Source organism: Rhodococcus sp. ARC_M5 (assembly GCF_022810405.1).
In the GTDB taxonomy this organism is placed as follows: domain Bacteria; phylum Actinomycetota; class Actinomycetes; order Mycobacteriales; family Mycobacteriaceae; genus Rhodococcoides; species Rhodococcoides navarretei.
In genome coordinates, this window is the sequence record NZ_JALGQE010000022.1 from 1 (window position 1) to 55,838 (window position 55,838).

The 55,838-nt window shown below is 64.5% G+C and carries 55 protein-coding genes, 1 rRNA gene and 1 pseudogene (1 of these 57 running past the window's edge); 34 read left to right on the forward strand and 23 right to left on the reverse strand.

The genetic code is table 11. The features are described from left to right. Nucleotides 1-6 precede the first annotated feature (6 nt). Both rrf and MTX34_RS22835 read left to right on the forward strand, forming a co-directional pair. A 5S ribosomal RNA gene (gene rrf, locus MTX34_RS22830) occupies nucleotides 7-123 on the forward strand. Nucleotides 124-283: 160 nt separating this feature from the next. Further along, nucleotides 284-898, forward strand: coding sequence for a DUF6188 family protein (locus tag MTX34_RS22835; protein ID WP_243610901.1), 615 nt, complete (start codon nucleotides 284-286; stop codon nucleotides 896-898). Here MTX34_RS22835 and MTX34_RS22840 read toward each other — a convergent pair. After that, entirely contained in the window at nucleotides 877-1,626 is a 750-nt protein-coding gene (locus tag MTX34_RS22840; RefSeq protein WP_243610902.1) for a YqjF family protein, read from the reverse strand. The two genes, MTX34_RS22835 and MTX34_RS22840, sit on opposite strands and share 22 nt — an antisense overlap. Nucleotides 1,627-1,649: 23 nt before the next feature. Further along, the gene (locus tag MTX34_RS22845; RefSeq protein ID WP_243595545.1) at nucleotides 1,650-2,318 is read right to left on the reverse strand and encodes an SIMPL domain-containing protein; all 669 of its coding nucleotides are present in this window, start codon (nucleotides 2,316-2,318) and stop codon (nucleotides 1,650-1,652) included. A gap of 88 nt (nucleotides 2,319-2,406) precedes the next feature. On the opposite strand from MTX34_RS22845, the gene MTX34_RS22850 reads away from it, so the two are divergent. After that, entirely contained in the window at nucleotides 2,407-3,399 is a 993-nt protein-coding gene (locus MTX34_RS22850) for an isopenicillin N synthase family oxygenase (protein WP_243610903.1), read from the forward strand. Here the strand turns inward: MTX34_RS22850 and MTX34_RS22855 are convergent. Further along, entirely contained in the window at nucleotides 3,393-3,821 is a 429-nt protein-coding gene (locus MTX34_RS22855; protein ID WP_243595543.1) for a DoxX family membrane protein, read from the reverse strand. The two genes, MTX34_RS22850 and MTX34_RS22855, sit on opposite strands and share 7 nt — an antisense overlap. A gap of 34 nt (nucleotides 3,822-3,855) precedes the next feature. Here MTX34_RS22855 and MTX34_RS22860 point away from each other — a divergent pair, with 34 nt between their 5' ends. Beyond that, nucleotides 3,856-4,923, forward strand: coding sequence for a DNA polymerase IV (locus MTX34_RS22860; protein ID WP_243610904.1), 1,068 nt, complete (start codon nucleotides 3,856-3,858; stop codon nucleotides 4,921-4,923). Here the strand turns inward: MTX34_RS22860 and MTX34_RS22865 are convergent, their stop codons facing one another. The 3 genes from MTX34_RS22865 to MTX34_RS22875 form a co-directional block, all read right to left on the reverse strand. Then, the gene (locus MTX34_RS22865) at nucleotides 4,924-5,628 is read right to left on the reverse strand and encodes a tellurium resistance protein (RefSeq protein ID WP_243610905.1); all 705 of its coding nucleotides are present in this window, start codon (nucleotides 5,626-5,628) and stop codon (nucleotides 4,924-4,926) included. Nucleotides 5,629-5,754: 126 nt separating this feature from the next. Beyond that, nucleotides 5,755-7,506 (reverse strand): pyruvate dehydrogenase, encoded by a 1,752-nt coding sequence (locus tag MTX34_RS22870; protein ID WP_243610906.1) that lies wholly within the window; start codon nucleotides 7,504-7,506, stop codon nucleotides 5,755-5,757. Between the two features lie 206 nt (nucleotides 7,507-7,712). Next, nucleotides 7,713-8,825 carry a YbfB/YjiJ family MFS transporter gene (locus tag MTX34_RS22875; protein ID WP_243610907.1) on the reverse strand — a complete coding sequence of 371 codons (1,113 nt, stop codon included), beginning with the start codon at nucleotides 8,823-8,825 and terminating at the stop codon, nucleotides 7,713-7,715. 130 nt (nucleotides 8,826-8,955) lie between these two features. Between MTX34_RS22875 and MTX34_RS22880 the strand changes: the two genes are divergently transcribed. The 6 genes from MTX34_RS22880 (at nucleotide 8,956) to MTX34_RS22905 (ending at nucleotide 12,657) form a co-directional block, all read left to right on the forward strand. Next, the gene (locus MTX34_RS22880; protein WP_243610908.1) at nucleotides 8,956-9,183 is read left to right on the forward strand and encodes a hypothetical protein; all 228 of its coding nucleotides are present in this window, start codon (nucleotides 8,956-8,958) and stop codon (nucleotides 9,181-9,183) included. A gap of 62 nt (nucleotides 9,184-9,245) precedes the next feature. Next, nucleotides 9,246-9,818, forward strand: coding sequence for a hypothetical protein (locus MTX34_RS22885; RefSeq protein ID WP_243610909.1), 573 nt, complete (start codon nucleotides 9,246-9,248; stop codon nucleotides 9,816-9,818). 91 nt (nucleotides 9,819-9,909) lie between these two features. After that, on the forward strand, nucleotides 9,910-10,209 hold the full coding sequence (locus MTX34_RS22890) for a type VII secretion target (protein ID WP_243610910.1): 300 nt from the start codon (nucleotides 9,910-9,912) through the stop codon (nucleotides 10,207-10,209). Beyond that, the gene (locus MTX34_RS22895; protein ID WP_243610911.1) at nucleotides 10,206-11,189 is read left to right on the forward strand and encodes a hypothetical protein; all 984 of its coding nucleotides are present in this window, start codon (nucleotides 10,206-10,208) and stop codon (nucleotides 11,187-11,189) included. The genes MTX34_RS22890 and MTX34_RS22895 overlap by 4 nt, the downstream gene beginning before the upstream one ends. Nucleotides 11,190-11,398: 209 nt before the next feature. Continuing rightward, nucleotides 11,399-12,130: a hypothetical protein gene (locus tag MTX34_RS22900; RefSeq protein WP_243610912.1), complete on the forward strand. Its 732-nt coding sequence runs from the start codon at nucleotides 11,399-11,401 to the stop codon at nucleotides 12,128-12,130. 17 nt (nucleotides 12,131-12,147) lie between these two features. Beyond that, nucleotides 12,148-12,657, forward strand: coding sequence for an LpqN/LpqT family lipoprotein (locus MTX34_RS22905; RefSeq protein WP_243610913.1), 510 nt, complete (start codon nucleotides 12,148-12,150; stop codon nucleotides 12,655-12,657). Here the strand turns inward: MTX34_RS22905 and MTX34_RS22910 are convergent. Further along, the gene (locus tag MTX34_RS22910) at nucleotides 12,654-13,985 is read right to left on the reverse strand and encodes an MmgE/PrpD family protein (RefSeq protein ID WP_243610914.1); all 1,332 of its coding nucleotides are present in this window, start codon (nucleotides 13,983-13,985) and stop codon (nucleotides 12,654-12,656) included. The genes MTX34_RS22905 and MTX34_RS22910 overlap by 4 nt on opposite strands. 215 nt (nucleotides 13,986-14,200) lie before the next feature. Between MTX34_RS22910 and MTX34_RS22915 the strand changes: the two genes are divergently transcribed. Together MTX34_RS22915 and MTX34_RS22920 are read left to right on the forward strand one after the other, a co-directional pair. Further along, complete coding sequence (locus MTX34_RS22915; RefSeq protein WP_243610915.1) at nucleotides 14,201-15,013, forward strand: cyclase family protein; 813 nt, start codon at nucleotides 14,201-14,203, stop codon at nucleotides 15,011-15,013. Then, nucleotides 15,010-16,437 (forward strand): MmgE/PrpD family protein, encoded by a 1,428-nt coding sequence (locus tag MTX34_RS22920; protein ID WP_243610916.1) that lies wholly within the window; start codon nucleotides 15,010-15,012, stop codon nucleotides 16,435-16,437. The genes MTX34_RS22915 and MTX34_RS22920 overlap by 4 nt, the downstream gene beginning before the upstream one ends. A gap of 57 nt (nucleotides 16,438-16,494) precedes the next feature. On the opposite strand, the gene MTX34_RS22925 is transcribed toward MTX34_RS22920, so the two are convergent. Next, nucleotides 16,495-17,322, reverse strand: coding sequence for a CoA ester lyase (locus MTX34_RS22925; protein WP_243610917.1), 828 nt, complete (start codon nucleotides 17,320-17,322; stop codon nucleotides 16,495-16,497). Continuing rightward, nucleotides 17,319-18,107 (reverse strand): IclR family transcriptional regulator, encoded by a 789-nt coding sequence (locus tag MTX34_RS22930; RefSeq protein WP_243610918.1) that lies wholly within the window; start codon nucleotides 18,105-18,107, stop codon nucleotides 17,319-17,321. Before MTX34_RS22930 ends, MTX34_RS22925 begins: the two co-directional genes overlap by 4 nt. Before the next feature lie 210 nt (nucleotides 18,108-18,317). Between MTX34_RS22930 and MTX34_RS22935 the strand changes: the two genes are divergently transcribed. Genes MTX34_RS22935 through MTX34_RS22975 form a run of 9 tightly spaced genes read left to right on the forward strand, consistent with a single transcriptional unit; the run spans nucleotide 18,318 to nucleotide 27,673 of the window. Next, nucleotides 18,318-19,538 carry an ABC transporter substrate-binding protein gene (locus tag MTX34_RS22935; protein ID WP_243595528.1) on the forward strand — a complete coding sequence of 407 codons (1,221 nt, stop codon included), beginning with the start codon at nucleotides 18,318-18,320 and terminating at the stop codon, nucleotides 19,536-19,538. Continuing rightward, nucleotides 19,535-20,524, forward strand: a complete 990-nt coding sequence (locus MTX34_RS22940; protein ID WP_243610919.1) for a branched-chain amino acid ABC transporter permease — start codon at nucleotides 19,535-19,537, stop codon at nucleotides 20,522-20,524. The genes MTX34_RS22935 and MTX34_RS22940 overlap by 4 nt, the downstream gene beginning before the upstream one ends. Further along, the gene (locus tag MTX34_RS22945; protein WP_243610920.1) at nucleotides 20,521-21,564 is read left to right on the forward strand and encodes a branched-chain amino acid ABC transporter permease; all 1,044 of its coding nucleotides are present in this window, start codon (nucleotides 20,521-20,523) and stop codon (nucleotides 21,562-21,564) included. The genes MTX34_RS22940 and MTX34_RS22945 overlap by 4 nt, the downstream gene beginning before the upstream one ends. Next, a complete protein-coding gene (locus MTX34_RS22950; protein WP_243610921.1) occupies nucleotides 21,561-22,283 on the forward strand; it encodes an ABC transporter ATP-binding protein in 723 nt (240 codons plus the stop codon). The genes MTX34_RS22945 and MTX34_RS22950 overlap by 4 nt, the downstream gene beginning before the upstream one ends. Then, a complete protein-coding gene (locus MTX34_RS22955; protein WP_243595524.1) occupies nucleotides 22,280-22,984 on the forward strand; it encodes an ABC transporter ATP-binding protein in 705 nt (234 codons plus the stop codon). Before MTX34_RS22950 ends, MTX34_RS22955 begins: the two co-directional genes overlap by 4 nt. Nucleotides 22,985-22,997: 13 nt before the next feature. Beyond that, nucleotides 22,998-23,630: a hydantoin racemase gene (locus MTX34_RS22960; protein ID WP_243610922.1), complete on the forward strand. Its 633-nt coding sequence runs from the start codon at nucleotides 22,998-23,000 to the stop codon at nucleotides 23,628-23,630. After that, nucleotides 23,627-25,000 carry an FAD-binding protein gene (locus MTX34_RS22965; protein ID WP_243610923.1) on the forward strand — a complete coding sequence of 458 codons (1,374 nt, stop codon included), beginning with the start codon at nucleotides 23,627-23,629 and terminating at the stop codon, nucleotides 24,998-25,000. The genes MTX34_RS22960 and MTX34_RS22965 overlap by 4 nt, the downstream gene beginning before the upstream one ends. 19 nt (nucleotides 25,001-25,019) lie before the next feature. Continuing rightward, the gene (locus MTX34_RS22970; RefSeq protein ID WP_243595521.1) at nucleotides 25,020-26,486 is read left to right on the forward strand and encodes a dihydroorotase family protein; all 1,467 of its coding nucleotides are present in this window, start codon (nucleotides 25,020-25,022) and stop codon (nucleotides 26,484-26,486) included. Continuing rightward, nucleotides 26,483-27,673: a CaiB/BaiF CoA-transferase family protein gene (locus MTX34_RS22975; RefSeq protein ID WP_243610924.1), complete on the forward strand. Its 1,191-nt coding sequence runs from the start codon at nucleotides 26,483-26,485 to the stop codon at nucleotides 27,671-27,673. Before MTX34_RS22970 ends, MTX34_RS22975 begins: the two co-directional genes overlap by 4 nt. A 40-nt stretch (nucleotides 27,674-27,713) precedes the next feature. On the opposite strand, the gene MTX34_RS22980 is transcribed toward MTX34_RS22975, so the two are convergent. Beyond that, nucleotides 27,714-28,640, reverse strand: a complete 927-nt coding sequence (locus MTX34_RS22980; protein ID WP_243610968.1) for an ABC transporter substrate-binding protein — start codon at nucleotides 28,638-28,640, stop codon at nucleotides 27,714-27,716. Nucleotides 28,641-28,715: 75 nt separating this feature from the next. Next, entirely contained in the window at nucleotides 28,716-31,019 is a 2,304-nt protein-coding gene (locus MTX34_RS22985) for an excinuclease ABC subunit UvrA (protein ID WP_243610925.1), read from the reverse strand. 286 nt (nucleotides 31,020-31,305) lie between these two features. Between MTX34_RS22985 and MTX34_RS22990 the strand changes: the two genes are divergently transcribed. Further along, complete coding sequence (locus tag MTX34_RS22990) at nucleotides 31,306-31,665, forward strand: PASTA domain-containing protein (RefSeq protein ID WP_243610926.1); 360 nt, start codon at nucleotides 31,306-31,308, stop codon at nucleotides 31,663-31,665. A 1-nt stretch (nucleotide 31,666) separates the two neighbouring features. Here MTX34_RS22990 and MTX34_RS22995 read toward each other — a convergent pair whose 3' ends face one another. Further along, on the reverse strand, nucleotides 31,667-32,206 hold the full coding sequence (locus MTX34_RS22995) for a DUF2231 domain-containing protein (protein WP_243610927.1): 540 nt from the start codon (nucleotides 32,204-32,206) through the stop codon (nucleotides 31,667-31,669). Between the two features lie 89 nt (nucleotides 32,207-32,295). Between MTX34_RS22995 and MTX34_RS23000 the strand changes: the two genes are divergently transcribed. Beyond that, a complete protein-coding gene (locus tag MTX34_RS23000) occupies nucleotides 32,296-33,792 on the forward strand; it encodes an acyl-CoA synthetase (RefSeq protein ID WP_243610928.1) in 1,497 nt (498 codons plus the stop codon). 7 nt (nucleotides 33,793-33,799) lie between these two features. On the opposite strand, the gene MTX34_RS23005 is transcribed toward MTX34_RS23000, so the two are convergent. The 3 genes and pseudogenes from MTX34_RS23005 to MTX34_RS25840 all read right to left on the reverse strand — a co-directional run. Next, nucleotides 33,800-35,635 carry an HNH endonuclease gene (locus tag MTX34_RS23005; RefSeq protein ID WP_243610929.1) on the reverse strand — a complete coding sequence of 612 codons (1,836 nt, stop codon included), beginning with the start codon at nucleotides 35,633-35,635 and terminating at the stop codon, nucleotides 33,800-33,802. 46 nt (nucleotides 35,636-35,681) lie between these two features. Beyond that, complete coding sequence (locus MTX34_RS23010; RefSeq protein ID WP_243595553.1) at nucleotides 35,682-35,933, reverse strand: DUF3253 domain-containing protein; 252 nt, start codon at nucleotides 35,931-35,933, stop codon at nucleotides 35,682-35,684. 15 nt (nucleotides 35,934-35,948) lie between these two features. Continuing rightward, nucleotides 35,949-36,122, reverse strand: a pseudogene (locus tag MTX34_RS25840) (DUF2256 domain-containing protein); the annotation flags it as partial. Here MTX34_RS25840 and MTX34_RS23015 point away from each other — a divergent pair. Further along, on the forward strand, nucleotides 36,100-36,666 hold the full coding sequence (locus MTX34_RS23015; RefSeq protein WP_243610930.1) for a peptide deformylase: 567 nt from the start codon (nucleotides 36,100-36,102) through the stop codon (nucleotides 36,664-36,666). The pseudogene MTX34_RS25840 and the gene MTX34_RS23015 sit on opposite strands and share 23 nt — an antisense overlap. Here the strand turns inward: MTX34_RS23015 and MTX34_RS23020 are convergent, their stop codons facing one another. Together MTX34_RS23020 and MTX34_RS23025 are read right to left on the reverse strand one after the other, a co-directional pair. Further along, nucleotides 36,667-37,104: a hypothetical protein gene (locus MTX34_RS23020; RefSeq protein ID WP_243610931.1), complete on the reverse strand. Its 438-nt coding sequence runs from the start codon at nucleotides 37,102-37,104 to the stop codon at nucleotides 36,667-36,669. Next, entirely contained in the window at nucleotides 37,104-37,436 is a 333-nt protein-coding gene (locus MTX34_RS23025; RefSeq protein WP_243595512.1) for a hypothetical protein, read from the reverse strand. The genes MTX34_RS23020 and MTX34_RS23025 overlap by 1 nt, the downstream gene beginning before the upstream one ends. A gap of 107 nt (nucleotides 37,437-37,543) precedes the next feature. Here MTX34_RS23025 and MTX34_RS23030 point away from each other — a divergent pair, with 107 nt between their 5' ends. Continuing rightward, nucleotides 37,544-37,957 (forward strand): hypothetical protein, encoded by a 414-nt coding sequence (locus MTX34_RS23030; RefSeq protein WP_243610932.1) that lies wholly within the window; start codon nucleotides 37,544-37,546, stop codon nucleotides 37,955-37,957. 142 nt (nucleotides 37,958-38,099) lie between these two features. Continuing rightward, nucleotides 38,100-39,368 carry a DUF4185 domain-containing protein gene (locus MTX34_RS23035; protein WP_243610933.1) on the forward strand — a complete coding sequence of 423 codons (1,269 nt, stop codon included), beginning with the start codon at nucleotides 38,100-38,102 and terminating at the stop codon, nucleotides 39,366-39,368. On the opposite strand, the gene MTX34_RS23040 is transcribed toward MTX34_RS23035, so the two are convergent. After that, on the reverse strand, nucleotides 39,301-39,963 hold the full coding sequence (locus MTX34_RS23040) for a hypothetical protein (RefSeq protein WP_243610934.1): 663 nt from the start codon (nucleotides 39,961-39,963) through the stop codon (nucleotides 39,301-39,303). The genes MTX34_RS23035 and MTX34_RS23040 overlap by 68 nt on opposite strands. Next, nucleotides 39,960-40,916: a hypothetical protein gene (locus MTX34_RS23045; RefSeq protein ID WP_243610935.1), complete on the reverse strand. Its 957-nt coding sequence runs from the start codon at nucleotides 40,914-40,916 to the stop codon at nucleotides 39,960-39,962. The genes MTX34_RS23040 and MTX34_RS23045 overlap by 4 nt, the downstream gene beginning before the upstream one ends. Nucleotides 40,917-41,168: 252 nt before the next feature. Here MTX34_RS23045 and MTX34_RS23050 point away from each other — a divergent pair, with 252 nt between their 5' ends. After that, nucleotides 41,169-42,533 carry an acetamidase/formamidase family protein gene (locus MTX34_RS23050; RefSeq protein WP_243610936.1) on the forward strand — a complete coding sequence of 455 codons (1,365 nt, stop codon included), beginning with the start codon at nucleotides 41,169-41,171 and terminating at the stop codon, nucleotides 42,531-42,533. Between the two features lie 73 nt (nucleotides 42,534-42,606). On the opposite strand, the gene MTX34_RS23055 is transcribed toward MTX34_RS23050, so the two are convergent. Next, on the reverse strand, nucleotides 42,607-43,224 hold the full coding sequence (locus MTX34_RS23055) for a TetR/AcrR family transcriptional regulator (RefSeq protein ID WP_243610937.1): 618 nt from the start codon (nucleotides 43,222-43,224) through the stop codon (nucleotides 42,607-42,609). Nucleotides 43,225-43,309: 85 nt separating this feature from the next. On the opposite strand from MTX34_RS23055, the gene MTX34_RS23060 reads away from it, so the two are divergent. After that, nucleotides 43,310-44,662: a cytochrome P450 gene (locus MTX34_RS23060; protein ID WP_243610938.1), complete on the forward strand. Its 1,353-nt coding sequence runs from the start codon at nucleotides 43,310-43,312 to the stop codon at nucleotides 44,660-44,662. 2 nt (nucleotides 44,663-44,664) lie between these two features. Here the strand turns inward: MTX34_RS23060 and MTX34_RS23065 are convergent, their stop codons facing one another. Further along, on the reverse strand, nucleotides 44,665-45,528 hold the full coding sequence (locus tag MTX34_RS23065; protein ID WP_243595505.1) for an alpha/beta fold hydrolase: 864 nt from the start codon (nucleotides 45,526-45,528) through the stop codon (nucleotides 44,665-44,667). 276 nt (nucleotides 45,529-45,804) lie between these two features. Continuing rightward, nucleotides 45,805-47,181 (reverse strand): NAD-dependent succinate-semialdehyde dehydrogenase, encoded by a 1,377-nt coding sequence (locus tag MTX34_RS23070; RefSeq protein ID WP_243595503.1) that lies wholly within the window; start codon nucleotides 47,179-47,181, stop codon nucleotides 45,805-45,807. Nucleotides 47,182-47,420: 239 nt separating this feature from the next. Here MTX34_RS23070 and MTX34_RS23075 point away from each other — a divergent pair, with 239 nt between their 5' ends. After that, the gene (locus MTX34_RS23075; RefSeq protein ID WP_243610939.1) at nucleotides 47,421-49,658 is read left to right on the forward strand and encodes an NADP-dependent isocitrate dehydrogenase; all 2,238 of its coding nucleotides are present in this window, start codon (nucleotides 47,421-47,423) and stop codon (nucleotides 49,656-49,658) included. 162 nt (nucleotides 49,659-49,820) lie between these two features. Here MTX34_RS23075 and MTX34_RS23080 read toward each other — a convergent pair whose 3' ends face one another. Then, nucleotides 49,821-50,714, reverse strand: a complete 894-nt coding sequence (locus MTX34_RS23080; protein WP_243610940.1) for a LysR family transcriptional regulator — start codon at nucleotides 50,712-50,714, stop codon at nucleotides 49,821-49,823. 82 nt (nucleotides 50,715-50,796) lie between these two features. Between MTX34_RS23080 and MTX34_RS23085 the strand changes: the two genes are divergently transcribed. From MTX34_RS23085 to MTX34_RS23105, 5 genes are all read left to right on the forward strand, one after another. Next, complete coding sequence (locus tag MTX34_RS23085) at nucleotides 50,797-52,230, forward strand: CitMHS family transporter (RefSeq protein WP_243610941.1); 1,434 nt, start codon at nucleotides 50,797-50,799, stop codon at nucleotides 52,228-52,230. Beyond that, complete coding sequence (locus tag MTX34_RS23090) at nucleotides 52,227-53,579, forward strand: acyclic terpene utilization AtuA family protein (protein WP_243610942.1); 1,353 nt, start codon at nucleotides 52,227-52,229, stop codon at nucleotides 53,577-53,579. The genes MTX34_RS23085 and MTX34_RS23090 overlap by 4 nt, the downstream gene beginning before the upstream one ends. Then, nucleotides 53,576-53,890, forward strand: coding sequence for a hypothetical protein (locus tag MTX34_RS23095; protein ID WP_243610943.1), 315 nt, complete (start codon nucleotides 53,576-53,578; stop codon nucleotides 53,888-53,890). The genes MTX34_RS23090 and MTX34_RS23095 overlap by 4 nt, the downstream gene beginning before the upstream one ends. Nucleotides 53,891-53,928: 38 nt before the next feature. Then, complete coding sequence (locus MTX34_RS23100) at nucleotides 53,929-55,485, forward strand: CocE/NonD family hydrolase (RefSeq protein ID WP_243610944.1); 1,557 nt, start codon at nucleotides 53,929-53,931, stop codon at nucleotides 55,483-55,485. A gap of 113 nt (nucleotides 55,486-55,598) precedes the next feature. Further along, on the forward strand, nucleotides 55,599-55,838 hold the 5' portion of the coding sequence (locus tag MTX34_RS23105) for a colicin immunity domain-containing protein (RefSeq protein WP_243610945.1). Its footprint extends 60 nt past the window's final position; 240 of the gene's 300 nt are visible here — the first part of the coding sequence; it begins with the start codon at nucleotides 55,599-55,601; the stop codon falls past the right edge of the window.

Here is a 55,838-nt window from a genome sequence, read left to right on the forward strand (position 1 = left end):
CAGAGTTACGGCGGCCATAGCGGAGGGGAAACGCCCGGTCCCATTCCGAACCCGGAAGCTAAGCCCTCCAGCGCCGATGGTACTGCACTCGACAGGGTGTGGGAGAGTAGGACACCGCCGAACACAATTTAACGGAATGCCCCCGACCTCACGGTCGGGGGCATTCCGCATTTCGAAACCACCCCCGGATCACATACATTCGCGGACAGCGAGGCGGGCAGCGCATCGTATCCCCGGCCGGTCTTCGGGGCTCCCACGAAATTCTGTGGCACAGTCGATGTCGATGAAACTCGCCGTCGGCCAACAGCGCCTCAGCAGAATTCTGCTCGATTTCGATCTGACCATCGAGTTCGACAGTGGTGCCACCATTGCGTTCAGTGAAGTGACGGTCGACGACCTGACAGTCGACGAGGACAATCAGTTCGAGGGCCTACGTGCGTTCGCGGCACTGCACGGACTGGTGTGCGAAGACGCAGAGTACGACGAATCCGGTGTTCTCCGTCTAACTTTCGAGGGACGGCACACAGTGGTGGCCACTCCGCGAGACGAAGTCGAATCATGGGAGTACAGCGACGCGGATGGATCGATCGTATTGTGTGGACCGGAAGGGTCCGTCGAATCGTGGCCCGCACCCGCGCACCCGAAAGCGGAAGCTCCGACCGTCGAAGGTATTCCATCGATCGGCGCGACCGTGGTTCGGCTCTCGACAGGCGACGACCCTGCCGTCGAGTTCTCGGACGGTACGAAGCTGTTGTTCGACCTCCCCCTCGATGCCGGGTACCTCGTGTTGCGGGAGAGCGTGACGTCGAGCTCGGAGTCCGACGGTTCGACACCGGGCGATTGGGTCGTCGAACTGTCCTCCGGGCACGTGATCTTCTATCGCCCGCGCACGAGATAGGGCCTACCGAACTGGGTTTCGACGCCAGGGGAGAACAGCACCGAATCCGGCGGTCGGGTGCTGACATCGGGCAAGCCGGCTGCAGCCACGAGTTCGTCCGAACAATGTGTGAGATCCGCGTCGACCAGTGGCCAGTGTCGATGCACGTTCGGAACGTACAACAAGCGTCCGGCCAGCGAGGTGTGCAATCCCCAACGCGCGGTGAGGAACACTGCCAGCGGGTCCTCGGACATATCGCGTGACCCTCTGACGACGCCGAAGTCCGTGGTTGCGCCTCGATGTGGTGGTGCGAGTCGCCGGCTGCGGTAGCCGATCGTCCGACTGTCGTCGTCGATGTCGATCGATGACCAGCGGTACGGAATGCGAGCGGCGTTGGTGCCCAGCACGACTGCGAGTCTGGTTGCCTCCAGCGAGCGGAACACGACGCCGCGTCGACCCTCTGCGTCGATGGAATACAAGCGAACGTTGATCTCGCCGAACGTGCCGAAGTACGGAACCGGGTGCCGATATCCGAGCCCGGCACCGACCATGTGGAAGCCGATCAGACCGACCCACGACGAGCCGTCGAACTCGTCGGGAGTACACCCTCGGGGCAACAGTGGGGCGACAGCCGAACTCGGAACCCGCCAATGCAGAAATACCAGCCGCTCCCATCGCTGATCCATCACGATCGGACGAGGCAGCAGCGGTGGCCGCGGCCAGAGGCGTCGGGCATCGTCTCGATTCATTGTTCGAGAGTAGGCGCGACGCGTCAGGAGGCGGTGAATCGGGCGTGCACGCTTGCCGAGATCGTGATGTTCTCCGGCTTGAGTGCAAACCCGACGGGTGCCGATGTCGCTGCGAACATACGGTTCGAGGAGTCGGGTCCGCCCTGTTCCGCGACGCCCGTCAGCAGGCCGGGGTCGGCTACAGCGACAGCCTGCACGCCCGTCCGGCCCAGGCTCGACGCGTAGGCCTCGGCTTTGGAGACGGCATCGCGCACGGCCAGTTCTCGGACTGCGAGGGTGTGCGCAATTCTGCTGGATTCGGTGAGGTCCCAGTCGAAGTGGTCGATCGCCACTCCTTCGAGTGCAGAGGCGGCGTAGACGAACGCATCGACCAGATCGAGTTGGCTGAACTGCACCTCCACGGACGCCTCGGCTTGATACACGTACGGCAGTTGCTCGCCCTCGTGATTGAACGGACGGTGACGAGAGTGGCGGACCTGGTCCACCGACCACCGATCGATGGGGCCGCCGTCGCTGTTGTAGAGCGGCTCGACCAGTCTCGTGAGCTCCCGGACGAGTTGCTGGGCGGGCTCCGACGCGGATTCCGCAGTACGGCCGTCGGTGCGAACGGTCAACGAGAGTGTGCACTGTTCGGGTGGGTAGGTGGCTGCGCCGTGACCGACGACGGTGATGTCGAGTGCTTCAGGGCTCATGGCATTCAGTGTGGCATCCGGGCACTGCGGCTTCACAGGACATCGACACTGCTGGCCGACGCGTCAGGTGGGGAGGACAATCGCGAACATGCTTCCAGTTCTCGACTTCGCTTCTGCCGATCACGATCCGCAAGCGTTCCAGCGATCACTGCGCGAGGCCGCCCACCGGTCCGGCTTCTTCTATCTCGTCGGACACGGGATCGAGACCGGACGGATGCACGAGGTGCTGCGCCTCGCGCGTGAGTTCTTCGCCGTGCCGGACAGTGTCAAGGACGAGATCAGTCAGCTGAAGAGCCCCCACTTCCGCGGCTACTCGCGGGTGGGCGGGGAGCTGACCAACGGCCGGGTCGATTGGCGAGAGCAGATCGACATCGGTCCCGAACGACCGGCCATCGACGGGGCCGACGGGTACTGGAACCTGCAGGGGCCCAACCTGTGGCCGTCACAACCGTCCGGATTCAGAGAGACGTTCGAGCAGTGGGAGCAGTCCGTGTCGAGTCTCGGGCTCCGGTTGCTCCGGCACTGGGCGCAGTCACTGGGTGCGCCCGAGAACGTGTTCGACGATGCTTTCGCCACCGCGCCGGCGACGCTCATGAAGGTCGTGCGTTACCCGGGTACCCCCGATCACTCGCAGGGCGTCGGCGCGCACAAGGACTCCGGGGTGCTGACCATGCTTCTCGTCGAACCCGACTCTGCCGGGCTGCAGGTGGAGACGACGCCGGACACGTGGATCGATGTACCGCCGCTGGACGGGGCATTCATCGTCAACATCGGTGAGCTGTTGGAAGTGGCCACCGGTGGCTACCTGCGGGCGACGCGGCATCGGGTGGTCGCACCAGGGCCGGGCACAGACCGTATATCGATACCGCATTTCCTGAGCCCCGCGCTCGACGCCGTCGTACCGGTCATCGAATTGCCACCCGAGTTGGCGCAGTTCTCACGCGGCGTGGAGATCGATCCCGACAACCCCATCTACAGCACTTACGGCGAGAACGCGTGGAAGTCCCGCACACGTGCGCATCCCGACGTGGCGCAGTTGCACCACGGCATCGTTCCGGCCGGACAGCAGTCCGCCTACTGACGTCGGTTGCGCTCCTGACGGGATGCGCGCCACTGGGCCCACGCCCCGGTGCACCACAGCGCCCAGACGATCAGCAGTGGCTGGAACAGCAAGCGGATTCCTCGTGCCGTATCGGAGTCGAGGCCGAACGCATCGGTGTGGGTGACGAACTGCGAGATGTTGCCTGGGAAGACCGCAACGAAGAACGCGGCGACCACCCAACCCACGAGCGGTGCGCGAGCAGTCCAGAACAGCAGCGCCAGGCCGAGCACGATTTCCACGACGCCCGATGCCAGTACGACGAAGTCGGTGCTCAGTGGCACCCACTCGGGAACCTGCGCTGCGAACGTCTCGCGCGCCCAGAAGAGGTGGCTGAGGCCCGCGAAGACGAGGAACGCTCCCAGTACTACTCGTCCGATGGTGCGAGAAATCGATTTCGTCATGGCGTCATGAGACACCACGGGCACACTGAACACCATGACCGGGAGCGCTTCGACCGACTTCGCTCGTCGCCGATGGGTACTGCACGTGGACCTCGATCAGTTCATCGCGGCCGTGGAAGTGCTGCGCAACCCCGAGCTGATGGGGAAAGCAGTGGTGGTCGGCGGCAGGGGAGACCCGACCGAGCGCGGGGTGGTGTCGACGGCATCGTACGAGGCGCGGGCGAAGGGCGTCGGATCCGGAATGCCGCTGCGTATCGCCGCGAAGAAGATCCCCGACGCGGTCTTCCTCCCCGTGGACAAGCCGGCGTACGACGAGGCGTCGACCATGGTCATGGACACTCTGCGGACGTTGGGCGTCGTGGTCGAGGTGATCGGCTGGGATGAGGCGTTTCTCGGTGTGGAGACCGATGATCCGGAGCGCTTCGCACAGACGGTGCACGACGCCGTGTTCGACGCGACGGGTCTGCATTGCTCGGTCGGCATCGGAGACAACAAATTACGAGCCAAGATCGCCACCGACTTCGACAAACCGCAGGGTATCTATCGCCTGACTCAGGACAATTGGTTCGAGGTGATGGGCGATCGCGGTACGGACGCGCTGTGGGGGATCGGCAAGAAGATCTCGAAGAGGCTGGCGGCCCTCGGCATCTCGACAGTCCGAGAGCTGGCCGATGCCGAGGACGCGGACCTCGCCGCCGCGTTCGGACCGAAGATCGGTCCGTGGCTCGGTACGAAAGGTCGAGGTACAGACCTTGCACCGGTGACGTCCGAGCCGTGGGTTGCACGGTCACACAGCCGTGAGGTCACGTTTCAGACCAACGTCGCAGATTGGGCGGTCATCCGAGACACGGTGGCCGGTCTGACGTCGAAGGTGTTGGCCGACATCGAGGCCGAGAACCGGCCGGCCGTTCGGGCGGCACTGAAGATCCGCTACGCGCCGTTCGAGACGCACACCGTCAGCGCACCGATCGTCGGCGCGCCCACCTTCGATCTCAAGATCCTGATCTCGGCTGCGGTGGCACTCGTCGATCGCCTCGACCACAGCCGGGAGGTCCGTCTCATCGGCGTTCGGCTGGAAATGACTCCGCCGCAACCCCTCTGACTACTTGCGGCCCGCCGCCCAGCGCAGGCCCCAGCCGTACTTCTTGTCCAGGTCTGCCTGACTGCCCTGGATGTATTCGACCTCGCGGGTGACGGTGATCCCCGCAGAAGTGTTCTCCAACAGAGCGATCGAGCAGATTCGCGCGGAGTTCTCGGCCGAGTCGAGACGTACCTCGACCTGCGGTCCGCTGGTGGGGTACAGCGTCACCACCCCGTCCACTGCGGCCCAGTTCGGTGCGCCGTCGTAGATCATCGCGAAAATCAGAATCCGAGCGAACTTCTCGGGTTGGGCGAGGTTGATGTGCATGTTCTCGCCGCCACTGACCGAGCCGGAACGGTCGTCACCGTCGAGGGCGATGAACGGGGCGTCCTGCAGCGAGCCGAAGCTGTTACCGAGCGCCTGTACGACGCCCTTGGAACCGTCACGCAGCTCGTAGAGGCACCCGAGGTCGAGATCGACGCCTCCGGAGCCGTACGACGCGGCTGCCAGCTTGGCGAGAAAGCCCTTCTTCTTCGGCTGTGCCGCGGGTGCGCCGGTCGACCAGTTGAGGTTCACCCGCATCGAACCCTGCTTCTCGCCGGACTTGGTCAGGCTGATCGTCGGTGACGCCTTGGACAGCGTCACCTTGCTCAGGCTGACGGGTGCTCCGGGTTGCTGCGCCGGGTTCTGCCCGGTCGAGGGCTTGCGGGTGTAGTCGATGGCCATGGTGGAACCTTCCGAAATGGTCGGTGACCGGATCGCGATGTCCGGTTTGGGCGGTGTGTCGACAATAACTGCCCGTCCGATGTGCTCGATGCCCGCACCGACACACAGGACGCTCGACAACGTCGTTTACGGCCTCGGCACGTTACGCAGATTCGACTTGGCCATCCGAACCGCCTCGCCGACACCGCCGTTCAGCACGACCTTGCTCATCGCAAGTGCGAACCCCTTGATCTGTTCCCCGGTGATGGTCGGCGGGACCGAGAGCGCGAGCGGATCGGTGACCAGTTGCACCAGCGCGGGACCATCGACAGCGAACGCGGTCTCGAGCGCGCCGCGGATGTCCTCGGGCTGCTCGACGCGTTGCGCGTGGATACCCGCTGCGGCAGCGATGCCGGTGTAATCGACCTGGGGCACGTCGACACCGAAGTCCGGCAGGCCGTCGACCAGCATCTCGGCCTTGACCATGCCCAGCGTCGAATTGTCGAACAGCACGATCTTGACGGGCAGCTTATACATCGCGACGGTCAGCAGCTCCGAGAGCAGCATCGAGAAACCGCCGTCGCCGGAGATCGAGACGACCTGGCGGCCAGGATTGGCGAACTGTGCGCCGATCGCGTGCGGCAGGGCGTTGGCCATCGAACCGTGCAGCATCGACGCGACGAAAGCCCTTCTGCCGGTGGGGTTGATATAGCGCGCGGTCCACACGTTGCACATGCCGGTATCGGTGGTGAAGACGGCGTCGTCGGCAGCGAGGTCATCGAGCACCGACGCCGCGTACTCGGGATGGATGGGGACCAGCTTCTCGGCGTTGCGGGTGTACGCGCCGACGGTCTTGCCCATCAGATCGTTGTGCTTGTCGACCCGCTTCTCGACGTAGCGGCGGTCTGTCTTGCGATCGACCAACGGCTGCAACGCATTCAGCGTGGCGAGAACATCCCCGTGGATCGGGTACTGCACCGAAGTCCGACGCCCCAGTTTCGTGGGATCTATGTCGATCTGCGCGGTGGTGACGTCCTCGGGAAGGAACTGCTGATAGGGAAAGTCGGTGCCCAGCAGGATGAGGAGATCTGCGTCGTGGATTCCCGCGTGTGCCGCGCCGTATCCCAGCAACCCCGTCATGCCGACGTAGTACGGGTTGTCGTACTGAATGAATTCCTTGCCGCGCAACGAATGTCCGACGGGAGCGCCGATGGTGTCGGCGAACGCGACCACCTCGTCGTGAGCGCCCTTGACGCCATAGCCGGCGAAGATGGCGACCTTCTCTGCACTGTTGATGGCGTCGGCCAGCTTCTGGATGTCCGCCGTGGGAGGGGTGACCACCGGTGCGGCGGGAATGGCGATCGGATCCATCGTTCCGGCAGCCGACAGCTCGGCGATGTCGCCGGGGAGCGTCAAGACAGACACGCCACCGCCGGTGATGGACGCATTGATCGCTGCGCGGAACACCCGAGGAGCCTGCTCGGCGGTGGAGACGAATTCGTTGTAGAGCGAGCACTCACCGAAGAGGCGGTCGGGGTGCGTCTCCTGGAAATAGCCCGAACCGATCTCACTGCTGGGAATGTGCGAGGCGATCGCCAGAACCGGTGCGCCGGAACGGTGTGCGTCGTACAAGCCGTTGATCAGATGCAGGTTGCCCGGGCCACACGAACCCGCACACACGGCCAGTGTGTCGGTGGTCTGCGCGTCGGCGGATGCAGCGAACGCAGCGGCCTCCTCGTGGCGTACGTGAATCCAGTCGATGCCGCCCTTGGCCGATCCACCGGTTCGACGCACCGCGTCGACCACTGGATTGAGACTGTCGCCGACGATGCCGTAGATGCGTTGTACGCCGGCGTCGACGAGTCCTCGAACGAGTTGATCGGCCACTGTGGTGGACATAAGCAATTCTCCTCGGATGTAGTGGCGCGTTCGGATCGATGTGCCTCACGTGCGCCGGTTGGACGCCTTCCCTGTGCCGAGGGCGTATCAAACATAGAAGTGCTGCGCGATCCATACCGCAAGAGGAAAGCCCAGGTAGAGGCCCGGCGCGATCTCCGTCACGTGGCGATATTCCTGCCAGCACCCAACCGGTTTTGCTGGTGGCCCTACGCGGACAGCCGCAACACTCGGACGGAAGCTACGGTTCCCAGCACCAGTACCCCGGTCGCGATGGCGAAGGCGATCGAATACGAGTCGCCGATGGCGGGTGCGACGATCAGTGGGCCGAGTACCTGCCCGACGCCGTAGACGGCAGTCAGTGTTGCCGCGGTGCGTCCGATGGGCAGTGTCTGAGCGGTGCTCATCGTCAGCATCGTGATGCCCATGAACGTTCCGCCGAACAGCAGAGCCGAGAACACGGCGGCGACGGTGTTCCCGGTCAGGGCGGGGAGCACTGCTGCGATCGACTGCAAAGCGAACGCCGCCACCAGGGCGTTGCGCATGCTGGTTCGGCGGGCGACTGCCTGCCACAGGACCGTCGCCGGTACCGCGGCGAATCCGACGACGATCCACACCGCCGGACCGACCGACGTGCTGCCGTGGCCACCGACCGCCGCCACGAGAAACGTGCCGACGACGATGTAGCCGAGACCCTCGAGGAAGTACGCGAACAGCAATGTCCGCCATACGGTTCGGGTCCTGCCGTCGATGTCGCCGGGCGCAGCCCGCGTTGCGGGCTCGGCATGCACCCGCAGCGTCCACGCCGGGGCGACGAGGACCACTGTCAGCAGCGCCGAGCACACCCACAGCGCCTCCCAGGACAGGTGCGGTCCGAGAAGCAGCGTCAGAATTCCCGACGCCGCGATGCCTGCGCCGACGCCTCCGAACGCGATACCGGGTGAGGCGCCGACGGCGCGATGCTTCGTGACGGTGCTCGCGCAGGCGATGAAGACCGCGGCGCTCGCCAGGCCCGCCAGAAATCTCAGGGCAGAGAACGCTGCAGTGGAATGGACTGCGGCCATGGCCACCTCGCTGGCGACGAGGACCACTGTCCACAGTCGGAACGATGTCGTCGTGTTGATCGACGGGCGCACCGACAATACGATCGCGCCGACGAGGTAGCCGGCATAGTTCGCGGTTGCGATGACGGCACCGCTGCTCGGGGTCACCTCCGCCGCGTCGACCATGATCGGTAGCAGCGGCGTGAACACGAATCGCCCGACGCCCATCGCGGCCGCGAGTCCGGCCGCGGCAGCGAACGATAGTCGACGGCCGTTCATTGCGGTTGCCCTCCTAAGTCGTTAGCCGCGCCAACGGTACGCGTTGTATCCCTGTCTCATCGAACCGAGCAGCAGGGAACCGATCGCACCACCGGTGCGTCCAACACCTGATACCGACTGTGGGGGACGCATGAGTGAAACGAAGTACACCGACGCAGAACGACCCACCTGGGTCCCGTACTGGCCGAACACGTTGGGACGCCTGTGGCAGGCAATCATCGCAACCGTGGCAGTGGTGGCGGTTTCGATCCATCGTGGCCAGCTCGCAGTGCGCGGTGACGACCCTTGGCACACTACCGGTCCGATGGTTCTGCTGGCGGTGGTGATCTGCGCTGGGTCGGGCTCCACGACAACGTGATTCGGTGGGGGATCCCCGTCCGATTCGTCCGGCGCATCGAGGACGACGTACACGGGAGCGGTATGTCCATTCCGCCCCGGACGGCCAAGCTCTGGTTGATCGTGCTTGCGTCGATCGCTGTGACGGGGATCGGGGTCGCTCTGGCCAGGAGCGAGATGTTGGCTCCGGTTGGCATGCCGATCGCCGGAAGTGGTGCCGTCGTGCTGCTGGTGACGCTCGGGTTCCGCAGCAGCGTCGAACTGCGTTTGTTCGCGGACGGATTTGTCAGACGCAGACGGTCGTGCATGTTCTTCTTTCCGCGCACTCACGACATCCTCGTGCGATGGGACGATGTGGAGCAGTACGAGGCCTCGACGTACCGAACGTCAGAGAAGCGGGGGAGTGGGTTCACCGAGCCCGTACTGTACGTCCGAGCGACTGGGCTCGATATCGAGCGTCCCCGCAACCGGCTGGATCAACCGGACCGGATGGCGATTCGCATCCATTTGCTCGCAGCCGAGCCGAATGCAGTTCTGGCATTGATGAAGTGGTGCACGGACGGCCCGGTCAACCGGATTCGCATGACCGGCTACGACTCACCCGACCTGCTGGTGCCACCACCGCTTCGTGAGCGACTGGAACTGTCGCGGTCCTAGCTTCGGCACGGAACCGATCACGGGCTCGCTGCGTCAAACCCGATGACGCCGATTCACCGGGCGTCGATACGGTGCGACTCGGGGGAGCGTCATGACAGTGAATGTGGATCCATCGATCCTGCGGCAGTTCTCGAATGTGTTGTCGGGAACAGGGGAGGCGATCGCCGAATTGGATACCCTCGCCCCGTTCCGAGAATCCGAGAATGCGTTGCAGGGTACCGACTTCGATGCGGCATGTGCGTCGGCGGCTGCAGCGGCAGCGGGAGCTGTTGCAGCACTGGCCGGTCGGGCCGAATGCGTCGCTGACATCGCGCGTGGTGTCGCACAGAACTACGAGATCACCGACGACGAACTCGCCCGCCGCCTCGCTGCGATGGACCAGCCGAAGTGACCCCGACGGTGCCGCACGTCGCGGGCTGGGAGCCGGAGTCGATGCGCAAGACGATGATCGAACTGGCCGAGATTGTCGAACGCGTCAACGGCCAGCGCGCCGGGGTGTTGGAGGAGCAGGACGTGCTGGCCGAGACGTGGACCGGCGAGGCAGCAGCCGCCGCGGCCGAACGAGTGGTGACCGAATGCTCCCGGATGAGCTCGGTGTGCGGTGAGATCGATTTGCTCGGTGCGGCATTCGTGACCGCAGCAGGAATGGTCGACGCCGCGAAGACGCATCTGCAGGCGCAGGTGTCGGCGGCGACCACGAGCGGGTTTGCCGTCCGGGCAGACGGTGTGGTCGATCCCGACGGGATGATTGCGCTGATTCCGGACAGCCTGCGCGAAGAGAAAGTACGCCAGGCCGACGAATTGCGCTCTGCTGCAGCTCAGTTGACCCGGGACATCCAAGATGCTCTGAAACAGGCAGAGCGGGCCGCCCTCGACGCTGCGCAGCAGTTGGCCGAGCCCACAAAGCTGTTGACCGCGCTTGCGCTCGGCAGCCCTACCGGGAAATTCGTCGAGAACTCGGATGGATCGTTCTCATGGGTGCCGGACTGGCCGACGACCATAGCGTCGACAGTGATCGGAGGCATGGCCGACGTGACGAGGAGAGCACTCGAATTTCCAGGTGTCGGTTCCGTGGACGACGTCGCCAGAAACATCGGCCGCGGACTCGGGGCGTTCGGTGGTGTGGCCGGAGCGATCCCCGGATTCGCTCAGAACATCGACGACGGGATGGACCCGACCAAGGCCGTCATCGTCGAGGCAGCACCCATCGCTGCCGGGGCCGCCACGACATGGGTGTTCGGTGCCATCGGCAGCGTGGCAGGTTCGATCGTTCCGGGACCCGGCACGGTGGCCGGCGCGGCGATCGGTATTGCTCTCGGAGGTGCCGTCAATTACGGCGTGTCCAAGCTGTTCGAGGCGAAGTGGAAATGAGCCGAGACGAAGACAACCACGCCATCTCGAAGCACGCCGTCTGTTCGCTGCGTAAAAGCCTTGTAGGGCAGCAGAAACCATTGTGGGTCCGAACCTGGCGCAGTGTGCATGTCGGGTGGCTCATAGCGTTCGTCGGTCTCGCTGGGGCATCCGTAGCGATTCTTGTGACCCCCGTCCTTCTGCTCGAGCCCCTTCCCCCGGATGTGCTCATGGGCGTGTTGTGGCTCGCGTTTCTGGTGATCGTGGCACTCGGACAGTCTGTGGTGATGTCCGGCGTAGGGTCTGCGCGGCTGTCGCGTTTCGTGCGACCGATCGAGGTGGCTGCGGCGGGACGTGGTTTGTCCGTGCCCGGGCGGGGAGACTTCCTGATCCGGAGCTTCATCTTCGCCTTCGCGGTTCTGCTCGGCTTTTCGTACTTCTACTGGAGGGACGACGAACCTGGACGTCGCCAGTTCAGGGCAGAGATCTCGACGCTCGTCGGAGCCCCGGTGGGCCTTCTGTGGTTCGTTCTGGGATTCGTCATCGTCAACCGGACGAGAATTTCACTGCATCCCGACGGCATAGTGCAGGAGATCTATCGACGTCGGGCATGGAAGGTGACGAGCGACGTCACGGTTGTTCCGTGGGACGGGATTGTCGGCCTGCAGCCACAGACACATCCGAATCCGGCGGTGCCCCATCCGCATCTGTACCCCACCGTCCGCGTTGTATATCGCGAAGCCGACAGTGAATTGGATCAGGAACTGACGCTGATGGTGTGCGAGAAAAAGGTCGAGCCCAATTCGTTGCTTGCTCTGTTGCAATGGTGTCGCGACAATCCATGGGCGCGCGAACAGCTTGCTCACGACGACGCACGAGAATTGCTTCGCCCGCCCCGGTTCCTCGATCGCATCGAAGCAGACCGAGCGGCATCGATGTCGGGTCGACGGGACGTCCAGTGACTACTCGGGAACATTCGATGCAGAGCTTCTTGCAGCAGCAGGGTGTCGAGCTTGTTCCGGTACATCTGGACGAGTGCAGCAGATTCGGTCTCGAACTGCCGACGATGCCGGGCTGGGACGTGGTTCCCGAGCACCTGTTCCCGCATGCCACCGCGGTGCTGTGTTCGCCGGCGGACGCCGTCGACGGGTTCGTGCCGAATGCTCTGGCGCTGGTGGGGAAATTGACGCGATCGGTGGACCCGGTGTCGTTGCTGGAGTGCGGGTTCGGAGATTCATGGACGTTGCCGGGTTGGGTCGAGGTCAGCCGCGATCGAGCATCGCTGCGCGGGCTACCGTCCGTCGCGATCGCCGGTCGGTACGACTGGGATGGGCATCTGCTCTTCGCGCGGACCCGCTACGTGGTTGTCCACCACATCGTCGATCAGTACCTCGTGCAGCTGACGGTCACTCTGCCCGATCCGAGCAGGACCCGATTGGGTTGGGCAGCAGACGAGTTCGTCGACGAGGTACGTATCGGTCGACGCTAGCGAATCGGTAGTGCCCGCAACAGCGCTGCAACGTCCTCGGTATCGCCGAGGGAGTCGACGATGTCCTCGATGACTGCGGTATCGGATTCGCCGACCAAGCGAGCGATCTTGGCGCGCACCGCACTGAAATTCATCGGGAAATGGTCGATGTCGCCCACCGGATTGGGGGCGGTCGCAGAAAGTGTGGTTCCGTCCCGAAATTCGATCGTCACTTCGGCGGCTCGGCGCTCCGGTAGCAGCGCGTCGAGCTCGGTCGATGTCGTGACGTCGACACGGTCGCTCAACGATTCGGCCGCGGAGAAGCCGGCACCTCGGGGATCCAGAGAATCGACGTCTATCTCGTCGGAAACCAAGGCAGCTGCCACCACGAACGGCAGCGAGAACATCGCACCCAGCCTGCTGGAGGGGTGCCGGCGAAACAGCGGTTCCGCCAGCGAATGTGTCCGTACCCGTACATGTTCGACGTCCTCTGCTGACCAGTCCGCACTCGCGCGCAGGCTCTGTACGGCGTCCACCGCGGCGTGCGTGTACGAGCAGCTGGCGTGTTGCTTCGTGTAGCCCTCCAACGTGAGCCAACGATCGCCGAGGTCCTCGGTCAGTCGGGCGGTGTTCAGCGTCCCTACCAGTGCGCCCAGGGTGTGTTCGATAGCCCCCGAGTTGTGCACTACCCCTGATCGAGCCAGCCTGGCCGCGTTCACGCCCGCGCGCGCGGCACCGCCGATCCACAGGTTTCGTGAGAAGTTTCCGTCGAGGACGACTGCCCATGGTGCCACTTGAACCAGCGCAGACGACGAGTCGATCGCCGCCGCGACCTCGTTCGCATCGGCGCCGCGAAGCAATGTCGCTGCCGTGGCAGCACCGGTAGCACCCCAGTGCCCATGGGTGTGCCAGGAACTGTGGCGGGTCAGTGCCCAGCCGAATCGGGCAGCAACCTCGTAGCCCGCCACGACGGCCGCCAAGAACTTCGAACCCGGGATCGGCGTCGGTGCCAGCCTGGCCGCAGCGATCGCCGCTGGAAGCACATGTGCGGCGGGATGTCCGGCGGCGTACTTGTTGCCCTCGTCCAGCTCGAGGCAACACGATGCGATGGCGTCGAGTTCGGCCGCCGTGTCGATGGTGGTGCCGACGCTTCCGCCTATCGGGTACGTCGATCCGGGCTCCGCATCCCACTCACGACGCACCGCGACCATCTCGGCGGTGCGGGAACCGGCGAGGGTGACACCCAGCAGATCGAACAGAATCAACCGAATCCGGTCGTCGAGCGGTGCGGGCAGGGGCGCACTTGTGAGTTCGACCATCACTGTGGCCAAGGCGTCCACCGCAGGCATATGTTCCGTTGAGCGAAACGCTGAAGAACCGTTCATCCGTGGACTGTAGAAGGCCGAAAAAGAAAGAGTCAATGATCGAGACGTACGACTAGGGGACTGCTACGCTCGGCTTGCCGCTGGAACGGCTTCTTGCGGGCCGTAAGCGTTTCGGCTAGCGAAACAATATTTACGCTGGTGCGAGTTGCGCGCGCAGCGTCTAACGAGGAGAAGAAGCAATGTCCGATCCACTTCTTCGTGCCGTCCAGGGGGGCGTGCATGCAGTCGATCTCGGTAGGCAGCTCAGGGTCGGCATGCCGCAGTCGCCGAATCATCCGCAGTTCTGGCACACGTTGCCGCGCCGGCACGGTGATATGACACGTGCGGATGGCGGCAGCGCCGCGAACGACATGATCACCACCGGAACACATGTGGGCACCCATATCGACGCCCTTGCTCACGTCAGCCAGGACGGAAAGTTGCACGGCGGGGCCGATGCCGGTCAGTCGTGCCTGGGCGGCAAATACGTCGAACACGGCGTACACACCATCGAACCCATGATCCGCCGTGGTGTGCTGCTCGACATCCCGAGACTCCTCGGTGTCGGTCGTTGCGAGGGTGGATACGAGATCACCGTCGACGATCTGCAATCGGCCTGCGCTGCAGAGAAAATCGAGATCGAACGAGGCGATGTCGTGTTGATCCGCAGCGGCTGGGGGCAGTTGTTCGCTGAGGGGCTGCCCTACGTCGGTGGTCCGTCCGGAGTTCCTGGGGTCGGAGAAGCGGGCGCGCAGTGGCTGGCGGACAAGGGTGTCCACGCTGCGGGTGCGGACACGATCGCGTTCGAGCGGCTCGCCCCCGGTGGCGGACATGCGCTGCTACCCGCGCACCGAGTTCTGCTGGTGGAGAGCGGGATCTACATCATCGAAGCGCTGGACCTCGAAGAGCTCTCCCAGCAGGAATTGTTCGAGTTCACGTTCGTTCTCGTTCCGCTCAACATCTTCGGTGCAACGGGTTCGCCGGTCCGGCCGCTGGCGGTGACGTCCGCATGACCGAACGCACACTCGCGCAGCACCTGGCGCATTTCGCCGCAACCACCCGCTATCCGGATCTGCCCGACGCCGTGGTCGCATCCGTGGGGATGCGGGTGCTCGATACGCTCGGGATCGCGGTGGCGGCCACCGACCTGGAGACGAGCAAGGCCGCGACCGCATGGGCCCGTGAACAAGGCGGGGCAGCAACGGCATCCGCGATCGGCCTCGACATTGCCCTTCCTCCCGCGTTGGCCGCGTTCGTCAACGGAGTGCTCGCACACTCACTGGACTTCGACGACACACATCTCCCGTCGATCCTGCACCCGAGCGCCAGTGTCGTGCCCGCGGCTCTCGCAGCCGCTCAGGAGCATGGAGCCGACGGCCGAGAGCTCGTGCGCGGCATCGCCATCGGCCTCGAAGTCTGTGTGCGCATCGGTATGGCGGGATTCGACCCGGCCACCAAGAACTCGGTGTTCTTCGAGCACGGTCAGCACGCGACGTCCATCTGCGGTGCGATGGGAAGCGCCGTGGCCGCCGCTGTCATCGGTGGTGCGTCCGAGGAGCAGATCGTCGACACGATGGGTATTGCCGCGTCGATGGCGTCGGGCATCATCGAGGCCAACCGCACCGGAGGCACCGTCAAGCGCATGCACTGCGGTTGGGCGGCGCACTCCGCGCTCTCCGCGGCAGGGCTTGCGCGACACGGGATCACGGGGCCGCCGACGGTCCTCGAAGGACGGTTCGGCTTCTTCCAGGCCTGGCTGCACGAGCCTGGCCGAGCCAACGAGATTCTGGACGGACTCGGCACCGAGTGGGCCGTTCCCGGAATCTTCTTCAAGCCGTATCCCGCCAATCACTTCACCCATGCCGCAATCGACGCAGGAGCAGCCCTGCGGGCGAGGGGAGTCCGGCCGGAGCAGATCGAGAAGCTCGAGCTCGGGGTGCCCGCGGCAAATCTGCGGACCATCGGCGAACCCATCGATGTCAAACGCACGCCCGAGACCGGTTACATGGCGCAGTTCAGCGGCCCGTACGCCGTGGTCGTCGGCCTGCTGGGTGGGGGCGGACTCGGTGCGGCACTGGAGGACTACACCGACGAGTTGGCGAAGTCGGCGGATCGACGGGCCCTGATGGCCAAGGTCGACGTCGTACCGGATCCGAAGTGCGACGCCATCTTCCCGCATCAGTTCCCAGCGGTGCTGACCGCAACACTGAGCGACGGAACAGTGCTGGTCGAAGAGGTACTCACCACGCGTGGCGGACCCGAACGATCACTGTCCTTCGACGAGGTCTCGACCAAGTTCACCAGCAACGCACGGCCGTTCCTCACCGAAGTCGAGCTGAAGGAACTTGCCGGTCGATGCGATCGACTCGGAGACCTGACCGACATCGGAGCACTGCTTGCGCCGTTGACCGATCTGAAATCGACCACGCAGCAATAGGACAGTCCTCGGGCATCGTCACTCGTGTGGCGGTGCCCGAGGCATAGTTCGACCAGTTCAGGCCCGTCCGAGAATCTCCCGCGCGCCCCGGACCACTGCCTCGTCGACGAACCGTCCGTTGTCGTCGACGGTCGGTCCGCCCTGCGAATCCGCGTAGAGCTGTACCAGTCGACGTGCTGTATCGACATCGTCCACCGACGGCGTGAGCGCTGCATTGATGATCGGAACCTGACGGGGGTGCAACGCAGTCCGGGCTCGGAATCCCATCTGCACGAAACGTTCTGTGGTGCCGACGAAACCGTCCAGGTCCCGAAAATCGGTGGACGTCGGTGCAATAGGTGCCGCCAGTCCCGCAGCAGCACAATCGATCACGACGTTCAGGCGAACAGCGTCGATCATCGGCTCGGTGGCCGCCGAACGGGTGATCCGTAGATCGGCGAGCAGGTCGACCTCACCGATCCCGAAGGTTCGTACTCTGTTGCATCGAGCCATTTCCGGCAGGGCGCGCAGCGAGTGCGCGGTCTCGATGAGGCCGATGAGTTCGACCTCGCCCAGATTGTGCTGGGTGAGCAATCGGTCTGCACGCGTGAGTGACTCGACCGAACACTTCGCCACCATGATGCCGGTGACTCCGCCCTCGGCGACGGCCTCGAGGTCTTGCATCATGAATTCGGGGGTGACGCGGATCCAGATCTGGGTATCGGTCGACGGCTCCGAGGCCAACCATCGCGTGAGGGCGGCACGCGCCCGGTCCTTCTCCGGCAGTGGAACCGCATCCTCCAGGTCGATGATCACAGCGTCGGCGGCACCGCCCGCGGCCTTGTCGAACAATTCGGGCTTGTTCGCCGGTACGTAGAGGAACGACCGGGCGGAGGTGGGGTTCATCGAGCTGCACGCGCTTCCAGGATGGTGGTGATGGACTGGGCCGCCGCGACAACTTGGCCGGCGTGAACGATGTGTTCGTCGTCTGCGGACGATGAGTAGCGGAAGGCGGGGCCGGAGGAGCTGACCGAACCGAGCACGTGCCCTGCGGCGTCGAAGAACGGCGCGGCGATCGAGGCTGCACCGGTGTTTCGCTCGTTCGTCGAGGTTGCGTATCCGTTGGTGCGGATCTCGGCGAGGCGAGCGCGAAAGCGGGTCTCGTCGGCGTCCGGAGAATTGCTGCGCAGTTCCTGAAAGGCCTCCTCCGCGAACCGATCGGGGAGGAACGCCAGGATCGCTCGGCTCGATGCGCCCGAGTGCAACGCGTACTGAGGTCCGATCTCGACGACCATCTTCACCTCCTGAGGGCTCTCGTACTGATCGAGATAGACGCGTCGGTGGCCGACAAGCACCGAGAGCGTTGCGGTTTCGCGTGTGTTCGCCCGCAGCGCGCGAAGCACCGGAGCCGCGATGGACCGGACGTCGAGCTGGCTCCACGCCTTTGTACCGAGTCCGATGGCCGCCGGGCCGAGTGAATACGTCGACTCGCCCGCCACCGGCTGCACGATCGATCGTGATGCCAGCGATTGCAGAATGCGGTGCACCACAGCCTTGCTCAGGTCCAGTGTGCGGGCGATCTCGGACACGCCGAGCGCTCGATCGGATTGGGCGAAGGCGATGAGCACATCGGCAACTCGATCGGCCGACTCTGTGCCCGTCGACGTCTCCAGTACAGGCCTGTTGACCATAAGTGCACCTTTCGGGATACGCGGCCGTTCCGCTGGGCGAACCATACCCGTAACAAGAAATTGACGGAAGAGCCTGTTCTGAGGCCGTGATGCGTGCCATACTCGAATCCAGCGAGATCAATCATCAATCTGATGGTGCGCTCAGCGGAACGGTTGGTTCCGCCCAGTGGTTCGACTCGGCGCCGATGGGCGCGGAAGGCAGATTCGACAATGAAGAAGCTCGTAGGTGTGCTGACAGCCGTTGCAGTCGTGGGTGCGGCAGCATGTGGCTCCTCCACCGGTTCGGACGACTCCGGACCCATCAAGATCGGATCGGTTCACCCCACCACCGGAGCTCTGGCAGGTGTGGGCGGGCTGATGAACGACGGTGCGGCACTTGCCGTGGCCGATATCAATGCAGCCGGCGGCATTTCGTCCATGGACGGTCGGCAGTTGGAATTGGTGTCGGGCGACAGTCAGGGCAAAGCAGAGGTCGGACAGAGTGAGGCGCAGCGACTGATCGACGAGGGCGCGGTATCGCTCATCGGCACGTACCAGAGTGATGTCACGCAGAACGTCGCCTCGGTCGCCGAGCGATCCCGGGTGCCGCTCGTGATCGATGTGGCGGTGGACGACAAGATCCTCGACCAGGGATACCAATACTCCTTCCGCATGCAGCCGAATGCTTCCAGCATGGGAACCGATGGTGCCAAGGCCCTCGCCGCGATCGAGGAGCAGACCGGCCAGCCCATCGACCGCGTCTCCTACCTGCACATCGAAGGGTCCTTCGGCGACAGTGTCTTCGACGCATTCGAATCCGAGGCTGCGAACCAGGGAATCTCGTCGGTACAGGAAATCACCTACCCGGCAACCAATTTCTCCGACGCCACCACGCAGGTGCGTGAGGCCGCAGTGTCCAATCCCGACGTCATCGTCGCCACCGGCTACTACCCGGACGGACTGCTCATCGCACGCGCGGTGCAGCAGCTGAACTTGAACGTCAAGGGTGTCTACGGAATTGCCAACGGCGCGTTCGACGACAGCTCGTTCCCCGGTGACGCAGGGGCCGCAGGCGACGGCGTGCTGAGCGCCAACTACCACTACGACGCCACCAGCGACCGCGTCACCGATATCCGCTCGCGGTTCGAGGCCGAATACGGGCGTCCCATGGAAACCGCGGCAATGCTGTCCTACCAGGCGGTAGAGGTCATCGCGGCGGGGCTGAACGACGGAGCATCGAGTGATCCGGAAGATCTGCGCGACGCCATCTCCGGTGTCTCGATCGAGGATCCGCTGCTCGCCTTCAGCGGACCGATCGAGTTCGACGAAACCGGCCAGAACAAGAACGCCACCGTCATCGTCATGCAGGTTCGCGACGGAGCAGTCGCCCAGGTGTTCCCCGAGGAATTCGCCACGGACGCAATCGAGTTCCCCGTAGGAGCCGGCCAGTGACGGCCGCTACCTCGACTGCGGAGAAAACGGGAAAGAAGAGTCTCTCCGGGCTGAACCCCGGCATCCCGGTCGCAGCAGCGATCGTCGTCATCATGGCGGTGATCTATCTCGTCGGCGGAAAAGATCAGGGCCTGGTCACGCAGTCGGTAGTCTCCGGACTTCTCCTCGGTGGTGTGTACGCACTGATCTCCGTCGGACTGACCCTCATCTTCGGTGTTCTCGGCATCGTGAACTTCGCCCAGGGCGCGATGCTGACGATGGCGATGTACATCGTGTACGCGCTGTCCAACGCAGGTCTGCCGGTCTATCTCGCGACACTGCTGGCGGTTCCGGTGATGTTCCTGTTCGGCATGGTCGTTCAGGCAACACTGCTGACGAAACTGACCGTCAGTGGCAGCCACGACGGGCCGCTCCTGGTCACCCTCGGTCTGTCACTGCTGATCATCAACGTGCTGCTGATGATCTTCGGTGGGCGACCGCAATCGGTGCAGGCTCCGATCGACGGTTCCCTCGACGTACTCGGCGCCGTCGCGGCGTGGCCACGCGTGATCGCGTTCATAGGGGCTGCATTGGTGGCCGTCGCGCTCACCGCAGTGCTGAAGCGGACGCCGCTCGGATTGTCCATTCGCGCAGTCGCATCCAATTCCGAGGGAGCCAAACTGGTCGGCGTCGACATCGGGCGGGTCTATGCGCTCACCTTCGGTATCGGCGCGGCCTGCGTCGCGGTCGCCGGCGGATTGATGACGCCGTTCACCAGCCTGACGCCGTCGGTCGGAGAGCAATTCACCATCCTGGCGTTCGTCATCGTGGTTCTCGGTGGACTCGGAAGTGTCGTCGGAGCCATGGTCGGTGGCCTTGTCATCGGCCTGGTGCAGACCGTCGGCGCGCTGTACCTCCCCGGAACAGGCTCGCTGATCCTGGTATTCGCGGTGTTCGTTCTCGTCCTGTTTCTCAAGCCAGAAGGATTGTACGGAGCGCGCCGATGACAACGACAGCTGCTGCACCCAGCGCGGTGCACGACGACCCACGACTGAAAGACACCTGGCTCCGTCGCCAGTTGATCACGCTCGCAATCGGATTCGTCGTGGTGGCGGCATTGCCACTGATTCTCGGTGAGCAGGCGCAGACGGTCGCCGTCCGCACCCTGATCTTCGCGCTGATGGCCGTGGCGTGGAACATCATGAGTGGTTTCGGCGGGATGTTCAGTTTCGGCCACGCCGCCTTCTTCGGAATCGGTGCGTACACCGGCGCGTATCTTCTGGTCGACCACGGTATATCGCCGTGGATCTCGATGATCATCGCGGCGACTCTCTCGGCCGTGGTGGGAACGCTCATCGCTTATCTGTGCCTGCGCTACCGGCTCGCCGGGTCCTACTTCGCGTTGGCCACGTTCGCTTTTGCGCAGATGTTCCTGCTGCTGGTGCAGAACCTGGAGGTGTTCAACAAGACCGAGGGCTTCAATGTACCCATCCTGCCGCGTGATTCGTGGTGGATGCTGCAGTTCGAGAAGGGCAGCCCCAACTACGTCTGGATCCCGCTGGTCATCCTGACCCTCGCGGTTCTCGGCACCATCTTCTACACCCGTTCCCGAGCAGGGCAATTCGTCCAGGCCACCCGCGACGACGAAACTGCCGCAGCCTCGCTCGGTATCGACACGATGAAGTATCGGTTGATCGCCGTTGCTGCGAGTTGTGCGCTGACCGCCGTCGCCGGCGTCTACTACACGCAGTACTACTTCTTCGTGGGCCCGGAACAGGCCTTCGGTTCGGCCGTTTCCGTCGAAGCGATCGTGCCGGCCGTCATCGGCGGCATCGGAACGATCTGGGGGCCGGTCATCGGTGCAGCCGTGATCGGGCCGTTGTCGGAGTTGATCAATCAACTGCTGAGAAACCCACCTGCCTTCCTCGAATTCCTGCAAGGGACAATTGGATTGGACGTTGCCGCGTACTCGGTGATTCTGATTGCGATCGTGATCTTCCTGCCCAAGGGAATCTTCGGGACGATCCGTGAGAGGTGGAACCGATGAGTTTGTTGACCATCGAGAACCTGAGCAAGTCCTTCTCTGGCATCCACGCGGTGCGCGAGGTCAGCCTCGATGTACCCGAGCACGAATTCCTCGGCATCATCGGTCCCAACGGGGCAGGAAAGACGACCCTGTTCTCCCTGCTGTCGGGTGAGCAGCCCCCGACAGCAGGCCGAGTGATCTTCGACGGAACGGACATCACCGGATGGCCTGCGAGCAAGATCGCGCGCGCCGGGCTGGTGCGGACGTTCCAGTTGATGCGCCCCTTCGACTCGATGTCGGTGCTCGAGAACGTCACCATCGCCGCATTGTCGAAGCGCAAGTCGCGTAAGGATGCCCGGCGGCATGCCCTCGAAGTTCTGGACCGCGTCCAGCTGTCCGACCAGGTCGGCGGCAAGGTCTCGACCATGTCGACGGCAGGCCTCAAACGACTCGAACTCGCGCGCGCACTGGCCATGGAACCGCGCGTGGTACTCCTCGACGAGGTACTCGCCGGGCTCGTTCCAGCCGAGCGGGCACCGATGATCGAACTGCTGCGCACGGTGCATCAGCAAGGTCAGACGGTGATGTTCGTCGAGCACATCATGGCGGCGGTGATGGCCCTGTCCGAGCGTCTGGTGGTCATGCACGAGGGTGCAGTGCTCACCTCGGGCGACCCACGCACGGTCGTTGCCGACGACCGCGTCGTCGAGGCATACCTCGGAGAGGAGAAGACTGCATGATGCTCGAAATCGACAACCTGCACGCCGGATACCGTCGGCTCGAGATCCTGCACGGGTTGACCCTGTCGGTCGACCGGCACGAGATCGTCTCCCTGATCGGCGCGAACGGTGCGGGCAAGACGACAACGCTGCGTGCGCTGTCCGGCCTGGTGTCCACGTCCGGCGGCAGAATCATGTTGGACGGCACTGCAATCCATGGGATGCGCGCGGACCGGATCGTGCGAGCCGGGCTGGTGCACGTCGCCCAGGATCGGGCTTTGTTCGGCAGCCTCACCGTGGCCGACAACCTGGAGATGGGCGCATACACCCAGAAACGCAGCGGCGTGAAGGAATCACTCGACCAGGTCTACGCCCTGTTCCCGATTCTCGCCGAACGACGAGAACAGCGGGCCGACACGATGTCCGGCGGTCAACAGCAGATGCTCGCCATCGGGCGCGCCATGATGTCGAAGCCGCGGGTACTGACACTCGACGAACCGTCCGTCGGACTCGCTCCCAAGCTGGCAGCTCAAGTCCTCGACGCGATCGTACGTATCCGTGATTCGGGTGTGACCGTGCTGATCGTCGAACAGAACGCCGCGCAGGCACTCGCCATCTCCGATCGGGCATACGTCATCGAAAGCGGGTCGATCGTGCTGACCGGCACCGGACCCGAACTGGCACACGACGAGCGAGTCAAAGCTGCCTACCTCGGCATTTAGGAGTCCATCTCACATGCACCTCTTGGCTTTCACCCCGATCGACGTCGACGCGGCAGAACTGCGGCGCCGGCAGGATCGGTACGATCACCTTTCACCCGCGGGGATCACCGTCGAGCTCCGCAACATCGGGCCCGATGCGCCGAGCGCACTGGATACCGAACTCGACGTCAGACGGTCGGAAGACGTGCTGTCGCAGGTCTTCCACTCCGTGCGCGACACGCACGCCGACGGGTTCCTGCCCGACTGCGTGCTCGACCCCTGTGCCGAGGAAGCGGATTCGTTCGCGCGGCCGCTCTACGGCCTCACGCGGCTGACGGCGTCGTTCTATGCCTCCCAGGGACATCGGATCGGTGCGTTGGCGAGGAACGACGCCATCGCCGCAGAACTGGACCGCCGACTCGGGTTCTACGGGATAGTCGCCGAGGCCACCGAGGTGCTCGGGCTCGGTGTGCACGACATCGTAGACGCCGGAGCCTGGGGTAGAGCGGTCTCGGAACACGCGCGCAAACTCCGGTGCACCATCGCCGTCAATGCCTGCTCTGCAGTCGATCTCGTCGATCCACCGACGTCACCACAGGTCGTCGATCCGACGGCTACGGCGCTGCGGCTGCTGGGTCTGCGTTCCGATCTGCAGGTCCCCGCATGAGCGAGGACGGCCCCGACCTGGTGGTGGCAGGCGCGGGCGGCGGACTCGTTGCTGCTCTGCGTGCGGCCCAGCTCGGGCTCGACGTGCTTGTGGTCGAGGCCAGCACGCACTTCAAGCGGGGCAACAACACGGCAATGTCCACGGCCATGATCCCCGGTGCCGGTTCACGGTGGCAGCGGGAGGCCGGAATCGAGGATTCGCCGCAGCAGTTTCTGGACGATGTCTTGCGCAAAACGAAGGGTAGTGCCGATCTTCGGCTGGCGTCCACCCTGGCCGATGTCAGTGCGCCGCTGGTGGAATGGCTCGCAGATCACGTCGAGCTGCCGCTCACGCTCGTCACCGATTTCGCGTACCCGGGTCACTCGCAATTGCGTTGCCACACAGTCGAAGGCCGCCACGGCAGCGCGATGCTCGAGCACCTCGCCCGAGCGGTCGCGGACGAGCCGCGGATCGACATGTTGACTCCCGCCCGCCTGACCGACGTGTCCGTCGACACCGCCGGGGCTGTCGACGGGGTGAGCATCACGATGCCCGACGGTAGCGTCGATGTCGTTCCCACCCGCGCAGTTCTGTTGGCCACCAACGGTTACGGTGCCAATACGGACATGGTGGCACAGTACGTGCCGGAGATATCCGCGGCGCGCTATCACGGCAGTGAGCACTCCAACGGGGATGCGCTGGCCATCGGACGTCGTCTCGGTGCCGACTCGGCATACCTCGATGCCTACCAGGGGCACGCGGCACTGTCGAAGCAGGCGACGACGCTCGTCGGATGGGCGACGGTGATGCACGGCGGCGTCGTGCTCGACTCGACCGGTCGCCGGTTCGGTGACGAGACGACCGGCTACTCCGAATACGCGGCCACTCTGGCCGCCAGGCCCGGCTCCGAGGGCTGGGTTGTCATCGACCGCGAGATCTACGACAAGTGTTTGTCGTTCAAAGACTTCCAGCAGACGGTCGAGTCGGGTGCTGCAATATGGGCCGACGATGCGGAGAGTCTTGCTGCCGCTACCGGGCTTCCACCTGCCACAGTGGCGGAGGAACTCGCCGCTGTGGAAAGCTATGCGCGGGGAGAGGCGTCGGATCCGTTCGGCCGCAACTCTTTCGAGCACACGCTTGCCGGGCCGTACGCCGCCATCAAGATCGTGCCCGCGTTGTTCCACACCCAGGGTGGGCTCGTCGTGGACGAGAACGCACGTGTTCTCCGCACCGACGGTTCCGCCATCACCGGTCTGTTCGCCTCGGGCGGTGCCGCGATGGGCATCTCCGGCCACGGTGCGGCCGGGTATCTGGCAGGCAACGGATTGCTCCCTGCTCTCGGACTCGCTTACCTCGCGGCAAGCTCACTCCGATCAACTGCACTCTTGTGAAAAAATCGAAAGGACAACCATGTCAACGCTCTTGATCACCAATGCCCGCGTAGTTCGTGCAGGATCCGATGCCCCCGACGAGGGCGAATTTCTGGACCTGCTCATCGAGGACGGCAAGTTCACCCGAATCGAAGCGAACATCGATGCCTCCGCGGCGGACACCGTCGTCGACGCAGCAGGCAAGATCGCGTTTCCCGGCGTCGTCGATGCGCACCAGCACTGGGGTATCTACAACTCGCTCGGTGAGGATGCCGAGACCGAGTCGCGGGCGTGCGTGCAGGGCGGCGTGACCACGTCGTTGTCCTACATGCGGACCGGCCAGTACTACATGAACACCGGCGGTTCCTACGCTGATGTGTTCCCCAAGGTCCTCGAGGCCACCGAGGGACGCCCCTACGTCGATTACGCGTACCACCTCGCGCCGATGTCGAAGGAACACATCGACGAAATCCCCTCGCTCATCGCCGACCACGGCGTCACGTCGTTCAAGATCTTCATGTTCTACGGTAGCCACGGGCTCCACGGCCGGTCCACCGATCAGAGCGAGTTCCTCATGACGCCCGAGGGGGAGCGCTACGACTTGGCGCACTTCGAGTTCGTCATGCGCGGCATCCAGGCTGCCCGTGAGCAGATGGGCGACAAGGCCGATCACATCTCGCTGTCGCTGCACTGCGAGACCGCCGAGATCATGAGCGCGTACACCAAGATCGTCGAGGAGGAGGGCACCCTCGAGGGCCTCGCCGCATACAGCGCGTCGCGGCCACCGCATTCCGAGGGCCTCGCAGTCACCATTGCGTCGTTCCTCGCAGACGAGACGCAGCTGCCCAACATCAACTTGCTGCACCTGTCGTCGCGCAAGGCGCTGACCGCGGCGATGCGGATGGCAAAGGCGTTCCCACACGTCAACTTCCGCCGCGAGGTCACGATCGGCCACCTGCTGGCCGATATCGACACCGCCTACGGACTCGGTGGCAAGGTCAACCCGCCGTTGCGTCCGCGTGACGACGTCGAAGCGCTGTGGGAGCACCTGCTCGCAGGCGACATCGACTGGGTCGTCAGCGATCACGCGTGCTGCAAGGACGAGAAGAAGTTCGCCGAGGATCGCGGCGACATCTTCGCCGCGAAGTCCGGCTTCGGCGGTGCCGAATACCTGCTCCCAGGACTGGTCAGCGAAGGACGCAAGCGCGGCCTGAGCTGGCGTCGCATCGCCGAGCTCACGTCACTGAACCCGGCCCGACGCTACGGGCTGCCGGGCAAGGGAGACATCGCCGTCGGCATGGACGCAGACGTCGCTCTGATCGACCCCGATCACACCTGGACCGTCCGGCCGGAGGATTCCGAGTCGGCGCAGGAGTACACACCGTTCGAGGGATTCGAGCTCGGTGCCAAGGTGACCGACACGTTCGTCCGTGGTCAGCGGGTACTCGCCGACGGTGCCGTCGCCGGTGCGCCGGCAGGCCGCTACCTGCACCGTCCGTACCTGTGACGGGCCCGCTCGAGGGCATCAGAGTTCTCGATATCTCGACGATCCTCGCCGGCCCTCTCGTTGCGCAGATCCTCGGCGATTTCGGGGCGGAGGTCATCAAGATCGAGCACCCCACCAAGCCCGACGGTATGCGCGGACACGGTCTGGACAAGGACGGTCACCCGCTGTGGTGGACGATGATCGGTCGAAACAAGCGAACGATGACTCTCGACCTCGGAAATGCACAGGGCGGAGCACTCTTTCGTCGTCTCGCCGCCGAAGCCGATGTGGTGGTCGAGAACTTCCGGCCGGGAACCCTCGAACGCTGGGGGCTGGGATACGACGTGCTGTCCGAGCTGAATCCGGGTCTGATCCTGTTGCGTGTCACGGGCTTCGGTCAGACCGGGCCGTACGCCACCCGGCCGGCCTTCGGGACGCTCGTCGAATCGATGAGTGGCTTTGCGCATCTGACCGGTGAAGCAGACGGACCGCCGACGCTTCCTGCGTTCGGACTGGCCGATTCCCTCGCCGGGATCGCCGGCTCGTCGGCGGTGTCCATGGCCCTGCTGCACCGAACCAACAACGGCGGTCAGGGTCAGCAGATCGACCTCGATCTGTTGAGCCCGATCATGGCCGCGGTCGGGCCGGGCGTCATCTACGCCGACCAGTTGGGGATCGATCAGGAACGCACGGGCAATCGGTCGAGCAACAATGCGCCCCGCAACCTGTACAAGACCGCGGACGGTCATTGGTTGGCGATCTCCACGAGCGCCAATTCGATCGCTGAGCGGGTGCTGGTCCTGGTGGGCCACCCCGAGGTGCTGGACGAACCATGGTTCGCCACCGGGCGTCAGCGCGCCGCCCACGCGGACCTGCTGGACGAGTACGTCGGCGGCTGGATCGGCGAGCGGACGAAAGACGTGGTGATCGACGAGTTCGAGAAGGCGGGCGCGGCAGTCGCTCCCGTCTACAAGCCGAGCGACCTGTTGTCCGATCCACAGGTCAACGCCATCGAGATGGTGACGACTGTCGAGGACGACGACCTGGGTCCGGTGCGCATGCAGAACGTCATGTGGCGGATGGGTAGTAGCCCCGGAAGCATCAGATACACCGGACGCAAGCACGGTGCCGATACCGATGAGGTGCTGACCGAAATCGGGTGCAGCGCCGACGAGATCGAGGCCATGCACCGCGACAGCATCGTGTAGAGCGCGGCGGGTGATCGCAGTGTTCGGTCACCCGCCGAGTTCACGCCGGAATCTGTTGCACCACAGCGGCGACGGCTTCCACCTGGTCTGCGATGCGTGGGCCCCACCGACTCGACAGGTCTTCGTCCATCGGGAATATCCTGCCGTCTCGGACGGCGGTCATCGAACCCCACCCCGGCCGAGCGGCGACGGATTCGGCTGTCACGCCGCAGCATTGGGCGTCGGCGAGGAACACGATATCGGGATCCGTGCTGATCACTGTTTCGGCGGACAGTTGTGGGTAGTCGCCCGCATCGGAGCCGTCGGCGATGCTCTGGAGGCCGAACAGTCCGTAGATTTGGCCGACGAAGCTCTGGCTGGACACGGTGTACAGCGTGTCGTCGAGTTCGTGGAAGTACGTCAGCGGCTGATCACGATCCGGAACGCTCGCCACGGCAGCGTCGATCCGGGACCGCATCTGGGCGACCACCGCATCGCCGTCGGCGTCGTGCCCGGTGGCATCCGCGACGCGTTCGATCTGCGAGTACGCGTCGTCGAGGCTCGTCGCGGCCGGAACCAGCAGCGTCGGAATGCCGGCCTCGGCCAGAGTGGACGTCACGAGGCCGAGGTCGGTGGAGGTGATCACCAGGTCCGGGTCGTACGCGACGATCGCCTCGAGGCTCGGCGTGAACGCCGACAGCCCGGTCTTCGGCGCGTCGGCGGGATAGTCCGACTGATCGTCGACGGCCGCCACCTGCTCACCCGCGCCGACGGCGTACAGGGTCTCCGTCGCCGTCGGGCTCAGCGAGACGATCGAACGAGGCATCGCGTCGATGGTGACGGTCCCGCCGTCCGAGCCCGAGGCGATCGTCCTCGGAAACTCCCCGCTCGACGCCGTGGCCGAGGTGGTGGTCGGCGGGGAGTCCGTGGTCGTGCCGCCGCAGCCGGTCGCGACCAGCGCGACGACTGCGAACCCGGCTGAGATCATTCGTGCCGATCGACGCTGCACTGCCACTCCTGTGTTTCCGATGCCTCTGGGAGCGCCAACACTATCGGGTCGCGGTCAGCGCCCCAGGCTCCGTGCCAGGTACGTGCCGGTGTGGGTGTCGGAGAGCACCAACTCGTCGACGGTGCCGGTGAAGGTGATCACCCCGCCGTTGTGCCCGCCGTCGGGGCCGAGATCGATGACCCAGTCGGCGGCGGCGATGACGTCGAGGTTGTGTTCGATGACGATCACCGACCTACCCTCGTCGACCATCCCGGACAGCAACGCGATCAGGTTCGACACGTCCGACGGGTGCAGACCGGTCGTCGGCTCGTCTAGAACCAGCACCGGCGACGACCCGACCAATTCGGTGGCGAGCTTGAGCCGTTGACGTTCGCCGCCGGAAAGCGAAGACAGGTTCTGGCCGAGTGAGAGGTAGCCGAGGCCGACGTCCCGGCACCGACGGAGGATGTCGCGGATCTTCTTGACCTCGAAGAAGTCCTGCGCGTCTTCGACGGACATCTCGAAGATGTCGGCGATGCTGATGCCGTCGACGGTGTGCCGGATCGCGCCCGATCGGAACCGCCTGCCCTGGCATGTCTCACACGTGCTCGTCACCGGGTCGGTGAACCCGAGATCGGTGAAGATGACGCCACCGCCCTGGCAGTCGGGGCACGCACCGTCGGAGTTGGGGGAGAACAGTGACGGCGGCTGCCCGGTCTTCTTGGCGAAGTAGGCGCGGATCGGATCGAGCAGTCCGGTGTAGGTCGCGGGGGAGGAACGACGCGAACCGCGGATGGGTGCCTGGTCGATGATGACGGCGTCCGGCGCGGCCTCACGAAGGTGGCCGTGGATGAGGCTGGACTTGCCGGAGCCCGCGACCCCGGTGACGGCCGTCAGGACTCCGAGCGGAATGTCGACGCTGACGTCGCGCAGGTTGTGGGTGCTCGCTCCGGTGATGCTCAGCCAGCCCGATGGCGGACGGGGAGTGCGTAGTTCGACGCCTACGCGCCGCAGCGCAGATCCGGTGCGGGTGTCGGCGCGGCGCAGTTCGTCGTAAGTGCCCTCGAACACGACTGTGCCGCCGGCCTTTCCGGCACCGGGGCCGATCTCGACGATGCGGTCGGCGATGGCCATGACCTCGGGATCGTGCTCGACGACGAGGACGGTGTTGCCCTTGTCGCGCAGCGCGAGCAACATGTCGTCGAGGCGGTGGACGTCGCGGGGGTGGAGCCCGGTGGTCGGTTCGTCGAAGACGTAGAGCATGTCGTTGAGGGTTGCCCCGAGGTGCCGCACCATCTTGATACGCTGCGATTCACCGCCCGACAGCGACGACGTTACGCGGTCCAGGCTGAGATAGCCGAGACCGAGATCGACGAGTCGTCGCAGCTGCGTGACGATTTCGGCGGTGACGCTGCCCAGGCCCGTGATCCGCCAGCCGTCGATGCGGTCGGCGAGTTCGGAGACCTGCATCGCGAACGCGTCGGGTAAGGACAGTCCTTCGAGGGTGGCACCGCGGATGGTCTCGTTGTATCGAGAGCCGCCGCAGGCCTCGCAGGTGCCGCGGGTGACGATGCGCTCGAACGCGAGCTTGGCTTTGCCTTTGAGTGCGTCGGCGTCCTTCGCCAGGTAGCTGCGCCGGAACCTGGACACGATCCCCTCGTAGCTCTTCATGACGGCGTCGGGATTCGTCACCTCGACCTCGCCGGGCTTGGCGTCGAAGAAGATGTGGCGCTCACGGGCGGAGTACTGCTCGATCGGGACGTCGAGGTCGAACAGGCCCGAGTCGGCGAACACTCGGTACGGCCATTTGCCGACCTCGAAGTCCGGATGCTTGAACGGCCCCTCGCGCAAGGACTTCGACTCGTCCACCAGCTCGCGGAGGTCTACGACCTTCGCCTCGCCGAGCCCCTCGCATTCGAGGCACATTCCGGCGGGGTCGTTGAACGAAAACGCATTGGCGTAGCCGATGCTCGGCGTGACGGCACGGGACCAGAGCATGCGTAGCCAGTCGCCGATGTCGGTGATGGTGCCGACCGTCGATCGCGGGCCACCGAACAGACGCTTCTGATCGACGATCACGACGGCCGACAGGTTGGCGATCAGATCGGCGTCGGGCCGACCGTAGGACGGGAGAAACGTCTGAGCGAACGCGGTGAACGTGGAGTTGATCTGCCGTTGTGCTTCGGCGGCGATGGTGTCGAAGACGAGCGACGACTTGCCCGATCCGGAGACGCCCGCGAACACGACGAGCGAGCGTTTGGGGAGGTCGAGGTTCACATCGCGGAGATTGTTCTCGCGGGCTCCGCGAACGATGATGGTGGACAGTTCGTCTGCAGCTGTCGGTGTATCGATCGAGATCGTCGGCTGGGCTGGAGTCATTGCGTTCGAGTCGCCTTTCGCCGCCCCCGACGCTGGTTCGCCCGGGGCCGACGCAGTCTACCGTACGGTGTACGGAAATGCAGACTATTTTGCCGTGTAACAGACTTCTCGGTACGGCGATTCCCTTTGGTCACCGGTGGCAGCTGGTCATCGGTCGCATCGAAAGGTCTCCGTGTCGAACAACAGTCGCATCACTGTGCACTCGATCGTCTTGTGCGCGCTCCTTGCCCTCACCGCCGCAGCCTGTGGCTCCACTGACTCCGAGGTCGGAACCGAGGTCAGGACCGTGACTGTGCAAGCGACCGAACCCTCGCCGACTTCTGTGCCGCGGCTTGTCCTTCCGGATGCCACTTCCCTCGAGCCTTCGGTGCTCGAGCCTTCGGCGACCCCCGAGCCCGCGGCACCCGAGCCGGTACCCGCGTTCATGCCGTCCGTTGTGTGTATGAATCTGCAGACTGCCCAGAACGCAATTCAGGCTGCAGGGGTCTTCTACTCCCGGAGCGTCGATGCGTCCGGTGCGAGCCGGATGCAGGTCAACGACTCGAACTGGATTGTCGTAGCGCAGGATCCACCCGCAGGGACTCTCATCGGTGAGGGAGATGCCCTGCTGTCCTCGGTGAAGATCGGGGAGCCGAACAACTGCTGATCTACCGGCGAATGCTGTGCTTGCCCGCTGGAGCCGGTTCCTGCTCGGTGGAGCTGTAGGCGAGGTGACCTCCGATGAGGCCGCCGACGCTCGCTGCCGCCAGGCCTGCCGCAGCCAGGGCCTTGGCAACACCGTCGGTGTGCTTGCGGCGTCGTAAGTAGGAGCCGAGGAACAGGAATACGCCGGTCGCGTTCGAGGCCGCGTGGATCATCCCGACCCGTCGTTGGCGCGTGTTCATCGTCGACCAGTCGGCCCAACCGGTGGCGATGGCTGCCGGCGCGGACGCCAGCCCGACGGAGATGACGAGCTTGCTCGCCCTCGATTGGTGATTCAGCAGGTCGAGGGCAACGGCGCTGGTCCAGCTACCGATGGTGACGTTGACGAGTGCCGGGTGAATGGGGTGACCGATCCATCGCCCACGGAGCGCCCCACCGATCGCGCTGTCGTCGAGTGCGGGCTCGAGAACGCCGTTGATGGCGTTGCCGGTTCCGTCGAGGAACGATGCCGATTCGAGGCTGTCGAGTGCTTGTTCGAGTGTCATACCGGGGCGAATGCCCCACTGGGGATGCGCGAACCGTAAGGGCAGCCAAACACGGGACGAGATGCTTGGACGTCCTATAACGTCGGGTGATGAGCAGCGGAACACGAGTGAACACCGTCGACGGCGTCCTGCGACGGTCGGCCGCGAAATTCCCCGATCGTCTCGCCGTGACGTTCGAGGGACGCAGTCACACCTACAAGGAACTCGATACCGCGGTCACCCGCGCCGCCCGCCGGCTGATCGCGTTGGGATTGAACAAGGGTGACCGTGTGGCGGCGTACGGCGTCAACTCGGATGCGTACGTCGTTGCGTTCCTTGCTTGTGCGCGAGCCGGATTGGTGCACGTTCCGATCAACTACGCGCTGGTGGGCGAAGAACTGCAGTACTTGCTCGGTCAGTCGGGCTCCCGCGTGGTTCTCGTGGACCCGGCGTTGACGGCCACCCTCGACTCCGTTCGTGGAGACCTGACGATCGAGCACGTGGTGCCCCTTCCCGATGTGCTGGGCGCAGACGGTGACGGCTCCGAACTCGAACCCGCCGCCGATTCGAGCGACCTCGCTCAGTTGCTCTACACCTCCGGAACGACGTCGAAACCCAAGGGCGCGATGATGTCTCATGGCGCGCTCGTCGCGGAATACGTCTCGTGCGTCATCGCGCTCGGGTTCACTCAGGACGACGATCCTCTGCTCGTGATGCCGATGTATCACTCGGCGGGGATGCACGTGTTCATGCTGCCCTACCTGTCGGTGGGTGCCACGGTCCGCTTGATGCGCAGGCCCGACGTTCCCGAGATCCTGCGCCGCATCGAAGAGGAGAAGATCAAGTCTCTGTTCCTGGCACCGACGGTGTGGGTTCCGCTCGCCAATCACCCCGACCTGGCCACGCGCGACCTCTCGTCGCTGAAGAAGGCGCAGTACGGGTCTTCGATCATGCCTGTCACCGTGCTGACTCGGCTACGTGACCGGTACCCGGACATCGAGTTCTACAACTGTTTCGGGCAGTCCGAGATCGGCCCGCTGGCAACGGTATTGCAGCCCGAGGAGCACGAGGCGCGGCCGGCATCGTGCGGACGTGCGGTCTTCTTCGTCGAAACCCGCGTCGTCGATGCCGACGGCAACGATGTGCCGGACGGCGAGCCCGGCGAGATCCTCTACCGTTCCCCTCAGTTGTGCGACGGCTACTGGGACAAGCCGGAGGCGACGGCAGATGCGTTCTCGGACGGGTGGTTTCATTCCGGTGACCTGGTGACCCGCGATGCCGAGGGGTTCATCACCGTGGTCGATCGGATCAAGGACGTAATCAATACCGGCGGCATTCTCGTCGCGTCGCGCGAGGTGGAGGATGCGATCTACACCCATCCGGCGGTCGCCGAGGTCGCGGTGATCGGGACCCCCGACGACAAGTGGATCGAGGCGGTGACGGCCGTCGTCGTTCTGAAGGACGGAAGTGAGTTGTCGTCGGAGGTCTTGATCGACCATGTGAAGGGTCGGATAGCGCCGTTCAAGGTGCCCAAGACCGTCGCGTTCGTCGACGAATTGCCGCGCAATCAGAGCGGAAAATTGCTCAAGCGTGAGCTGCGCAGTTGACCTGTTGTCAGGCTGCGCGACGTTTTCGTCGGTGGTAGCTGGGGATGGGTCGCCTTGTGGGGTCGATGGATTCGGGTGGGATGGCGTAGGGGTGTCCATCGTCGCCCATGAGTAGCTGCCAGTCGCCGTGGTGGACGAGGCGGTGGCATTCTCCGCAGACCAGCGCAAGGTTGTTCAGGTCGGTGCGGCCGCCGTGTTCCCAGAATCTGACGTGGTGGGCTTGGCACCACTGTGCGGGGCGGCCGCACATCACGCAGCAGGTGTCGCGGATGGTCAGAGCGATGCGCTGGTCGTCGGAGGCGAGTCTGGTGGTTCGTCCGAGCGCGAGTGGAACGCCGTTGTGGTCGACGATGACAGGGGTCAGGTCGGCGTCACAGGTGACGAGTTCGGCGAGGGAGCGACTGATCGGGCCGGTCCAGTCGAAGTGGAACGGCCAGTCCGCGTCGCCCGGCTCGGGAGCCGGGTTCTTCCTGGCATCGCCACCACCGGCATCGCTGCGACCGCCACGACCGGGACCGGCGTTGGAGTCACCGGTTCGTGAGTTGTCGGCGGTAACAGCACTGCTCCCGCCCACACGGTGATCGGCGGTGCCACGACCGGGACCGGCGTTGGCATCGCCGGTTCGTGAGTTGTCGGCGGTAACAGCACTGCTCCCGCCCACACGGTGATCGGCGGTGCCACGACCGGGACCGGCGTTGGAGTCACCGGTTCGTGAGTTGTCGCCGGTAGCAGCACTGCTCCCGCTGGTACGGGCACCGCCCGCTCCGCGATCGGGGCCCTCGTTGCCGCCGCCATTGGCACGATCGGGACTGGCACCGCCGCCGGTTCGTGAGTTGTCGCCGGTAGCGCCGGCGATGTGTGTCGCCGAACCCGTTGTAGCGCTCCCGGATTGCTTCTCTCCGCGGTCCCTGAGCAAGTCTCGCAGCGGAACGATCAGGTGCACCGACGCCCGCGACCCACCCGCCGACCCGCGGCTGCCGCGTAGGTGTCGGTCGAGAATGTGATCGAGTGCATCGGCCCGGCGCTTCGACGGACCACGTGGATCGCGCTCACCACCGTGGCCCGGGCGCGGAGCGGTCAACCCCGACAACGCGGTGAGCAGCTTCTCGGCCACCATCAGGTCGACGTTGCCGCCCAGCTGGAAGCGGCCATTGGCCAGAGGATGAACGTCGAAACGGTTCAGGTCCGGGTTCTCCGACACCGGCCGCGGTGCAGGAGTCGGCGGAACAGGCTCCGGTGCAGGCGGTTCCGGATCGGGCAGCCTGTCGGTGGACGTCGCTGAATGATCGCTCTGCCCCGCCTGGTCTCGACGCTCCTGCTCCCGCTTTTCCTGCTCTCGTTGTTGTTGCTCCCGTCGGTCCTTCTCGTGCCGGGCCCGAGCGTCCTCCGCCGCAGAGTGCGCCAGCGCTTGCGCACGTGAGGTGACCTGACCGGCGGTGCTGCGCATCGCGGTGTCGAGGAGTTCGGCGACGATTGCGTCGCGTCGATGCTCGTCGAGGGTGGGGTCGGCCAGCAGGACGACGTCGTAGCCCTCGGCGATCGCGGCGGCATGCGCGGCGTGGATCTCACCGCAGGCGAGGGCGTCGAGCACGGTGTGGTGATCGTGCAGCCAGTACCCCAGTGCGTTCTGGCGGACGGCTGATCCGTCGGTGATCCGAACCGACCGGGCGTACCAGCGGGTCACGGACGAGTGGCCGAGCTTCATCGCCAATCCGCGTCGGTCGATCTCGGCCAGCAGAGTCAATCTGGTTGCAGCAAGCGCATTCTCGTGGGAAGTCGCGTCGGCGAGCGCGGAGACCAATTCCTTGTCCCCGAGCCCGAACACATCCCCCCATGTCTTCACCCCACGAAAGCTATACCCACCCACCGACACGTTTCTGCAGCGCAGGTCAGCGCTTCCACCGGATGCGGATGGGCCCCTTCGCGGTCGATGGATCGACGACGGAACCCTTCTGTGTGATCTCGACTTCTCCCGCGTCGACCATGCGTCGAGCTGCGCGGCGGACCGGCTCCATCAAGTCGCGCCACCCGTCGTCGGACAGCGCTCGTGCGACGTCGGAGGGGCAGATCGTGGCGTCACGAGATCGGGCGTCGAGCAGGGTCCTGATCTTGTCCTCGAGTTCCTTGTCTGTGGTGCTCACCTTGTGTCGCCGGCATGTGTCGCTGCAGTACTTGATGTCATCCCAGTTCTTCTCCCACTTCTTGCGCCATTCGATTCTCCGTCCGCACGATGCGCAAACCTTGTCCGCTGGGTGCGCCGTGGGGGAGCGACGGGAGTGAGCCATGCTTCGACAGTAACCTCGTCGCATGGCGATTCGACCCATCCTCATTGCCGGCGACCCGCGGCTGACGACCTATGCCGTTCCCGTCGCCGAGTTCGATGCGGCACTGGCGGCGTTCGTGGACGATCTCTTCGAGACCAACACCGCCGCGCACGGTGCCGGTCTCGCCGCCAATCAGGTCGGTGACCCGCGGGCGGTGTTCGTCTACGACCTGAACGACGGCGGAGTGCGTCACCGCGGGCACGTGGTCAATCCAGTGCTCGAGACGTCGGCGATCCCGGAGACGATGCCCGACCCCGAGGACACCGAAGGGTGTCTGTCGGTTCCGGGGGAGCGGTACCCCACGGGACGCGCCGAGTGGGCCCGCGTCACCGGCGTCGATGTGGAGGGCGATCCGGTGACGGTCGAGGGCCACGGCTACCTGGCTCGGTGTCTCCAACACGAGTGCGACCATCTGGCCGGTCACCTGTACCTCGACCGCCTGATCGGCCGCAATCAGCGCGCCGCCAAGAAGATGATCAAATCCATGGGATGGGTCGAACCAGGCAACAGTTGGCTGCCCGGATCCGACTCCGACCCGTTCGGTTGGTGATCAGCAGGCCCCGGTGACAGCGCAGGCCGTCGATCGTTCGAGTTTCCAGCGGCCATCCGACACGACGAAGTCGATGGTCGTAGGTTGCCCCAGTGAGGCTCCTGTCGCCGCGACCCGGTCGGGCGAAACAGTGGAAACGTGGTCGAAGATCACCTCCGACACGATTCCCCCGCTGTCGAAGACCGCGGCGTTTTCCTCCGCCGATCCTTCGAGCGCGTCGGCGCGGTCGCCTCGTTCGGCGGTGCCATCGAACACGGTGCGAAAGATCGCGGTCGTATCCTCCGGGGTGGGGATGGCGGTGGCTGCGACCGCTGAGGGAGGCAGCGGGAACGACGTCGGCGTCACGTCGACCACCTCGACCTGCGGCTCGGGTTCCGTTGCCGCGCAACCGGTAAGAGTGAGGAGCGCCAGTCCGCACAGTGCACGGCCGACGAACATCAGAAGGGGTTGTAGACGTAGAGCATCCGGTAGTTCCACTCCGACGACCCGGCCGGGATTCGGATCTCCGTCAGGGCTCGGCCGTTCTGGGAGCACCAGCTCTGACCGTGGAACGACGAGCAATCGATCTGCACGCTCGTGCCGAACGGGCTGACGATCAACGACTTGGTGCTCGCTGCACCGTATGCCGCCGGGTCGAAGGCGCTCACGAAGTTCGCGGTCGAATCCTTGGGCCCGAACGGGTTGTCGTCGGGAGCTGCGGAGGCTGTCGGCGCGACGAGCACTGCGCCGCCGATCGCCAACGCGACTCCGGCGAGGATCTTCTTCAGCATGGTGGCTCCGTTCGTTTCGAGCACGAATACTCAGTGCTCATGGGATCGGCCGCAACCGACCGCGCGTTACGAACCGGCCTTCCCTCGAACGCGGCACACTGGAGACCATGACAGCACTCGAAGCCCCCATCGTCGCCCAGCGGCTCGGCCGTCGTCTCACGGTGTGGGGCGGTGGAAGTGCGCTCGTCGGAACGGTGTTGGCGTTGCGCGGGTCGTCGCCTGCCTGGCGGGCGTTCGGTCAGCAGACCGCCGGGTGGGGAGCAATCGATGTGGCCATTGCCGCCGCGGGGGCGCTCAACTCCTCGGTCCCGACGTCCAAGAGCTTGAGCAAGCTGCTGTGGATCAATGCAGGTCTCGACGTTCTCTACATCGCGACCGGTGCGCACATCGCCGTCAGGAAGCCTCGGTTCGGCGGCCGGATCACCGCTGACCAGGCGCTGGGCCACGGAGCTGCCGTCGTCGTGCAGGGTGCTGCGCTTCTCGCACTGGACACGACTCACGCGCGCATGATCGCCGACTAATCACACGAGTGTCATTCTCGCCGTAGGCGTTTTGTCAAGTACCGACGCGCCCGATTTGTTGCGTGTTCGGTAGATTTGCGTAACACTCGTCCCATCAGTCACATCAGTATCGTGGGTCACACGGGAAACGGTGGGTTCGTTCATGCGTGTACGTAGTCGGCAGATCGCTGTCGGGGCTGTCCTGGCACTGGCAGTGAGCGGACTCAGCGCTCTCACCGCGCCTACCGTCTCGGCCGAACCCTGCGGTGGCCTCGGTGGGCCGGGTTCGTCGCCGCTGTTCGGATCCTCGGGCAGCGCGGGGATGTCCGGCAAGAATCCCCAGGGGCCGCAGGGGCCTCTTCCTCGGATCACCGGGAACACGCAGAGCATTGCCTGGGTCACCGGTCCGCAAAGCGTGAACAACACCTACAACGACCTCGCGATGTCCGGCACCGACCTGGGTATCAGTTGGGACAACGGTGCCGGCCAGATCTTGATGGCGTTCGGAGACACGTTCGGGGACTGCTCCTCCGGCAACGCGCAGTGGCGCAGCAACGCGCTCTTCCGTTCGGACAAGGCATCGACGAACCTGGCGCAGGGCATCGAGATCGGTCCAGCCAACCCAGCGGACAACACCTCCGGTGCGGTCGTGCGAGCCGACAATCCCAGGTACGCAGCCGAAATCATCGCGAGCGCCAAACTGCCGACCGTCGAGGACACGACGATCCCCACGGCGGCCATCGCGATCGGCAACACCCAGTACATCAACTACATGTCGGTGCAGAGCTGGGGCACACCAGGACGCTGGATCACGAACTACTCCGCAACGGCCAAATCGACTGACAACGGCCAGAATTGGTCGACGGATCCCAAGACGATCCGCGTCAACAAGGGTGTCACCATCCCGGGCTTCACCAACGTCCACGAGAGCCAGGGCAAGTTCCAGCAGAGTGCCTACGTGCTGGGTCGCGACGGCGAGTACCTGTACCAGTTCGGCACTCCGAACGGACGATTCGGCGACGCCTTCGTCTCGCGCGTGGCACCGAACGACATCGAGAACCTCGACGCGTACGAGTACTCGACGCAGGATCCGGATCCGACGAAGCAGTGGTCGAAGAATATCGGCGACACCGTTGCCATCGTCAAGGGACCGGTCAGCGAGATGTCGGTGGCGTGGAACGACTACCTCGGCCGCTACGTGATGATGTACGGGGACGAGAACTCTCGCACATTGGTCGCTCGCACCGCCGACAATCCCGAGGGTCCGTGGAGTGCGCCGAGGACAATTCTCGACGCCGGTCAGACGGCCGGTGGTATCTATGCGCCGTTCATTCACCCGATGTCGAGCGGAAAAGACCTGTACTTCACTGCTTCTCGGTGGTCGGACTACAACGTGCTGTTGTTGAAGACGAATCTCGATGCTCTGAAGTGATCGTCCCCGATCGTTCGATGGCGGCCTGCAGGTAGGCGTCCACATCGAGGTCGATGGAGGCGGACAGTAGTCCGCGCCGGATCGTCGAAAGATACCTGCTCGACGGTTCGCCGGGCTCCCGCACGATCGAACTGGTCAGTGTGAACGCGGGCTGTCCACCGAGGTCCGGAAGTCGCAGCAGTGCATCGTATTTGCCGCGGAAGTTCTCGCCCTCGCGATCCACTGCCAGCTGCGACCACTGTCCGATGGCAAGCGTCTCCGTCGCTCCGATATCGACGGACTCGACGACGTTCTCGACCGCAGCCAGATGAGCGAACTGGCGTCGGTCGACCAGGTAGCCGTGCGCTACCGAGCGATTCGTGGCATCTACTGTTGTCGCGACGAAGGCGGATGATCCCGTCCAGCGCCTGGAGACGCCTGCGAAATACAGTGCGTGGTCGATCCACAACCACTTTTCTTCAGCAGGTAGCGCAGTCGACGGCGCGGTAGGGTGCGCACCGAATTCGGAGCTGTCGTCGGATCCCGTCAGGTACGTGAAGAACCTCTCGCGCAGCAGGTTCGACCCGTACGAGACGTACCAGAGTCGGTCGGTCACTCGGTCTCGAACAGCTGCCGGTATGCCTCGGCGAGCAGGTCGGCGGCCAGGTCGTGGTTGTGTGTCGCTGCGCCCGTGGAGTTTCCGGAGCGCATGAGCCGGGCGTTGAGGCCGTAGGCGAGGTCGTCGAACGTGTCGTCGTCGATGCCCAAGTCGACATCGACGTCTTCTTCCAGCAGTGCCCCGAGGTCGATCGACCACGACCACACACGTTCGTCACGGTACGGTCCGCGCCCAGCACTGACGGTCTCGTTGGATATCTCGAGCTGCTCGTCGGTCCGGTCGCGCGGAACATTGGTGTTGATGCGCAGGTCGAGTTCGATCGTGTCGTCGTCGTGCATGATCTCGTCTATGCGCAGCGTTTCGAAACCGCCGCACGTCAGCGTCACCAGGCGTCGAGGTCCCGTCTCGTCGGGTGCGTCGGACAGTGCCGCGATCTGCCACAGGTACTTGGTGGTGTTCGCCGGGTCGGGTATCGAGGAATTGATGTAGTCGGCCACGATGCTGCGGATGGCGGGGTACGCGATGTGGTCGGACAGTTCCCAGAACTGTTTGCGCGCCTTGCCCACGGCTGCGTCGAGCAATGTTGCCCGCTTGGCTCGTTCCTTCGGCAGTGCTGATTTCGCGCTCGGTGCCTCGCCGATCGCACCGGACTCGGCGGGGCGTTCGCGTAGGCGGGTCAGGCGCGACACGAGCTCCTGCACCTCTACCAGCTGGTCCGACGTTCCGGTCGTGAAGTCGATTGCCTCGATGTCGGTCCAGGTGTCCAGATCGGCGGCGAACCGCGCGGCGACCGAATCGGCGTAGCCGACGTGAGCCGAGCCGTCGGTGAAGTGCAGAACGTAGAGCCCGGCTCGGTGTTCCTTGGCCGCGAAGACCGTGGCGATGGATCCGGCGTCGGTGACGTCGAAGCGCTCGAAGGTGAATCCGTCGGGTGTGGAATCTGTCGGCATGGTCGTGAATCTACCGATGTGAGTGGGCAGCGCCTATTCTCGCTTTCGCCGTCGAGCCGTGAACATCATTGTCGACGGTGGTGGGTTTGCCGAATCGGTACCTGCCGCTGTCAGCGCGATCTGGCGGCCGGCGGTCGGTGATAGCGATCCCAGCTGAACTGTCCCGCTGAGCACTTCGTCCGACCCGTGATCGTAACGGCCGAGAAACACGGCGCGTCTACGTTCGAGATTCGGACACTTCAGGAGGTAGCAATGGCGCGGTCGATGGCGGAGCAGGCAGCGGAAACGATCACCAAGGGAATCGGGCGTCGCGGCTTCATTCAGGCGGTGGCAGCACTGGGCGCAGGCGTCGGAATTGCCGGAACGGCAGCGTGTTCGACGTCTTCGACGACCACCGCGGCTGCCAGTTCGTCGTCACCGGCCCCGACCGCTGCCGGCATCCTTCAGCCCGGAGCGGGCGACATCTCCGGCGATCACTACCTGAGCTCGGAGGTCGACAAGGTCCTGTGGGGCTACGTGCCGACGGTCGAGTCCGAATCGGTGCTGCAGATGAAGTCCGGTGAGACGGTGACCATCGACGCGCTCAGCCATGAGGGGATTCTCGAAGACCAGGGCCGCGATCCCGTCGAATTCTTCGGTGGCGAAGGTGTTTCCGAGTCCGATGTTCTGCAGGATGCGATCGACATCGCCGGCGGGTACGACCGGACGGTACGCAACTTCGACGTCGACGGACCGCACGTGGTCACGGGCCCGGTGTTCGTCGAAGGTGCACAGCGCGGCGACGTTCTCAAGATCGAGACGCTCGAGGCGACTCCCCGGGTGCCGTACGGCGTGGTGTCGAGTCGGCACGGCAAGGGCGCTCTGGCCGTCACCGCGTCCGGTGAGGCACCGCCGGGTATCAGCCTCGACGAGGTCATGCCACCGATCGGAAGCGACGGCAGGAAGTCGGGTGACCCGACGCAGTACGGCAACGTCTCCACGTTCACCGCCGTCGAGGACGGGCAGGGCGTGATGCGGTACGGCGATGCGTCCGTGCGCTTTCCGCTACGACCGTTCATGGGCATGATGGGTGTCGCGTTCGCCAGCGACCCGGGGTTGACGTCGCCCAATGCGAATTCGATTCCGCCGACGCTCGGCGGCGGCAACATCGATGTCGGGTTGCTCGGCGTCGGATCGACGTTCTACCTCCCGGTGTTCGCGGAGGGTGCGTTGTTCTACGTCGGTGATCCGCACATGGCGATGGGCGACGGGGAGGTGGCGTTGACGGCGATGGAGGGTTCGCTGCGCGGCACCTTCCGCCTCACCGTCTGCAAGGCGGGCAGCGGTGATGCCCCGGCCGTTGCCTACTCGTATCCCTTTGCCGAGAACGAGGACTCATGGATTCCGATCGGTCTGTCCGACCCGGACGGTGCCGTCGGCGGCCAGAGCTCGGACCTGAACGCCGCCATGCGCCGCGCGGTGGTCAATGCGCTCGACTTCCTCGAGACCGATCTGGGTATGGACCGCGCGACGGCCTATGCGTACCTCTCCGCGGCCGCGAACTTCACCGTTTCGCAGGTGGTCGACAAGACGGTCGGTGTGCACGGCCGGATCTCGAAGGCACACTTCGACCGGTAGGAGTGCGCCTTCGGCGCAGTGGTGCGTTCAAGTGCCTCAACGGGCACTTGATCACGCCACTGCCGAAGGCACCTCAGCGATGCGCCGTCGCGATGAACTGCCGGGTTGCGGCGGCGACGATATCCGCAGGGGTGATGTCGATTTCGTCGTTGAGCCACGCGATCACCAGTTCGGCGAGTCCGCCGATGAACAGGAGGCCGTTGATCTCCGACTGCGGTTGCGGGAAGGCCTGCTCACCGTAGAGTTCGCGCGATTGTTCGGCGACCAGGTGGGCGAACGCGCGCATGGACTTTCGTCGGTATGCCCGGAGTGAGTCGACGGCCAGTGATTCGATCATCGCGACGCGGCCCTTGCGCGGGTCCTCGGTGAGCACGCCGACGAAGGCAGCGATGGCGTTGTGTACCTGTTCTTCGACGGTGGGTGCGGGGGAGTGGAGCGCGTCCAGGGCCTTGGATCGGATGTCGTCGGAAATCGAATCCACCACTCGTTCGAGCAGCTCGTCTCGGCCGGTGAAGTTTTCGTAGAAGTAGCGTTCGGTCAGCTTCGCCTCCGCGCAGATCGCGGTCATGGTCGTGTTCTGGGCACCTGCCTTCGCGAACACCTCGAGCCCGGCGTCGAGCAGGCGGGCCCGACGGTCGGCAAGGCGGTCGTCGGCGCTCATGCCGTTGTAGCGGCGCGTCGTGGAGGCCATGGGTAGATCTTGACAGAGGGAGCACGTGTGACGCACACTACATCGCATCTGACAGGACGCTCTGTCAGATTGATGGAGGTCGACAATGGCACGTGCTCTGGCTGCTCCACCTGCTGATTCAACGCTCCAGCCGGTATACGGCGACGGCGGTGTGCCCCTCGTGGGCCACACCCTGGAGTACATCCGAGACCCGCTGAAACTGCTCGGGAGTCGGTGGGAGAAGTACGGCGAGGTGTCCTGGTTGACGATGGCCGGGCAGAAGTGGATCACCGTCCTCGGCCCCGACGCATGCCAGCAGGTGCTTCAGAACGCCGACAAAGCGTTCGCGAACGGTGACGGCTGGTCGCTGTTGATCGGCCCGTTCTTTCACGGCGGATTGATGCTGCTCGACTCCGACGAACATCTGAAGCACCGACGAATCATGCAGCAGGCCTTCACGAGGGACAGGCTCACCAAATCCGTGGAGGCGTTGAATCCTGTCACCGCAACCGGTTTGGACGCCTGGCAAGGCGGGCGCGACGTCCAGGTCTACCCGGCGCTCAAGGCGTTGACCCTGGAGGTGGCGACGAGCATTTTCATGGGCGGCGCAGAGGGCAGCACCGACGCCGAGATAGCCGAGCTCAATTCGAGTTTCGTGGCGTGCGTTCAGGCGGCGACGTCGATCGTGCGCTATCGAGTTCCGGGAACGCGGTGGAAGCGTGGCCTCGACGGCCGCGCCATGCTCGAGCAGTTCTTCCGGCGCTACCTACCTGCGCGGCGCGCCACCGAGACCGACGACCTGTTCTCGGTTCTGTGTCACATCGAGGGGGAGGGCGGCGAGCGCTTCTCGGACGACGAAGTGATCGACCACATGATCTTCCTGCTCATGGCGGCTCACGACACGTCGACGATCACGCTGTCGACGATCATGCAGTATCTCGGGCAACACCCCGAGTGGCAGGACAAGTGTCGTGCGGAATCCGAGGCCCTCGGCACCGATGCACCGACGCTCGCGCAACTCGACGAACTGCACAGCGTCGACCTGGTGATGAAGGAATGCCTGCGGCTGGTGTCACCCACTCCGGTGGTGGCGCGTCGCGCAGTGAAGGACACCGAGGTGCAGGGAAAGTTCGTTCCCGCGGGCACGTATGCATCGGTCGCGCCGCACTTCACGCACCACATGGAGCAGTACTGGCCCGACCCCGAGAAGTTCGACCCCGGCCGGTTCGCCGCCGACCGTCGCGAGGACAAGGTGCACCGCTACGCGTGGGAGCCGTTCGGCGGGGGCGTGCACAAGTGCATCGGCATGTACTTCGCGGGCGCGGAGATCAAGACGATCATGCACCATCTGCTGTTGCGGTTCGACTGGTCGGTCGACCCCGATTACGTTGCACCGCTGAACTTCACGTCGCTGCCCTTCCCCGAGGACGGGCAGCCCGTGCACCTACGAAAGCGGTAGAGCTACCCGGCGCGGTCGGTCAGCCACCCGATGATGTTCGCGGTGACCTCGTCCCGGTTGGTCTCGTTGAGGATCTCGTGGCGGGCACCGGGGTAGAGGGTGACGGTCACGTCGCTCATCCCGGCCTCGCGATACCGGGCGGCGAGGGTTTCGATCAATTGTCCGCCACCGGCGAGCGGGTCGTCTGCTCCCGAGGTGATGAGCAGCGGAAGGTCGGAGCGGATCTGCTCGAGGTTGTGTGGGTCGGCCAGCTTGTCGGCCTCACCGAACAACGCGGGGACCGTCGACTCCGGGAGGTCGAAACCGCACAGAGGATCGGCGACGTACGCGTCCACTTCGGCCTCGTCGCGGGTGAGCCACTCGTATCCGGTGCGGTGTTCGAAGGCGGCGTTGAACACGCTCAGGTCGCCCGCGGGGGCGTCGGCCATGCCGGCGGCGAGGATGTTCAGCGTCGTCGAGCCCGACAGCACCACTCCCTCGTACAGATCCGATCGCTCGATCAGAACATGCTGCGCGGCAAACGAACCCATCGAGTGCGCGAACAGGAACAGCGGCAGGTCAGGGTAGTCGTTCAGCAACGACTCGCCCAGCTGCTCGATGTCGGCCCACAGTCCGGCGAATGCGGCGGCACCGAAATCGCCCGGGGTGTCGACGATCGACTGGCCGTGGCCACGATGATCGGACGCGACGACATGGAATCCGGCGTCGTTCAGCGCGGCGGCGAAGCGGGCGTAGCGGCTGCCGTGCTCGGCCAGTCCGTGCGCGATCTGCACGACGCCGCGTGCCGGGTCGGCCGAGGTCGCCCAGGTGTAGGTACTGATCTCGGTGTCGTCCTGCTTGGATACGAACGACGAAGCGTTGGCCACGAGTGTCTCCTTGAACCGGTGAGGGGTCGAGAACCGAACTTATCTCCTATGCCCTGAGCCTCGGAGCGAAATGCTCGATGCGGCGCGAGGGGGTCGGGTTCACGAACCCCGGCATCGAGGAGATGATCGATTTCGCGTCGGCGAAGGCGACCGCGAGTTCGTTGGTTCGATGGGGAATGACATGCAGCAGAGCGTGTTCGACGATCATCGGGACCGCACGACCGCGGCACGACAAAGCTCCCCGGACAACTGCCCGGGGAGCATCGTCAGCTGAGCCTACTTCGCGGAGACTCGCACCAGCTTCTTGTTCACGAACTCGTCCATGCCCCACGGTCCCAGTTCGCGGCCGACGCCGGAGCGCTTGACGCCGCCGAACGGGAGGCCGGGGAGGGTGGTGCCGTGCTCGTTGACGAACGCCATGCCGACCTCGAGCTGCTCGGCCACATCGCGGGCCTTGTCCAGGTCGGTGCTCCACACCGATCCGCTCAGACCGTATGCCGAGGAGTTCGCCAATTCGATTGCCTGCTGCGGGCTTTCGACCTTGTAGATCACACCGGCCGGTCCGAACAGCTCTTCGCTGTACGCCCGCATATCCGGGGTGACGTCGGTCAGCAGCGTCGGCTGCACGAATGCACCCGGCCCGTCGATCTTCTTGCCACCGGTCAGCAGTGTCGCGCCCTTGGCGACGGCGTCGTCGATCTGCTCGATCAACGTGTCGGCGGCGGTCTGCGACGACAGCGGCCCGAGGGTGGTGTTCGCGTCCAACGGGTCGCCGGTCTGCACGGCCTCGAACGACGCGACGAGCTTGGTGACGAAGTCGTCGTAGATGTCCTCGGCGACGAGGATGCGCTTGGCGGCGTTGCAGGCCTGGCCGGCGTTGGACAGGCGTGCCCGAGTCGCAGATTCGACGGTGGCATCCATGTCGTCGGAGTCGAGCAGGATGAACACGTCCGAACCGCCGAGTTCGAGGACGACCTTCTTGAGGTTGCGTCCTGCGGTTTCGGCCACGGAGGTTCCGGCTCGCTCGCTACCGGTGAGCGAGACGCCCTGCACGCGGGGGTCGGCGATCATGTCGGCGATCTGTTCGTTGGTCGCGAAAATGTTGATGTACGCATCCTGGGGGAGTCCCGCCTGCTGGAAGATCTCCTCCATCAGCAACGCCGATTGCGGGCAGTTCGGTGCGTGCTTGAGCAGAATCGTGTTGCCCACCATCAGGTTCGGACCGGCGAACCGGGCAACCTGGTAGTACGGGAAATTCCATGGCATGACGCCGACCAGTGCGCCGACCGGCTTGCGTTGCAGCACAGAGTCTTCCGCGCCGGGTACGTCGAGCTTCTCATCCTCGAGCAGGGTCGGGCCGTTGTCTGCGTAGTACCGGTAGATGCTCGACGACAGCTCCACCTCGCCCTGGGACTCGGTCAGCGGCTTGCCCATCTCGAGCGAGATGGTTCGAGCCAGTTCGTCGGAACGCTCGGTGTAGAGGTCAGCGACCTTGTGCAGGATTTCCGCGCGGTGCTTCGGTGAGGTCTTGCGCCACGTCTGGAATCCGGCGTGTGCGTCGGCGAGTGCGCGCTCGACGCCGGCCGTGTCGAGAGTTTCGAATTCCTTGACGGTTGTGCCGTCGGCTGGATTGACAGTCTTGTAGGTCGTCATACCCGGTTCAACGGTCGCAGAGGGTGCCATTGTTCCTATTCGGGCAAATCGGAGGCTCCGACGGTGGTCAGGGCCGGATCGAGGAGGGTTGCGAAATCCTTTGAGCGCCCTACCGGTCGGTAACTTGGAACCGCTGGTGGAGTGATACCCCACTGCCCCCCACATTCGCGGGATCGAAGATTAAAGTTGACCACGAACGCATCCAAAAGACGACGTTGAAACTGAGGCAAAGGCGAAACATGACAGCGAAGAAGCCGACCATCATCTATACCCTGACCGACGAGGCGCCCATGCTGGCGACTCACGCGTTTCTGCCGGTCATACGTTCTTTCGCCAGCGCGGCCGAGATCAACGTCGAGTCGAGTGACATCTCCGTTGCCAACCGCATCCTCGCCGAGTTCCCCGACTACCTCAACGAAGACCAGCGAGTGACCGACAACCTCGCCGAGCTGGGCAAGCTGACGCAGTTGCCCGAGACCAACATCATCAAGCTGCCGAACATCAGCGCCTCGGTGCCGCAGTTGCTCGCCGCCGTCAAGGAACTGCAGGACAAGGGCTACGCGATCCCGGACTTCCCCGGCAACCCGAAGACCGACGAAGAGCGCGAAATCCGCGACCGTTACACCAAGTGCCTCGGCAGCGCCGTCAACCCTGTTCTGCGCGAAGGTAACTCGGATCGCCGTGCGCCGAAGGCCGTCAAGGAATTCGCGCGCAAGCACCCGCACTCCATGACCGAGTGGTCGATGGCGTCGCGCACCCACGTCGCACACATGCGCGAGGGCGATTTCTACCACGGTGAGAAGTCGACCGTCGTCGACGGTGACCGTGAGGTCAAGATGGAGCTGCTGCCCGCCGACGGCGAGCCGATCGTGCTCAAGGAGAAGGTCTCGCTCACCGACGGTGACGTCATCGACTCGATGTTCATGAGCAAGAAGGCGCTTCTCGATTTCTACGAGGCCGAGATGCAGGACGCCTACGAGACCGGCGTCATGCTGTCGCTGCACGTCAAGGCGACGATGATGCGCGTCTCCCACCCCATCGTCTTCGGCCACGCCGTCCGCGTGTTCTACAAGGACGCGTTCGCCAAGCACAACGAGATCTTCGAAGAGCTCGGCGTCAACGTCAACAACGGCCTGTCGGATCTGTACACCAAGATCGAGACGCTGCCGGCATCCAAGCGCGACGAGATCATCGAAGACCTGCACAAGTGTCACGAGACCCGTCCGGAGCTCGCGATGGTCGACTCCGCTCGCGGCATCTCGAACTTCCACTCGCCCAGCGATGTCATCGTCGACGCATCGATGCCCGCGATGATTCGCGCCGGCGGCAAGATGTGGGGAGCGGACGGTCGCCCCAAGGACACCAAGGCCGTCAACCCCGAGTCGACCTTCTCCCGGATTTACCAGGAGATGGTGAACTTCTGCAAGACCAACGGCCAGTTCGATCCGACGACGATGGGCACCGTTCCCAACGTCGGCCTGATGGCGCAGAAGGCCGAGGAGTACGGCTCGCACGACAAGACCTTCGAGGCTCCGAAGGCCGGCGTCGCGAACATCACCGACATCGCCACCGGCGAGGTCCTGCTCACGCAGACCGTCGAAGAGGGCGACATCTGGCGCCTGTGCATCGTCAAGGACGCTCCGATCCAGGACTGGGTTGCGCTCGCCGTGCGCCGCGCTCGCGAGTCCGGAATGCCGGTCGTCTTCTGGCTCGACCCGTACCGCCCGCACGAGAACGAGCTCATCGGCAAGGTGCGCAAGTACCTGAAGGATCACGACACCGAGGGCCTCGACATTCAGATCATGTCGCAGGTGCGCGCGATTCGGTACACGATGGAGCGTCTGGTCCGCGGACTCGACACCATCTCCGCGACGGGCAACATCCTGCGCGACTACCTCACCGACCTGTTCCCGATTCTCGAACTCGGCACCAGTGCCAAGATGCTCTCCATCGTTCCTCTGATGGCGGGCGGCGGACTGTACGAGACAGGTGCGGGCGGCTCGGCTCCCAAGCACGTCAAGCAGCTGATCGAGGAGAACCACCTGCGCTGGGATTCGCTCGGTGAGTTCCTGGCTCTGGCCGTGAGCCTCGAAGATCTGGGCATCAAGACCGGCGACGTCAAGGCGACCATCCTCGCGAAGGCGCTCGACTCCGCCACCGGCAAGCTGCTCGAGAACAGCAAGGGCCCGTCGCGCTCGACCGGCGAACTCGACAACCGTGGCAGCCAGTTCTACCTCGCGCTGTACTGGGCGCAGGAACTCGCCGAGCAGACCGAGGACGCCGAACTGGCCAAGCACTTCGGAGCACTGGCAAAGACGTTGGCAGACAACGAAGAGAAGATCGTCGCCGAGCTCAACGAGGTCCAGGGCACTGCAGTCGACATCGGCGGCTACTACTACCCCGACCCCGAAGCAACCGCCGCAGTAATGCGTCCGTCCAAGACCTTCAACGAGGCTCTGGAGTCGGCGAAGCAGTAGTTCTTTCTGCCTCACCCCCATCGAATGAATGGTCCATTCACGCGCTCAGACGTTGTGAATGGACCATTCATTCGTATTGGGGTGCACCATCATTCGGGTCCACCGCCCACCCCGTCCGGATCAATGTGACTTTCACGCGCTCAGACGTATTGAATGGACCATTCATTCGTTACGGGGCGGCACCACAATGTCCAGAAACGCCGAACAACTAGCGCTCTGGCGTCGCCCCGGCAATTGCACGACCGAAATGGTTCGATGGATGGTCGGCTCGATCGGCAGGTAGACAAGGCTCGCGAACGACATCATCGGCACCACCAGTTCCGGGATGACGGTGATGCCGAGTCCCGCCGCGGTCAGGCCCGCCACGGCGGCCACGTTGTGTGCCTGAACAGACGGTCCGACGTCGACTCCCTCGTTCTCCAGGGCCAGTCGTACATGCGACGCGATGCTGGATTCGGGGCCGAACGCGATGAACGGCTCGTCGGCGAGGTCGGTCCACCTCAGGCTCTTGCGCTGCGCGAGAGCGTGATTCGACGGTAGCGCGCAGACGAACGCATCGGCGCTGACCGTCGTGCGCATCAGGTCGTTCGCTCGACCCGATGCTGCCACCACTGCGAAATCCACGGAGCCGTCGCGGACGGAGGCCACCACGTCGTCGCGCAGGCCGTCCTTGATGTGCACCGAGACGTCGGGATGGCTGTCGCGAAAGTCCACGATGTACGGCGGGAGGAACGTCGCCGCGATCGACGGCAAGCACGCGATGGTGACGGTTCCTCGGTCGCCCGAGACGAAGCGTCCGATCTGCTCCAGGCCGTCATCGAACTCGAGCAATACCCGACGGGCATAGGCCGTCACCTCGTGTCCATCGCCGGTGAGGTCGACGCTGCGGGTGGTGCGGACGAACAGTCGCACGCCCAGGCGGCGCTCTGCCTCGGCGACCGTGCGGCTCAGGTTCGGCTGGGATACCCCGAGGGACGCCGCCGCCGAGGTGAAGCTCGCGAGATCGGCCAGCGCCACGATGGCCCGTAGGTGCGCGATACCGATATTGATGCTCACAGCGAATGAATGTATACCCAACTGATGTTGGACTGCGTAAGTGATCTGCACAACACTCGTCGTATTCGATGAAGGAGATCACATGTTGTCACTGCTCGGCTTCGGGACGATTGCCATCATCCTGCTGCTGTTGTTCACCCAGCGCGTCGCGGCCATCGTCGCGCTTGCAGGTGTCCCGCTCGCTGCGGCGTTCCTGGCCGGCAACTCTCCATCCGAGGTGGCAGGGTTCGTCAAAGAGGGGCTCGGCGGGGTCGTCGGCGTCGCCGCGATGTTCCTGTTCGCAATCGTCTTCTTCGGGATCATGCGCGACGCGGGTCTGTTCGATCCGATCATCGCCCGCATCGTGCGCTGGGCAGGTAGTGCCCCGCCGACCGTGGCAGTCGCGACCACTGCCCTCGCCGTGGTGGCTCACCTCGACGGTGCCGGCGCAACCACGTTCCTGATCGCCGTCCCCGCCATGCTGCCGATCTACGAACGCCTCGGTATGAGCCGGCTCGTCCTGGCGACCTGCGTCGGTCTCGGTGCCGGAGTGATGAACATGGTCCCCTGGGGTGGTCCGACGGCTCGCGCTGCAGCAACACTGGGCGTCGACGCCAACGAGCTGTGGGTGCCGCTGATTCCCGCGCAGATCGCCGGGGTCGTGTTTGCACTGGGCGTCGCCTACTATCTGGGTCGGCGTGAGCGGACCCGGTTGGCCAAGGTAGCCGCGGGCGATGCGTCGGCCGTCGTGGAGGAGTCGACGGCGCGAGTCGCCGAACGCATGTCCGTGGGATCCGGGGATACCGGATCATCAGTCGATGACGCGAACGAGGAGCCCGGCAGCCCGTCGACCGGCGGGAACGATGCGGACGGTCCGGCAACCGCGTCGAGTGACCGAGCACTGCTGCGGCCGAAGTTGTTCTGGGTCAACGCCTTCCTGGTAATCGCGACGTTGGCTGCGTTGATCGCCGCCATCGCCCCGCCGGAGACGTGCTTCATCATCGCCACTATCGTGGCGCTCCTTGTCAACTACCGCGGAATGAAGGCCCAGTCGGCCCGCATCGAGGCCCACGCTGTCGGCGCGATGCTCATGGTCGGTACGTTGCTCGCGGCCGGTGTACTACTCGGTGTGCTCGACGGCAGCGGCATGATCGAATCGATGGCGGTCAGCGCAGCGAATGCCATTCCGGACGCCATGGCACCTGCCTTACCGCTCATCGTCGGCGTGTTCGCCGTCCCGATGAGCCTGATCTTCGGGCCGGACGCCTACTACTTCGGCGTGCTGCCGGTCCTCATCGAGGTAGGCGACCAATTCGGCGTCAGCGCAATGGATCTGGCGCAAGCCTCGATCATCGGTGAGGAAACCGTCGGATTCCCCATCAGCCCGATGACCGGCGCGTTCTACCTTCTGGTGGGTCTCGCGAAAGTCGACATCGGTAAGCACATTCGCCACACGCTGGGGTGGGCGTGGCTGATCAGTCTCGGCATGCTCGGCGTTGCCATGGCCACCGGCGCGATCCCGCTGTGGTCGTCATGAGTCGCGACGGAACGATCCGGCTCGGGGCCGGCGCAGGGTTTGCCGGCGACCGCATCGACCCGGCACGGATCTTGGCCGAGCGCGGCGAGCTCGACTATTTGATCTTCGAGTGCCTCGGGGAGCGGACGGTTGCGACCGGGCAGGCACGAAAGCTGCTCGATCCCGCTGCGGGCTACGACCCACTGTTGGCCGCGCGGATGCGGGCAGTGCTGGGCGCGACCACGGAGCAGGGCATCACCGTCGTGACGAACTCGGGAGCGGCGAATCCTGTTGCGGCAGCAGCGGTTGCTGCTCGTGTTGCCGAGCAGGTGTGCTCGCGCTCGGTGCGCATCGCTGCCGTCACCGGCGACGACGTGCTCGACGCAGTGCGCCGGATCGACCCGATGGTGTGGGAGACCGGCCGGCCGCTGTCGGAGCATTCCGAGGAACTGGTGTCGGCCAACGCCTATATCGGTGCCGATGCGGTTCTGCCCGCACTCGATGTCGGTGCCGACGTGATCGTCACCGGCCGTCTTGCCGATCCAGCGCTGTATCTTGCGCCGCTGATGCACGAGTTCGGTTGGGCCGGTCAGGACTGGGAGACGCTCGGTGCAGGTACGGTCGTCGGACATCTTCTCGAATGCGCGGGCCAACTGACCGGTGGCTACTTCGCCGATCCGATCACCAAGCCGGTGCCGGGTCTGGCACATCTGGGATTTCCGTTCGGGGATGTACGTGCCGATGGCACAGCCGAATTCGGCAAAGTCGACGGCACCGGCGGGGAATTGACGCGGCGAACGTGCGCCGAGCAGTTGCTCTACGAGGTAGGCGATCCAGCCCGGTACTTGACGCCGGATGTGACCGCCGATTTCACCGGAGTCGCGTTCGAGACCGTCGGACCCGATCGGGTAGCGGTGTCCGGGGCGACGGGCAGTACACGGCCAGAGGAGCTGAAGGTGACCCTCGGTTTTCGCGGCGGTTGGCTCGGCGAAGGTCAGATCAGCTACGCCGGGCCGCGCGCGCTGCAACGCGCCGAGCTCGCCGGAGAGATTGTGCAGCAGCGACTGTGGGAGGTGCACGGTATTCCGGCCGAGAATGTCGGCATCGAGTACATCGGGGCGGGTGCGGCGTTCCGCGGACTTGCTGCCCCAACCGATGTCCCCGAAGTGCGGCTGCGCGTGACCGGGAAGGTGCCCGACGCGGAGACCGCGGCACTCGTGGGGTGGGAAGTCGAAAGCCTCTATACCAACGGCCCTGCCGGCGGCGGTGGCGCACGCAGCAGCAGCGCCGAGGTGCTCGCGATCAGATCGTGTCTGATCCCACGTGCACAGGTGACGACCGCTGTACACACCACGGAGGTGACGGTATGAGGACTGTCGACGATCTCGCCGACGTGCGAACCGGGGACAAGGGCGACACCCTCATCCTCGCTGTGTTTCCGCGGTCCGAGGAGTACTACGAGTTATTGACCCGTGAACTGACCGTCGATGCTGTTGCCACGCATTTCGCGCCGCTGGTTACCGGGGACGTACACCGCACTGACATGCCCCTGGTCTCCGGGTTGGTGTTCGAGCTACCCGGCGTGCTCGGTGGGGGAGTTACGGGTAGCCCCGTTCTGGACGGACACGGCAAATGCCTGAGCTACCACCTATTGAGCATGGTTGTACCGGAACCTCTTTGACCCCATTTTTCGACTCTCGCGGCCCAGCCGCCCGATGGATGGAGATCGACATCCGTAACATCCGCGTACTCCTGGCCCTGACTCTTGCCGTAGTCCTCGTCGGACAGGCAGCCGGTACCGCCGGAGCACTGCCTCGCGAATTACCGACCGACCCCTTCTTCGGTTATGGGCGGGCGGCCGAATACACGGTCACCTCGGAGCGCATGGAGGTTCCGATGCGCGACGGTGCCGCGCTGGCGTGTGACGTGAACCGACCCGGTGATGACGGCAACGTGCCGGTCGCAGAGAAGTTCCCGACCATCGTCTACGACTTCAACGCTTACGACGGCCTCGACCAGTTGGCAGTGGACTCGGCGTATCTGGTCGAACGCGGGTACAACATCTTGTTGTGCAACGTCCGGGGATCCGGAGATTCTCCAGGCGTACTGGATCCGTTCGGCCCGCAGGAACAGCAGGACAACTACGATCTCGTCGAATGGGCTGCAGCACAGCCGTGGTCGACGGACAAGGTCGGACAATCCGGTGTCAGCTACGGAGGTCACACGTCGATGCTCGCCGCAGCCAACAATCCACCGCACCTGGCTGCGGTCATCCCGGTCGATGCATTCAGTGACTGGTACGAGAACACCATCTACCGCGGCGGGATCCGATCCGACACCATCCGCACGTGGCAGGCGAGCACAGCCCCGGCCACCGAGGGTCCGTACGACGAGCATCCGCTGTACGACGAGTACTGGATCGACCGCAGCGTCAAGGCGAAATGGCAGTACATCGACGTCCCGATGTTGCAGGTCGGCGGATGGTACGACCGCTATCGAGACCCGATGATGCAGAACTACTCCGCGCATCGGGATCTGACGTGGGTCGTTGCCGGGCCCTGGAAACACGGTATGCCGGCGGGCCAGAAAGCCGACATCGGTACGGGCGCATACCTCGCATGGTGGGACAAGTGGCTGCGCGAGGACAGCTCTGCACCTCTGCCGGCGAAGCGGATCAATTCCTACGAGATCTCCTCGGTGCCCGACGAACGTGGCTGGCAGGAATTCGGTCAGTGGCCGCCCGCCGAATCCACCGAGCTGACGCTGACGATGGGGACCGACAGTGGTCTGAGTCCGGTGTCGACCGAGCAGGGCAGTCGCGCATACACCGTCCCGACGGACAACACCGACGCTGCCGATGCGGCAGTGGTCTTCTTGACCACTCCACTACCCGGTGATGTGGTCATCACGGGTTCCCCGACGGCACAGATCTCGGCGACCTTCACCGCGTCCGACGGCAACCTCGCGGTGATCGTGGACGATGTTGCGCCGGACGGCACCGTGGAGCGCATCACTCAGGGCTGGCTCAAGGTAAGCCATCGCAACGGATCCATTGCACCCGAGCCCGTAATACCCGGACAGGAGTATGAATTGGACGTACGGGCGTGGCCTACGCACTTCCGAGTGCCGGCCGGACATCGGCTGCAGGTCCAGGTTCGCAGTGACGACTACCCCGACATCACCGATGACGCCCCTGTCGGAGATGTCATCGTCCGCACTGGCTTCGGAGGTTCATCCCTGACTGTGCCGGTGCTCCCCACCGCGGCAGTGCGTTGACCGGTAATCACCAAGCCTATTGTGGTTCAACGCTCAGACGGAAGGTTTGTCAGTGGCTGGGAAATGAGTGAGGACCAGCCTGCGTCGGTTCTCAGTGAGGGGAGACTGTACTGATGAGTGCTATCGGGAGCGCGGCCGAGCAGGCCCTGATTTTCAGCCCCACTATCGAGGCTTTCGTAGATGGGAGTCACACCGCCGATGCCTTCCAGAAGGCATATTTGAGGCTGGTGAAGCGGACGCCGGGGATACTCGAAAGGGAAGTGTCCGAGATCGTCAACGGTCTGTTCGGCGACGTGGACGCTTACGTCGCCGAGGACAGGTTGCGTGGCGATGACGATCTGGACGCAGGGCAA

Coding starts and splice junctions, on each gene's coding strand:
- MTX34_RS22835 (WP_243610901.1), top strand. CDS start 284: ATGAAACTCGCCGTCGGCCAACAGCGCCTCAGCAGAATTCTGCTCGAT.
- MTX34_RS22840 (WP_243610902.1), bottom strand. CDS start 1,626: ATGAATCGAGACGATGCCCGACGCCTCTGGCCGCGGCCACCGCTGCTG.
- MTX34_RS22845 (WP_243595545.1), bottom strand. CDS start 2,318: ATGAGCCCTGAAGCACTCGACATCACCGTCGTCGGTCACGGCGCAGCC.
- MTX34_RS22850 (WP_243610903.1), top strand. CDS start 2,407: ATGCTTCCAGTTCTCGACTTCGCTTCTGCCGATCACGATCCGCAAGCG.
- MTX34_RS22855 (WP_243595543.1), bottom strand. CDS start 3,821: ATGACGAAATCGATTTCTCGCACCATCGGACGAGTAGTACTGGGAGCG.
- MTX34_RS22860 (WP_243610904.1), top strand. CDS start 3,856: ATGACCGGGAGCGCTTCGACCGACTTCGCTCGTCGCCGATGGGTACTG.
- MTX34_RS22865 (WP_243610905.1), bottom strand. CDS start 5,628: ATGGCCATCGACTACACCCGCAAGCCCTCGACCGGGCAGAACCCGGCG.
- MTX34_RS22870 (WP_243610906.1), bottom strand. CDS start 7,506: ATGTCCACCACAGTGGCCGATCAACTCGTTCGAGGACTCGTCGACGCC.
- MTX34_RS22875 (WP_243610907.1), bottom strand. CDS start 8,825: ATGAACGGCCGTCGACTATCGTTCGCTGCCGCGGCCGGACTCGCGGCC.
- MTX34_RS22880 (WP_243610908.1), top strand. CDS start 8,956: ATGAGTGAAACGAAGTACACCGACGCAGAACGACCCACCTGGGTCCCG.
- MTX34_RS22885 (WP_243610909.1), top strand. CDS start 9,246: ATGTCCATTCCGCCCCGGACGGCCAAGCTCTGGTTGATCGTGCTTGCG.
- MTX34_RS22890 (WP_243610910.1), top strand. CDS start 9,910: ATGACAGTGAATGTGGATCCATCGATCCTGCGGCAGTTCTCGAATGTG.
- MTX34_RS22900 (WP_243610912.1), top strand. CDS start 11,399: ATGGGCGTGTTGTGGCTCGCGTTTCTGGTGATCGTGGCACTCGGACAG.
- MTX34_RS22905 (WP_243610913.1), top strand. CDS start 12,148: ATGCAGAGCTTCTTGCAGCAGCAGGGTGTCGAGCTTGTTCCGGTACAT.
- MTX34_RS22910 (WP_243610914.1), bottom strand. CDS start 13,985: ATGCCTGCGGTGGACGCCTTGGCCACAGTGATGGTCGAACTCACAAGT.
- MTX34_RS22915 (WP_243610915.1), top strand. CDS start 14,201: ATGTCCGATCCACTTCTTCGTGCCGTCCAGGGGGGCGTGCATGCAGTC.
- MTX34_RS22920 (WP_243610916.1), top strand. CDS start 15,010: ATGACCGAACGCACACTCGCGCAGCACCTGGCGCATTTCGCCGCAACC.
- MTX34_RS22925 (WP_243610917.1), bottom strand. CDS start 17,322: ATGAACCCCACCTCCGCCCGGTCGTTCCTCTACGTACCGGCGAACAAG.
- MTX34_RS22930 (WP_243610918.1), bottom strand. CDS start 18,107: ATGGTCAACAGGCCTGTACTGGAGACGTCGACGGGCACAGAGTCGGCC.
- MTX34_RS22935 (WP_243595528.1), top strand. CDS start 18,318: ATGAAGAAGCTCGTAGGTGTGCTGACAGCCGTTGCAGTCGTGGGTGCG.
- MTX34_RS22945 (WP_243610920.1), top strand. CDS start 20,521: ATGACAACGACAGCTGCTGCACCCAGCGCGGTGCACGACGACCCACGA.
- MTX34_RS22950 (WP_243610921.1), top strand. CDS start 21,561: ATGAGTTTGTTGACCATCGAGAACCTGAGCAAGTCCTTCTCTGGCATC.
- MTX34_RS22955 (WP_243595524.1), top strand. CDS start 22,280: ATGATGCTCGAAATCGACAACCTGCACGCCGGATACCGTCGGCTCGAG.
- MTX34_RS22960 (WP_243610922.1), top strand. CDS start 22,998: ATGCACCTCTTGGCTTTCACCCCGATCGACGTCGACGCGGCAGAACTG.
- MTX34_RS22965 (WP_243610923.1), top strand. CDS start 23,627: ATGAGCGAGGACGGCCCCGACCTGGTGGTGGCAGGCGCGGGCGGCGGA.
- MTX34_RS22970 (WP_243595521.1), top strand. CDS start 25,020: ATGTCAACGCTCTTGATCACCAATGCCCGCGTAGTTCGTGCAGGATCC.
- MTX34_RS22980 (WP_243610968.1), bottom strand. CDS start 28,640: ATGATCTCAGCCGGGTTCGCAGTCGTCGCGCTGGTCGCGACCGGCTGC.
- MTX34_RS22985 (WP_243610925.1), bottom strand. CDS start 31,019: ATGACTCCAGCCCAGCCGACGATCTCGATCGATACACCGACAGCTGCA.
- MTX34_RS22995 (WP_243610927.1), bottom strand. CDS start 32,206: ATGACACTCGAACAAGCACTCGACAGCCTCGAATCGGCATCGTTCCTC.
- MTX34_RS23000 (WP_243610928.1), top strand. CDS start 32,296: ATGAGCAGCGGAACACGAGTGAACACCGTCGACGGCGTCCTGCGACGG.
- MTX34_RS23015 (WP_243610930.1), top strand. CDS start 36,100: ATGGCGATTCGACCCATCCTCATTGCCGGCGACCCGCGGCTGACGACC.
- MTX34_RS23020 (WP_243610931.1), bottom strand. CDS start 37,104: ATGTTCGTCGGCCGTGCACTGTGCGGACTGGCGCTCCTCACTCTTACC.
- MTX34_RS23025 (WP_243595512.1), bottom strand. CDS start 37,436: ATGCTGAAGAAGATCCTCGCCGGAGTCGCGTTGGCGATCGGCGGCGCA.
- MTX34_RS23030 (WP_243610932.1), top strand. CDS start 37,544: ATGACAGCACTCGAAGCCCCCATCGTCGCCCAGCGGCTCGGCCGTCGT.
- MTX34_RS23035 (WP_243610933.1), top strand. CDS start 38,100: ATGCGTGTACGTAGTCGGCAGATCGCTGTCGGGGCTGTCCTGGCACTG.
- MTX34_RS23045 (WP_243610935.1), bottom strand. CDS start 40,916: ATGCCGACAGATTCCACACCCGACGGATTCACCTTCGAGCGCTTCGAC.
- MTX34_RS23050 (WP_243610936.1), top strand. CDS start 41,169: ATGGCGCGGTCGATGGCGGAGCAGGCAGCGGAAACGATCACCAAGGGA.
- MTX34_RS23055 (WP_243610937.1), bottom strand. CDS start 43,224: ATGGCCTCCACGACGCGCCGCTACAACGGCATGAGCGCCGACGACCGC.
- MTX34_RS23060 (WP_243610938.1), top strand. CDS start 43,310: ATGGCACGTGCTCTGGCTGCTCCACCTGCTGATTCAACGCTCCAGCCG.
- MTX34_RS23070 (WP_243595503.1), bottom strand. CDS start 47,181: ATGACGACCTACAAGACTGTCAATCCAGCCGACGGCACAACCGTCAAG.
- MTX34_RS23075 (WP_243610939.1), top strand. CDS start 47,421: ATGACAGCGAAGAAGCCGACCATCATCTATACCCTGACCGACGAGGCG.
- MTX34_RS23085 (WP_243610941.1), top strand. CDS start 50,797: ATGTTGTCACTGCTCGGCTTCGGGACGATTGCCATCATCCTGCTGCTG.
- MTX34_RS23090 (WP_243610942.1), top strand. CDS start 52,227: ATGAGTCGCGACGGAACGATCCGGCTCGGGGCCGGCGCAGGGTTTGCC.
- MTX34_RS23095 (WP_243610943.1), top strand. CDS start 53,576: ATGAGGACTGTCGACGATCTCGCCGACGTGCGAACCGGGGACAAGGGC.
- MTX34_RS23100 (WP_243610944.1), top strand. CDS start 53,929: ATGGAGATCGACATCCGTAACATCCGCGTACTCCTGGCCCTGACTCTT.